The sequence below is a fragment of the Nitrospirota bacterium genome, from assembly GCA_030684575.1.
Lineage (GTDB): Bacteria > Nitrospirota > Nitrospiria > Nitrospirales > Nitrospiraceae > Palsa-1315.
This window is the reverse complement of record JAUXVD010000001.1, coordinates 1-57,671: the sequence shown is the minus strand read 5'-3', so window position 1 is coordinate 57,671 and position 57,671 is coordinate 1. Positions and strand designations below refer to the sequence as shown.

Here is a 57,671-nt window from a genome sequence, read left to right as displayed (position 1 = left end):
ACGACGGGTCTCTATGCACAAGACGCGGGGGCGCCGCCTCCCACGGCTCCGGTTGTCGCAGCTCCGGAAGCGGCGGCCGTGCCAGCCGCGCCGAAGATCGATACCGGAGACACCACCTGGGTCTTGGTCTCCACGGCGCTGGTGCTCGCGATGACGGCGCCGGGCCTCGCGCTGTTTTATGGAGGCATGGTGCGTTCGAAAAATGCACTGGGAACGATCATGCAGAGTTTTGTGATCCTCTGTCTGATCAGCATCCAGTGGGTCTTGTGGGGCTACAGTTTGGCCTTCGGGCCGGATAAAGGGCACCTGATCGGTGGGCTCGAATGGGTTGGGCTCAACGGAGTTGGGCTGGAGCCCAACTCCGATTATGCGGCGACGATCCCGCATCAAGCCTTCATGATTTTTCAGATGATGTTTGCGGTCATCACGCCCGCGCTTATCACGGGGGCGGTGGCCGAACGGATGAAGTTCAGCGCCTTTCTGGTGTTTGTCCTGCTGTGGGCCACCTTCATCTACGATCCCTTGGCCCATTGGGTGTGGGCGGTCGGGGGCTGGGTCCGAAACCTTGGAGCCTTGGACTTCGCCGGTGGAACAGTTGTCCACATCAGTTCCGGAGCTGCAGCCTTGGCCTGTGCCCTCGTGCTGAAGAAGCGGTTGGGTTACGGCAGGGAGCATATGGTCCCGCATAATTTGCCGATGACGGTCTTGGGGGCTTCCTTGCTCTGGTTCGGGTGGTTCGGGTTTAACGCGGGCAGCGCCGTGGCCTCCGGAGCGTTAGCGGTCAGTGCCTTTGTCGTCACCAATACGGCGGCTGCCGCTGCGGCCTTGGCCTGGATGGTCGTTGAGTGGATGTATCGAGGCAAACCGACGGTGCTGGGTGCCGCGAGCGGCGCGGTCGCAGGATTAGTCGCGATCACGCCGGCCTCCGGATTCGTCGGTCCGGTAGCGTCGATCGTGATCGGGCTCGTGGCGGGAGTCCTCTGTTACTTAGCGGTGTTGTGGAAGACCAAGTTGGGCTATGATGACGCCCTCGATGTGGTCGGCATTCATGGAGTCGGAGGTGTTTGGGGTGCGCTGGCAACCGGCCTCTTCGCGTCGAAGGCGGTCAATGCCGCAGGCGCAGACGGTCTGTTTTATGGCAATCCGGCACAGTTGGGTATCCAAGCGATGGCCGTATTGATCTCGATCCTGTTTGCATTTGTCGGAACCTTCGTGATTCTGAAGTTGGTCGATGGAATGATCGGGTTGCGTGTAAGTGAAGAAGATGAGCGAAAGGGCCTCGATCTCAGTCAACATGATGAACGGGCCTATTCGTAAGGCAACGGGTGACCGAAGACAAGGAGGACGATGGTGATTGACCCTGCACGAATCGACATTCGCAAGCATGGGCGCCAAGGGGCGCTCAGTGTCATAGGTCTGACCATCGCGGTCGTGATACTGGGAACCTTGGCGGGCTTCACAGGGTCTGTCGCGGCGCAGGATACAGCGGCCGCATCGGCGCAAGCTGTCGCTGCAACTCCTGTGCTGAAGATCGATACGGGGGACACGGCCTGGGTCCTCACCTCCACGGCGCTGGTGCTGGCGATGACGATGCCGGGATTGGCGCTGTTCTATGGAGGACTTGTTCGGAGCAAAAACGTCCTGGGAACGATCATGCAGAGTATCGTCATTCTCTGTCTGGTCAGCCTCCTCTGGATTCTTGTTGGCTATAGCCTGGCGTTCGGCCCCGACAAGGGCGGACTCATCGGGGGCCTTGAATGGGTAGGGTTGAGCGGGGTGGGAAGCGAGCCCCATCCCGTATATGGCCCTACGATTCCTCACCAAGTGTTCATGTTGTTCCAGCTCATGTTTGCCGCCATTACGCCGGCCTTGATTACGGGGGCGGTGGCTGAGCGGATGAAGTTTTCCGCGCTGCTGCTGTTTGCGGCCTTGTGGTCCCTGGTGATTTACACGCCGGTGGCCCATTGGATCTGGGGCGGCGGATGGTTGGGGAAAATGGGTGCGTTAGATTTCGCCGGAGGCGCAGTGGTGCATATCAGCTCCGGGGTAAGTGCGTTGGTCTGTGCCATCGTGTTGGGTAAACGGAAAGGGCATGGAGCCGATTATATGGCTCCACATAACCTTCCCTTCACGTTGCTGGGGACCGGTCTTCTCTGGTTCGGCTGGTTCGGATTCAACGCAGGCAGTGCGTTGGGTGCGAATGGGCTGGCCGGGAGTACCTTCCTGGCGACCCATGCGGCGGCGGCGGCGGGGGCGTTGGTCTGGATGGGGGTGGAGTGGGCGCATCGTGGAAGACCGACCGTCCTGGGTCTGGCCAGTGGCGCGGTAGCCGGTCTGGCCACCGTGACTCCGGCCTCCGGGTATATCGGACCGTTCTCCGCGATCATAATTGGTGTTTTTGCTGGGATTCTGTGCTATTTCGCCGTTGTGTGGAAGGGGAGGATGGGCTATGATGACTCGCTCGATGTCGTGGGAATTCACGGCGTGGGCGGTGTCTTCGGCATCCTCGCGACGGGTGTCTTCGCCTCCAAGGCCATCAATGCCGCCGGGGCAGATGGGCTCTTGTTCGGGAATGCCGGGCAACTCTGGATTCAGGCGATCATGGTCGCAGCGGTGGCGCTGTTTTCCGTGATCGGGACCTGGTTGATCTTGAAAGTCGTTGATGCAGCGGTTGGGCTGCGGGTCGCTCCGGAAGACGAATCGACGGGATTGGACCTCAGTCAGCACAACGAGCGGGCCTATTCATAAACAGACCATGACAGTATTGACCATGCAATCATGCCGGCGATCCTCGTGACGATGAATGATCAGCGTCCTCGGGTCAGCCAGGTAAGGAGGCAGCGACATGAAAATGATTGAAGCCATCGTCAAGCCGTTCAAGTTGGATGAAGTGAAGGATGCCTTGCTCGAAATGGGTGTGCAGGGCATGACGGTCTCGGAAGTCAAAGGATTCGGCCGCCAGAAGGGGCACAAGGAAACCTACCGTGGTCAGGAATATACGATCGAGTTCGTGCCGAAGGTGAAAATCGAGGTGGCCGTTACAGACGCACAGATGCCGCGTGTGATCGAGACGATAACCCGGGCGGCCAAGACCGGCAGCATCGGAGACGGCAAGATTTTCGTGCGCGACTTGGTGGCCGCGGTGCGTATCAGGACGGGTGAAACCGGAGAGACGGCTCTGTGACGATGGGTGCCAAACAAGACGTGGGCGACCTGATGGTGCAGGATGGCGATGCGGCGCAGCTTGGCCTCTTTCTGGCCGAGCAGCGCCGTATCATCGGTGAGCGCGTCATGGGCGGTGCCTCGGGCGCGGAGACTCTCGCCGCCATGACCGAGCTCGTCGATGGATTGATCCTCGGGCGGTATCGCGAGGCGGTTCGGCATGGCGGTGACGTGCTGGCGAACGCGGGTCTTCGCCAATGTTGCGTCATCGCCTTGGGCGGATACGGCCGCCGTGAGCTGGCGCCCCATTCGGATGTCGATCTCATGTTTTTGTTCCTCCCCGAGGCGAAGGCACAGGTCGAGACACTGGTGCGTGCCGTCTTGCATCCCTTGTGGGATTCTGGATTTCAGGTTGGGCATAGCGTGCGGACGATTGCCGACTGTATCGAGCTGGCTGAGGCCGATGCGACCGTGAAGACCTCGATGATGGAGTCCCGGTTTCTTGCGGGAAGCCCAGAGTTATTTGAGCAGTTTCACAGCCGGTTTATGCGGAAAGTCGTGGCCAAGAATCCGGATACCTACTTGGATCAGAAACTGGAAGAGCGCCGGCGGGAGTATCAGAAGTTCGGCGAGACCGTGTATTTGCTGGAGCCGAATGTCAAGAAAAGCACCGGCGGTCTTCGCGATTTACATCTGTTGCAGTGGGCCGGCATGGCGCGCTATCAGGCGCCGACGATCCGTGAATTGTCCGATCGCGGCATTCTTTCCAGGACCGATTTCATCGCCCTCACAGAGGCACGGGATTTCTTGTGGCGGGTCCGGGCCCTCCTCCATGTCCATGCCGGCACGGCTCAGGAGATTTTGTCGTTCGATGAGCAGATCTGGCTGGCTCAACATTTCGGGTTCAAGGACCAGCCGCATTTGTTGGCCGTCGAACAGTTCATGCAGCAATATTACCGGCTTACGACGGGCTTGCACGAACGCTGTATGCGGTTTGTCGAGCGCTGTCGGAGCGTGCCGTTTTGGCGTCGAATCGCGCGGTTCTTGCCGGCGCCCCGCGTCGATGAATACTTCGTGGTCCGGGGCGGGGTGTTGACGGTTGCGGATGAATCTCGCGCCAAGGTATTGGAAAGCCCGGCGTTGCTCCTCCGCCTGTTCAATGTCGCGCGATCGCAACGTCTGACCATCGTGCCGCCATTACTCGAAGACATCCACCGCCATGTCGATTCGGTTTCGGCGGAGGCCTATCGGACGCCGGAGGTGAATCGTACCTTTCTCGCGATTCTTTCGGGGCCTGGCACCGCCAAGACGCTGGAGGCCATGCATCGCGCCTCTGTGCTGGAAAAGTTGGTTCCCGCGATGAAACGAGTGCGTGGCCTCATGCAGTTCAATCAGTATCACAAGTACACGGTCGACGAACACAGCCTGCTTGCCGTGACGCGGGCGGAAGACCTTGCGCAGGATCAGGGGGTGATGGGGGATGTCTATCGCAGTATTAAGCGAAAAGATCTGCTCCACCTCGCGGTGTTGTTCCATGATCTTGGCAAAGGTCAGGAAGAAGATCACAGTGAAGCGGGGAAGCGATTAGTTGAAGAGGCGGCCGTTCGGCTCGGATTCGACGAACAGGACAAGCGCACCCTTGGATTCCTCGTACAGAAACATTTACTCATGGCTCACACGGCGTTTCGGCGAGATCCGAACGACGTGAAGGTGGTGCTGCCGTTTGCCCGTGACGTCGGGACGCCCGAAGTCCTGAAGAAGCTCTTGGTACTCACGGCAGCGGATATCGCCGCCGTCGGTCCCGGGGTCTTGACCAAGTGGAAAGAATCGCTCCTGATCGAGCTCTATCAGCGCACGATGTCCGAGGTCTCCGGAGAACGGAACGGCGTCGTGGCGCCAGAACGGGTCCGCCAGATTGCGGAGGAGATAAGCCGACACCCCTTGATGGCAGGGCAGGCCGATGGGACCTTGGCCTGGGTCGAACAGCAACTGCGTCAATTCCCCGAGCGGTATATCTACGGCACGACGACGGCCCGTATCGCGGCGCATTTGGCGGCCGTGCGGCGGCTACATGTCGGTGACGTGCTGGTGGAGACGGAGTTCAACGGGGAGCTGGGGATTTGCGAATATACGGTTGTGGCCCATAACGATGTGACGCCCGGGATCTTTTCGAAGATTGCCGGAGTGATGGCAGGCAGCGGGGTGCAGATTCTCGATGCGCAGATTCTCACCAGAGCCGACGGGATTGTCGTTGATACGTTTCAGGTGATGGACCCCGACTATCAGGGCGCACCTCCGGTCGAGCGGCTCAGGACGGTGGGCGATCGGGTCGCGTCGGTCCTCAAGGGGTGGGAGCATGTCGATGATGTGCTGCGACGGGGCGCGCGTTTGAAGCTGACGAGATCGCTGCCGAAAGCTCCTGACGCGACGGAGGTGCGGGTCGACAATGAAACGTCGGACGCCTATACGATCATCGATGTATTTGCCGATGACCGCCAGGGTCTGTTGTATGTGATCACGAACACCATTTTTCAGCTTGGGTTATCCATCCATGCCGCGCGCATTTCGACGCGCCTGGATCAGGTGGCCGACGTGTTCTACGTCGCCGATCAGCAGGGGAAGAAGCTGGAGGACCAGGGGCAATTAGAGCGGTTACGAACGGGAGTCGAAACGGCCATCGAGAATTTTCTCGAGGCGAAAGCGGCCTAGCAAAGGCGGCGCAGTCTCATTCAGGGTCATTTGAAAGGAGAAGGGGATGAACGTACGGGAAGTGTTGGAGTATGTGAAGAAACATAAAGTCCAGATCGTCGACTTGAAGTTCGTCGATCTTATCGGGACCTGGCAGCATTTCAGTATTCCGACGAATGAATTGACGGAAGACCTCTTCAAGGACGGGTCCGGACTGGACGGCTCCTCCATTCGCGGCTGGAAGGCCATCAATAACAGCGACATGTTGGTCGTGCCGGATCCGTCGACGGCCTGTCTCGATCCGTTCTGTGCAGTCCCGACGCTGAGCCTCATCGGCAACGTGGTCGATCCGATCACGCGCGAGACCTACGATCGCGATCCGCGTTATGTCGCCCAGAAGGCGGAGAAATACCTCCAGAGCACGAAGATCGGCGATACCTCCTATTGGGGGCCCGAAGCCGAGTTCTTCATTTTCGATCAAGCCCGGTACGATCAGAATGGCCACAGCGGCTACTACTTCATCGATTCCGAAGAAGGCGTCTGGAACATGGGACAGGAAGGCCATAACCTGGGCGGCAAGATCCGCCAGAAGGAAGGCTATTTCCCCGTTGCCCCGACCGATACGCAACAGGATATCCGCAGCGAGATGATTCTGGAGATGGAGAAAGCCGGCATCCAGATCGAGAAGCATCACCACGAAGTCGCCACGGCCGGTCAGGCGGAAATCGATATCCGCTTCGATTCGCTGGTCAAAACGGCAGACAAGATGATGATGTACAAGTACATCGTGAAGAACGTGGCTCGCCGACATGGCAAGACCGCGACCTTCATGCCGAAGCCGATCTTCGGCGATAACGGATCGGGCATGCATAGCCACCAGAGCATCTGGAAGGACGGCAAGCCCCTGTTCGCAGGAAAGGAATATGCGGGCGTGTCGCAGATGTGCCTGCACTACATCGGCGGGATTCTAAAACATGCGCCGGCGCTGGCCGCCTTTACCAATCCGACGACGAACTCCTACAAGCGCTTGACGCCAGGGTTCGAAGCTCCGGTGTTGTTGGCCTATTCCAGCCGGAACCGGTCGGCCGGCATCCGCATTCCCATGTACTCCCCGAGCCCCAAGGCAAAGCGGATCGAGGTGCGGTTCCCAGACCCGGCCGCGAATCCCTATCTCGCCTTCTCTGCCATGCTCATGGCCGGGTTGGACGGCATCCAGAATAAGATCAACCCTGGTGAACCGGCAGAGCAGGATCTCTACGATCTCGAGGCGAAGGCCGCGGCGAAGATTCGCACCATGCCGGGCAGCCTCGACGAAGCGTTGAACAACCTTGAGAAGGACCACGAGTTCCTGCTCAAAGGCGGGGTCTTCAGCAAGGACCTGATCGAAGCCTGGATCGGGTACAAGCGGACCAAGGAAGTCGATACCATGCGGTTGCGTCCGCATCCGTATGAGTTCTACCTCTATTACGACGTCTAGAGTACAGGGCCCATCTTAGGTATGGGTTGACCTGGTCGGGGAGGCATGATACATATCTCCCTTATGAGCGGATTCGAGGCAATGGCGCCTCGGTAAGGCTCTCGATATACGGCACACGGACAACGGCGTCCGTCATTCTGGAAAGAGTGGCGGACGCCGTTTTGTTTTCGGCACAGATCAATCGGAGATCGGTGCCACCGTACACAGTGGATAGGCCTGTGCAGACCTATCAATGCGGACAATGGCGTCCGTCTCTCACGACTGGGAGGCGGGCGTTTTTTATTTTAGGCATGTTCAGGGATCGGATCTTGGGGCTCGGTAAACAGACAGTTGCCGAAACACACAGAAGGAGGCGGTCATGAGCGAAGGAGATGGGGCCAGTAAGCGGACGATGACAGCGAATCCCGCAGTGGCTGTCGTGAAGGGCGAATCCTCCGACGAGTATTTTGAGCGCAACGTCGAGCAAGCTGTAGCATCGGCGGTCATCCACGCCGCCGTTCCATCACGACGGAGGTTTCTCGCATCCATGGGAAGCGCAGCGCTCATGGCGCTTGTCGCTGAATTGCTCCCGTTGAAAGAGTTCGTCGCATTCGCGGCCGATCCGGTCGGGAAACCTGAAAAGACGGATCTCAACATCGCCTTTATTCCCATCACCTGTGCCACGCCGATTATCATGGCGGAGCCGCTGGGGTTCTATAGCAAGCATGGCCTGAATGCCAAGGTCAAACGTGCAGCCGGCTGGGCCATGGTGCGGGATTGGGCCATTAATAAAGATGTCGATGCGGCGCATATGCTGTCGCCCATGCCATTAGCCATCACGCTCGGCGTGGGATCGGTTCCGGTGCCGTTTTACATGCCGGCGATTGAAAATATTAATGGGCAAGCTATCACGCTCCATAACAAACACAAGGGCGTGAAAACTGCCGCCGACATGAAGGGATTTCGCTTTTGTGTGCCGTTCGATTACTCGATGCATAACTATCTTCTGCGCTATTACTTGGCAGAGGGCGGCGTGCATCCTGACAGAGATGTGCAAATCCGTGTCGTGCCGCCACCGGAGATGGTGGCCAATCTGAAGGCTGGTAATGTCGATGGATATCTGGCCCCCGATCCGTTCAACCAACGGGCCGTCTACGAAAACGCAGGGTTCATCTTCAAGCTTTCCAAGGAAATCTGGGATAAGCATCCCTGTTGCGGGTTCGCGATTTCTAAGGATTTCGCCACGCAGTATCCGAATACGTTCCTGGCCCTCTTCCGGTCCATCGTGGATGCCACCCACTACGCGTCGAACCCGGCTCATCGGAAGGAGATTGCCGCGGCGATTGCACCGACGAATTATTTGAATCAGCCGGTGACGGTTTTGGAACAGGTACTGACGGGAACCTACGCGGACGGATTGGGCGCAATTAAGAAGGATCCGAGCCGTATCGATTTCGATCCCTTTCCCTGGCACTCGATGGCGATTTGGATCATGACCCAAATGAAACGGTGGGGTCATTTAAAGGGCGAGGTCAATTACAAGTCCGTGGCCGAGCAGGTCTATCTGGCGGCCGACTGCGACCGGATCGCGAAAGAGTTGGGCTATCAAACGCATCAAGGGACGATGGCCAAACATACGATCATGGGCCGGGAGTTCGATGCGAGCCAACCGGATGCCTATGTTCGTAGTTTCAAAATCCACAGTATGGCGTAATAGTCGAAAAGGCCTGGAACTATGAAAACAAATGGAAATGGCAGCCCGTGGATGATTTCGGTGTTTATCCTCGTGGTTTTTCTCGGCGGGTGGCATTTGCTGACGCTGCGGTCGTCTTTTGACGCGAAGGGCAAGACGGACGAACAACTACAGATGATGGAGTTCAACGGAGACATCGTTCGAGCCGGATCGGGAGGCTACGTCTGGAACCCTGAGAAGATGAAGGGTGTGCCAGGTCCCCTTGGAGTGGTGGAGAAGGCGAGGACTGAATTGGCCGAGGCGTTCGTCATCAAGGGAACCAACGATTACGGAATCGCCTATCTGGTTCTGTATACCGTTTCGAGATTTGCGGCAGGATTCCTCGCCGCTTCGGTCGTGGCGATCCTGTTGGGCATCTTCTTGGGGTTGAATCGAGTCCTGTTCCGAGCCGTCAACCCGTTCATCCAAATCCTGAAGCCGATTTCGCCGTTGGCCTGGATGCCGTTGCTGCTATACACGGTCAAGGATCCCAAAGCGACCGCCGTGCTGGTCGTGTTCATGGCAGCCGTCTGGCCGACTCTGGCGACGACGGCGTTCGGAGTCAGTTCACTCAAGAAAGAATACCTGCACGTTGCGGCCATTCTGCAGCTCTCCTGGTTCAAGCGGCTCTACCGGGTGATTTTGCCCGGGGCAGCCCCGACTATCGTGAACGGCTTGAGAATTTCGTTCGGGAGCGCATTGGTGGCCGTGGTGCCGGCAGAGATGCTGCTGGGTGAGTTGGGCGTCGGGTATCTGAGTTGGATCGAGTGGAACAATCTCGACATCGCGGGAGTCATCTTCGCCATCTTAGTTATCGGAGTTGTCGGCATGATTTTAGACTCAGGATTCAACAAACTCGCCGGTCTCGTAACCTATCAGGAGTAACCCATGTCATTTCTTGTCGTCGATCATGTGAGCAAGTTTTTCCCCGGCCATGCCGGAGGCGGAGACGTGTGTATCTTCAAAGACGTGACCTTGAAAGTCGACAAGGGCGAGTTCGTCACGGTGATCGGCCATTCGGGATGTGGCAAGAGCACCCTGCTCAATATCATCGCCGGGTTGGAAACCCTGTCGGAAGGCGGAGTGATCTTGAATGGACGCGAGGTGTCCGGTCCCGGATTGGATCGGATGGTCGTCTTCCAGAATTTCGCCCTCATGCCCTGGATGACCGTGTTCGAGAACATCGCCCTCGCGGTGCGATCGGCCTATCCGGATTGGAGCCATGATCAGGTGGTCGCGCATGTGCATAAGTACATTGCGTTGGTCGGCCTGACGGGAGCAGAGAATAAGCGGCCGATCGCCCTATCGGGAGGCATGAAACAGCGAGTCGGTCTTGCCAGGGCCTTTTCAATTGAGCCCAAGGTTCTGTTGCTCGATGAGCCCTTCGCGCAGATCGATGCGCTGACCAGGGGCGTCATTCAGGAGGAATTGGTCCAGATGTGGAACGCCACGCGCAACACGGTCTTCATGGTCACGCACGACGTGGACGAGGCGATTCTCTTGTCCGACCGCATCATGCTCATGACGAACGGGCCCTCGTCGCGCGTGGCGGAGATTGTAGATGTCACGATCCCTCGCCCCAGGACGAGAGATTCGGTCATCGAGCATCCGCACTATTACAAGATCAGGAACCATGTCATTCATTTTCTGGTCCGCCACGCCTCGCACGGCGCGGCAGCCGTGGGTGGCGCAGCGGAAGAGACTGCGGGGGTCGCGCCGCTCGTTGTGAGGTTCTGATGCGGGAGCGGCGGATCTGTGTTGAGGCGTGCAATAACCAAGGAGGAACATGCGATGGAAGCGAAGAAGGCGAAAGACGCGATTAAAGCCAAGCGGATGGAGAAGAAGGTGACGATCGCTGAGGTGGCCAAAGCGGTCGGAAGAAATCCCACCTTCGTCGCAGCGGTCTTGCAGGGGACCCACAAGTTGCCGGCTGATGACGCGAAGAAAGTCGGCGATCTCCTGGGCCTGGATGCGGAGCTGACCGCATCCTTGAGCAAGTTCCCGGTGCGAGGCGATTTTCCGAATACGACGGATCCGTTCAAGTATCGTTTGCTGGAGATCATCGGGGTCTACGGGGACTCGATGCGTGAGCAGGCGAACGAGATGTTCGGCGACGGCATCATGAGCGCGATCGACTTCACGCTCGACATGGAAAAGGTGACAGGTAGCCAGGGCGAAGCCCGGTGCAAGATTACGCTGAACGGGAAGTGGCTCGAATATAAGACTTTCTAGGTTTGGCTGAAGAACGGATGATCGGATGCGGGAACAAAGGCGTTCCTGCCTTGTAACGACAGAGAGCGATGCGAAGCGGACAACGGCGTCCGTCTCCTTTACGGGAAGACGGACGCCGTTGTGCTTTTTGAACGTAAGGACAAAGGAGACCTCGATGTATACGACGGATCACGAGAGGATTGCATCGTTGGCGGCGAAGAAACATCGATTCCTGGAGGTCTCGCTGCCACGGTATCTCATATTGTCGGCCCTGGCAGGTGTCTACGTGGGATTCGGCATCGCATTGATATTCAGCCTCGGCGGGCCGCTAGCCGCGGTCGGATCGCCGATGGTCAAGCTGGTGATGGGTGTGTCCTTCGGGGTTGCTCTGACATTGGTGATCTTTGCCGGATCGGAATTGTTCACCGGGAATAACATGACCGGAGTGATTGGCGGGCTGTCGCGTAGTCTTACCTGGACCCAAGTGGCGAAGCTCAACGTATGGTCCTGGGTCGGTAATCTCATCGGCTCGCTGGTGCTGGCCTGGCTGGTCGTCCAATCGGGTGTCCTGTCCAAGGGACCGCAGGCCGACCTGATCGGAAACGTGGCGGCCATGAAGATGTCGCTGCCGGCGTGGGAGCTGTTCTTTCGGGGTCTTTTGTGTAACTGGCTCGTCTGCCTGGCGGTCTGGACCTCCGGGCGAACGACGAATGATGCGGCCAAGATCATGCTGATCTTCTGGTGCCTGTTCGCGTTTATCGGGACCGGATTCGAGCATAGCGTTGCCAATCAATCGTTTCTCGGCATGGCGTTGTTTCTCCCCCATGGGGACGCCGTCAGTTGGACAGGCTATTGGTACAACCAGTTCTACGTCGTATTGGGAAACATCGTCGGCGGCGGGCTGTTCGTCGGTGGTCTGTATTGGCTCGCGAGTCCCTATACCGTCGCCTGTCTTGAGCCCAGGGAATTGCCGCGGGTCGTTCCGGCGAGGGAGGCCTGCTGAAACCAGGATTCAATAAGAGAGGAGGGAGCCATGGCGACGTCACATGATCGTGCCGTCATGTCGAATGAGGATTGTGTGGTACAACGGCTGCGTGAATGCGGCGCGAGTTCGTTCGAAGACTTGGCCCGGCTGCCCGGGCTGGACTGGGTCACGGTGTTCTCAGTTGTCGATCGACTCAATCGTGCAGGCCTCGTGGTGCTCAAACGAACCGGGGCTGATTACCGTGTGTCATTGGAGAAGGGAACATGAACAAAATCGAGGCCATCAAGACGGAGCGCGACGGGTTGGCTGTGCGGGACATGATCGCCCAATATGCCAAGAGTGGCTGGGAATCCATCCCCGAGGCTGATGTTCAGCGCCTCAAATGGTATGGCCTCTTTCTGCGGAATCCTACGCCGGGGTTTTTCATGATCCGGGTGCGGATACCGGGCGGCAAGACCGGCTCCTATCAACTGCGGGCTCTGGCCGAGATTGCCGGGACCTACGGCAACGGGGTGTTGGACCTGACGACACGGCAACAAATACAGCTCCGGCACATCCGGATTGAAGACGTGCCGGCGGTCTTTGCCAAGATGGAGGAAGTGGGGCTGACCTCCCTCCAAACCGGCATGGACAACGTGCGGGGCGTGATGACTTGCCCGGTGGCCGGGTTGAGTCCGGAGGAACTGTCGGATGCGACGCCCATCGTGCGCGCCATCAACGAAGAGATTCTTGGCAATCCGGCCTATTCGAACCTGCCACGGAAGTTCAACGTCGCGGTGACAGGCTGCCCGGACAACTGTGTGCACATGGAAACACAAGACCTGGCCCTCGTGCCGGCCTATCACGATGGCACCAACGGTAAGAGCCTCGGGTACAACCTCTTGGCTGGCGGTAAACTTGGCTCGGGCGGGTACCGGATCGCGACGCCGCTCGACATCTTTGTGACCGAGGGCGAAGCCTTGGCCCTGTGCCGCGCGATCATAGAGATCTTTCGGGACCATGGATCGCGGGAGAATCGTACGCAGGTCCGATTGGCCTTCCTGTTGGAGGAATGGGGTGAAGACCGGTTCCGAAAGGAAGTCGAAACGCGAGTGGGCAAGAAACTATCGCCGGCGGGCATCGATGCGCGAAAAGCCGTCGAGAAGAGCCATGTCGGCATCTATCGGCAAAGACAACCGGGTATGAACTATGTGGGGCTCAAAGTCCTGGTGGGCCGTATTACGCATGACGACTTAGCCAAGATCGCAGCCTTGGCAGAGAAGTATGGAACGGGGGAGGTCAGGATTTCCCCGGCGCAAGCCTTGATCATACCGAACGTCTCCGATCGCAAGATCGGCGACCTCGACCAGGAGCCGCTGGTGAAGCAATTCGCCTATAACCCCTCACCGGTCTACAAGGGGCTGGTGAGCTGTGTGGGGAGCGACTACTGTAATCTGGCGGTCATCGAAACGAAGAGCCGGGCAGTCGAAACGGCGAAGGCGCTGGAGGCCCGCCTGGGGAGCGCGCTCAAACCGATCACCATGCATTGGTCCGGCTGTCCCGCTGCCTGCGGGAATCATCTCGTGGCGGATATCGGGTTCTTGGGAAAGAAGGCCAAGGTCGAGGGGAAGGTGGTCGATGCGGTCGATATCTACGTGGGAGGCCGCTCAGGGCCAGACTCGAAGCTGGCGGTCAAGATCATGGAAGATGTGCCCTGCGACAGGCTGCCGATGGTGTTGGAAGGATTGGTGCCCTACCATTCGCGGGAGAAGATGCATCGGGTGCGGGGTGGAGGAGCCAAGAAACCTGCACCAGCCAAAGAGACGCCGACCACAATGGCAGTGTGAGGAGCGGGAAACAGAGGCGACCGAGTGTCTTGAGCTCTCATCGCTGGATGGGAGGAGTTGAGCCAACCTCATTGCGAGGCTGAGGGGTCGGTGAGTGCCATTCCAGCGGAAGCGTGAGGATGATATGGTTCAGGATCGCGTGACGTTCATAGCTCAAGAGATAGAGGTGGAGCAGCGAGGGGTCGGCCACATCCCGATGCAGCAGTGGGCCATCCACGCCGATGGCATGATGATCGAGCCAGCGGTTCTGCGCATCGAGATGAAACCCATAAAACGTCCGTTGCATCGGCGGATTGGCCGCGAGCGCGTCATAGGATTCGACGAAACTCGGGTTCCCGATGCCCATTGGCACCCTCCAGCCTTGATCGTACTGCTGCGGCGACAACGCCGGGAGCGCTGAGATTTGCAGCCCTCCGAGTATCAACTTGGTCGACTCACCGGTCTGGTTGCTCCGGAACCCAAGCTCAACCTCCAACAATCCATGGGGCCCTCCTGCCATCGCGATTTGCCGGACCGTCGCGCCGGTCACATCTGCGAGGTAGTGTAACTGGGTGTCCCGTGGGTCTGCGCGTGAATATATTCCCGGCGGGATAAAGCTGGCAAACTGAACCGGCTGGCGGTACCAGTCGCGATAGGTGGCGGCGGCCGGCGTCAGAATATTTCTCCGCTTCAGGACCTGCTCCCCCATGACAGCCACCGGTTCATCCCATCGCACATCGGCGGACATGGCTTGTTCCCGCTCGACGGTTCGAAGCAGGTCCAGACGGATCGGCGTCCCGGCCGGATCGACCCAATGTTCCAGCGACCACCAGTAGGTCCAGTACGATAGACCGTTCACCTCTTCGAAGAGGTCTTTGTAGAGGCCGAGCGGGAAGGTAAACCACAGATGGGCGTAGAGCCGCTCCTCGCCGTCTTCGATGGTGAACAGCAATAGCTCCCAGAGGCCTGCGTTCAAACAGTTCCTGGCGAGATCTATACGGCTCAACGAGCGCTGTTCAAACCCGTCGCCTCCCTCGTGCACCAGCACGTGGGGGGCGTCGCGACGAAACCGGACCTGTTGCCGATTCCATTCGCGATCGATCAATCCCACTGTTGTCAGTCCGGGATCTGAGAGGATTCGGCGGGGGACCGCTGCCACCATGAGCGACAGGTCCACGTCTCGCAACTCGATCTGCGTCGCCCGATCAGATCCTGCCGTCAGTACAAAACGAACGTGTGTGCGATCGAGCCGTTCAATATGCAGGTCACGATGCGGATAGGTGCCATAGCTGCGGCTCCGCCGCTCAGGGTTATCGGGGTACTCCTGGTCCGAGAAGGAGCGGAGCGGCACCACCTGTTTCGGCGAAGTATCGTACCGATGAAGGAACCAGGCCAGACCGCCGGCCAGGAGGAGTAGGCCTGTGATCAGGATGGTAGTGACGCGTACCCTGCGCGAGAATCGGAGTCGTACCAGGGAGCCTCCAGTATCCATAGGGGCAGCAGCCCCGAGACCGGTGGAATGAGTTCAGCCGGAATCGGGACGAATGGGTCGACGCTACAGGCCGAAGTGGGTCCTGTCAATAAGAGCGCATGAGCGGCTGTTGGAGAGGAGGGACGGAGTACTCAGGTATGTGACTTGTCCATGGCCTAGGTGCATAAGGCGGGCTGTGAGTTTATAATGCAAGGAGTCGTGGACCAGGTCGTAAGGTAGCCAACAGGAAGTCATTGATCTATTACAACGGAGGACCGAACATGCCTAATACCAACGCGTCGTTCGCGCCGATCGGTCGGACCAACCGGCTCGAACAGCAAATGAAAAAATTGGATCTGTTGATGCATGAAGAAGCAGGGAGCAAAGCACTACGCACGTTCGATGACGAAACCGAGCAACTGCTCCTCAATCTCAACTGTCAGGACGGCAAGTGGCTGGAAACCTATAAGTATGCGACCATCGGAGAAGCGGAAGCGATGGTGAACATGCCGGAGTCGGCGCAGCAGGCGACGGTGCGAGACCGTCAGATGAAGTCGATTCAGCAACGGCGGCAAGTCCTCATGGCTTGCATAGGCTACCTCGTCGAAGTGGACGCTCTGGAGGCGAAGGTGCTCCGAGGGGAAGATCACGAAGATCCGCCGAAGTAGCCCCCGGTAGGGACGAGACAATAGGTCCGTCAGCCGGCAAAGGCCTGATTCCACGTGGTATCTCCCTTGCGCCATGCGCTCGGCAGTCGTCGCGCAGGTGTTCCGCTCACAAATAAGTCAATACTCAGGCCTGACTACATTTCTTCTGCCAAGTAGCGGTATGTTTCAGCAGCGGCAGCTTTCCGAAATTCCCTCGCGGGCTCTGTCAGTGTCCGCTGTCCATCTCAGCGGACATTCGACGGAGCCCCACATCTCCGGCGACGTCAGACCTGAGCCCACGAAACCCCTTGATGTTGGATTGCAAGATCTGACTCTCAATCTTCGTTCGGGATTGCATCACGCCGGGCAATCAGAAAAGACTCCCGATCCCTTCGTTTGTCTCCCAAACTCTCCGATGGTATTGCCAAATGCGACACAACGCACTTTCTCACTTCTTCCATTGCAATATATGTAACCATGCAAAATACAAAATACTCACCGCTAGCATGCCGAGCATCAAGCAATCGATGAGCGGCGAAGGGCTTACGTCTTTTGGGCTATGAATCCACCAAATGATCCGGAACATGACCGTGACTCCGGTTAGCATCAAAAGGCCATCCACCACATACAGCCTTTTGAGATCTTCTTCGAGGTCAGTTGCGGGCAGCGACAACTTCTTCCTTTGCGTTGCAGTTTCTCGAAGTTTTTGCTCTACACTGCTGGTATAGGCGCCAAGAGCTACCACGAGTGCCAACAAAGGAAATTGTTGATCTTTCACAAACGCTTGAAGGTTTGCATAATCAGAGAAGGCCCATATCCAAAAAACCAGAAACACCGCTATTGAAATCATGACTGCAGCCAATATCGACTGGGTCAATGCGTCTAACTTTTTCATGTGATCCTCCGTGACGTACACATCAACTGGAATTCCTAGTAACCCAATGCTGAGGAGTAGAAAGAAGTATTCTGGTTCCATGTAAAGACTAGGACCTGAGAGGTTTAGGCCAAACAATACTGCGGATGAGAATTGGGGGAGGTTCTAGCGCGGCGTCCCCTTCGCTGCCAGCTGCCACTAATAATACGACCCAGCCGATCTTGTTACGTTATTCAATGATCGCGCGAATGGCGACTCCTCAGTATTTCGCCGAGCCAACAGCCAGTTCTTCTTTTAACTGCTTGCAAATGTTGTCCGGACGCTGAGAATGCAGACAGGCTACTTTTCTGGAATAAAAGTGTCAACGGGCTGAAATTGAAAATGCGTGTATTGCGCGAGAGGTGGGACGACGCGCGTCGCGAAATGTGGACGGTCGAGGTTGCAGGACGTCGGGCACTCGGGAAGGATCGCCGTTTCTCTTGGACCGCTTTTTAGTTTCGACTCATCTACGTGGGGCTGAGGCTCACCGGCTCCCGCGTCTCTAGGAAGGACATGTTTGACTCTGCGGCAGCTTTCGGAAATTCACTCGAAGGCTCAGTCAGTGTCCGCTGTCCATCTCAGCGGACACTCGACTGGGCCTCACTCCTCCGGCGATGTCAGACCTGAGCCGCAGTCTTTCGTCGAGGTGCAAGGTCAAGCAACGACCCTCATCCCATTTTCCTATTGGCCCGTCGTAATGGGGATTCAGCTTGCGGCCAGGGCGGGATAGTCGCTGTAGCCGTCTGGTCCACCACCATAGAGCCGATCATAGTTGACCTCGTTGAGCCGGGCCTGTTTCGCGAAGCGTTCGACCAGGTCCGGGTTGGCGATGTACGGACGCCCGTACACGATTGCATCGGCCGCTCCGCATGCCACCATCGATTCGCCGCTCTCACGTGTGTAGCTCCCGTTGCTCATCAAGACCCCCTGGAAATGTCGGCGGGCGATCGTCAGGATGGCTTGCTCCTCAGGCAAGGCATGGTCCTCGTGCCGTATTTCGAGGAACGCGATCGTTCGTCGGCTCAATTCCTGCGCCACATAGGTCACCAGCATTTCGGGTTGGCTGTCGACCATGTCGTTGAACGGGACCAGGGGCGAGATCCGGACCGCGACGCGCCCGGCACCCCAGACGCCGATAACGGCATCCATCACCTCGAGCAGAAAACGGGCTCGGTTGGGCACAGAGCCCCCATAGGCATCCGTGCGTACGTTGACGCCGTCACGGAGAAAGGTGTCGACCAAATAACCGTGCGCACCATGGATTTGCACCCCGTCGAAGCCTGCCCGCTGGGCGTTCTGCGCGGCGAGCCGAAACATCTCCACATACCGCGGCATTTCCTCGGTGCGGATCGCGCGGGGGACTTCGTAGGGCGTGGCGCCCTCCGGGGTCTTGGTCCCACCATTGCGAATTGCTGTGGCGCTGCTGGAGACCGGTTGCTCGCCCCCGTTCAACAACGAGTGCGCGGCACGACCGGGATGCCAGATCTGCATGAAGATGCGGCCACCCCTGTCATGCACGGCATCTGTCACTCGTGACCAGCCGTCCACGTGCGCGGGGCTGTATATGCCGCCTTCACCGATGAAGGCGCAGGCATGGGCATCGACCATGGTGCATTCCGTCATGATGAGCCCGCTCGAAGCCCGTTGGGAGTAGTAGTCCACCATCATGTCGTTGGGAATGTGTGTGGGGCCGGCTCTCGCCCTGGTGAGTGGCGACATGACGATGCGGTTGGGTATGTGGATGTCCCCGGCCTGCAGCGGGGTGAACAACGTGGTCATTGGGCGTTCCTTTGCATAGCAGATGAATCGTAGGTGAGAGAACGTATAGGCGGGATGGTGAGGGAGTCAAGGCAACAGATTGAGATGCATGGGGAGACGCCAGGTGGAGGTATTGTTCAACTGCGTCCGTCCCGGCGTACAGCGGCAGCCTTTGGACATTCCCTCGCAGACTCGGTCGGTTTCCGCTTTCTTTTTCAGCCGAGCCTCGACCGGGACCCCGCTCCTCCGGCGATGTCCGCTCTGAGCCCCAGCCACAGCCCCGCGCCGCCTCTTGATGTTTGATTACAAGGCCTGCCCTCGTTTCCTATAGGTCACCACTCAGCCTACCCCCAATTATTCCCTGCTACCCTGTATTTCAATGACGGCCCGTTCGGCTGCTGCAATGGCTCCGGCCAAGTAGCCAGGCGCCGTGGTACTTGTTTCGCTGCCAGCAAGAAACAGACGGTCTTTCCAGACACCATTCACCCAGGACGTTCGTGTAGGTTCGGGATGCCCGCTTGGTGAACGGTCTGCTGCTGTCGCAGTGAGAGGATCTGCGGCCCAGTCCTTGAGGAGCGTGGCGTAAGGTCGTCCGGCTTCCGGTCCAAACAGTCGAGTGAGTTGTTCAAGGCAGGCATGCGTGAGCGCACCTTCTCCTAGGACTGCTCGCTGGTCCGCGCCTATGCCAAGAAATCCAAAGAGGGCCGGCATGCCCGAGGCCGTGGTGGCATCATGTATTTCGGCAAGAGGGCCCACCAGGCTTTGAGCCGTTCCAGACAACCCGGCTTCGCGCCAAAAGGGCTGCCGGTAGAGCGCGAAAAACTTCGCGTGGGGCGCCATCCATGTCGCCGTGTCGCGCCAGCGACGTGCTGTGGCCGGTTCGATGTCAGGGGTAAAGGACACCGATGAGGCGAGCAGGCGTGGTGGAAGCGCGAAGATCACCTGCTCCGCCGCGACTTCATGCTCAGTCCCGTTGGGGGCTACGATTGTTAACAGGATATCAGAGCTGGTGAGCGTCGCATGGCGCACATGCATGCCGAGCCGCAATGCTTCTGGGGGGAGCGTATCGGAAAGGGCCTGAATTAATGCCCCGGTTCCACCAGCAAAACGCATTGATGGAGGCTCTTGTGGCATTCCCTGATAACGTCTCGGCTCTTCACGCGACATCTGTTCAACGACCACATCTCCATCGCGATGTTGGGGAAAGGTCGCAAGACCCAACTCTTTAACGAGAGCCGCCATACTTCGATGCATCTCCGGCCAGAACCATGAAGGGCCAAGGTCAAAGCCATCGTTCGAAGATTGACCCATGTCGTTGGCGGAGAGAATGCGACCGCCAAGCCGATCACGGGCCTCGAACAGTTGGAAGCCGATGCCAAGCGCCTGAAGCCGCCGCGCAGCATATAAGCCCGCAAGTCCGCCTCCGACAATGGCAACCGACATTCGCTTTTCGTGCTTCATCTTCTTGTGTTCCTTCCCGAAGCCACCAGCCAGGGATGTATGCAGCTAGCCGAACCCACCGGTAGCATGAGGCCACTCGGCAGAATCGAACAATAGGAGTGGCACTCAATAGCGTGTCTTCAATAAGGAGGGGGGCGAAATGGGCACAGGCTACTTTTCTAGGCTGTGACTGTCAATGTCGAAGGTTACGGCATGCGTGCGTAACGAGATGGTGGGGGCAATGGGCGGAGTGGAGAGTGACCGTGCAGGCCTATTATTCTACCTCGGGATAAAAAGTAATAGAATTAGGGACAACTTGAGATTGCCGTGTCAGAGAATCCAAAGTTTTGAACTGTTCCTTGCTCATCGTAGCAAATCCAAAAGTCTTTCGTTGTAGTCCCAGCGAATGCAGCAGATTCGGCATAGAAGTACTGGGCAATTGTCCGCTTACCTTTCGTCGGAACAACTCTCATGGTCCCGCGAGTGACCTTCTTGCCATTCTCAACTGTTTCTTCAGTGGTCGTTTCGTATTCCGTGGAAAACATTGTGGAGGCTGATGGAATTTCGGGGAAATTAGGGCTGCCGAGCCGTCTTATTACCTCATCTCTCGTTGTTACTCCTTTCTGAATCCATGTGACCTGCTCGCTAGTTACGAGCTTCCCGTGTGAGGCGCATCCCGCGACAACCAGTAGAGCGACCAAACAGACTATAAGTTTCATCCACTTCACCATTAGACTATCGTTCAGATAAGGAAATTCTTACTTTTACCGAATCTAGTATTGCCAAGAAACTGGGCAGTTCATCCCGACCACTTTGGTTCGTTCTTTAGTTCTTCCCCTCCGCTTATCTATTCCATGAAATAATTTCGCGCAGTCTGTCGATTTTTACATTTAGCATGGCAAGCGTATGATCTGCGTTAGGGTGGCGAGTCATAACGATCGGAGGGATGAAGCCCAGGCGGTCGAAGTGCAAAAAGTCAGAGTGCGTAAAATAGGATTTATTTGAAAGGATTTGATTAACTCCTATACACCAGTTGTCGTATTGCTCTTTCAACTCCGTAGCGAACACTTCCATTTCTGATTGGGGTGGCCGTGGCTTGTTGATCAAATCACGAATAGCCGTTGATATAAACTCTGATAGCTGATCTATCGACTTTAGCTTCTTGCGGCCACGCCGCCAGCCGTTCACCAACAGGCCTAATCCAAGAACTACAATGGTGAGTCCTATCCCGAGAAGCGTGAATTTTACTTCGTATCCAATCCGATCCTGTGGAATGATCCACGCAAACAGGGTAACGGCAAGACCCAGCAAGCTTATAATAGATTCAACGGTTCGCATCTCTTCGGACCTTAGAAGCGAGGGGAGGCGTCCAGGTTTCAAGAACGAAGTTTACTAGAGTATGCGCGGCATGGATAGCAAGACGAGCGTGCCGTGGTTCAACGGTAAATTCTCCTGTCTCTCTTCCATGTGCGTTCCCAGCATGTGTCCGTAAATCACCGACTCCATTTAAGACTGTTGCTAACCCGCCGAGAATCTGCCGCATATCATCGGAAACGGCCGATTTAGGCCCGAGGCCTAAGTGTTCTTGAACTGTTTTCCAAAGAGGGCGGATGGATTAGTCTGAAGGTAAGGTGAGACCATTTTCGTTAATGTAGACCTTGCAGAGCGATTCAACGATAGCGCAAGCCGACGTTATTGCGGTGGGTGGATCACGTTCCACTGTATCAATTGCTCGGTCAAATTCAGCCCGAACCGCGGGAAGGTCTCTGGTTTGAATGATGGCATCAAGGGTTCTGCTTGGAGCGCCAGTAGCTCCTCCAATAATCCGTCCCCCGCGCTCATAGGCCAACCCGTATTTCGAAAGGGCATTCGCAATCTTTTCCTTTCCTTTGAGCCAGTCAGGGCTTTGGGTATCTAACTCCATAAAGCTCTCGAGAACGCATCCAAGGAGTGAGAAAGGCCTCTCCGATTCCTTAAGCCATGCTGTAATTCTGTTAATAAGATTCCCACCTGTAGACAATTCAGGGGCGCTACACCCGAGGAACAGTGTGCTGATTTTGGTGTGGCTCTGGTGATGAGTGGAAAGAACGTCAGCAACGATATGAATAAGCGGGGCTGGGATACGTTCTGGATCCATTATTACCTGTCTTGGTGCTTGGTTGCCGTTCTTTTTATCGTTTAACCTAAGGGCACAAAATGCGTTATCTGTTAGTTCGAGAAATCGAGTCGCCCCATTGATGTTCCAAACCTCTCCTTGGGAGAAAATAATGGGGTCATTCTACGTCTTCAAGCTTGGCCGGTCTATCCCTGGGTGCGCTCGTCCAGCAAAGGGTGTTCTTTCTCAACCTCTCTTTGGGGGGGGAGTGGCCAAGGTTGCCTTCGACTGCGCGCGTCGAACGAGCACATTCTGATCGTGCGCGTTCCGCGAGCAAGGAAGGCACCTGGTCGATCCCCCGTCATTCCTATCGCTTAATAGGCCTTCTGAAAGTCTGGCTTGCTCAGGACTCGCACGATGTCGATGCGAGTGCCGGATCGTTTGAACACCACTCGGTAGTCGCCCGCCCTCAAGCGATACAACGTTTCTTTGAATCCGTGCAGCTTCTTGATCCGTTTTCCGTCTGGAATGGCATTGTCGGCGAGGCGGGCGCAGTCGGCGAGAATTTGATTGGCGATCTTATCGGAGAAGGTGTCGAGGTCACGTTGCGCTTTCTCGGAGAGAAAGATTTGGCAGGTCACGCAGTGCGCGCCTTCTTTTTCTTTGCGCGCGTGGCTTTGTAGTCAGCCAGCAGCATGGTTCGGCTCTCGCGGATGTCCTTGAGGCCCGCTTCAATTTTCTTTCGAAGGGTCGGGCTATAGGCCAGCAAGGCGTCCTCGATATCGTCTTCTGTCACCGGCACCAGCATCGCCGTCGGGCGTCCATGGGTGGTCACCAGCACGGTGTTCCCTTGTTCGACCGTTCTGAGCATTTCAGATGTTTTGGCTTTGAGTTCGCGAACGTTGGTAAATCTCATGGGTTCCCTTTATGTAGATTCAAATGGGACTACATCATAATTTTCATAAGAGATGAAGTCAAGAAGGGGGGAGGCCTCCCCCTCGTCTCTGGATTTGCGCTTCAATGCCATGCTGAGCCGATTAAGGGAGCGAATCGGCTCATGAAAGGCTTGAAAATTGAGCCGAATATGCAGAGGGTTCAGTTCAGCCACCAGGTACGCACTGGAAATGGGTTTACGTAGCGCGGTACACCCGCTCGAAAATGTCGACACTGACTATTGTCGGAGGGGGTGAGTTATAGACGGTCTTCCTATAACTCATGGCCGGCGGGATTCTTCATGGGACTATAGACGCCCGAATGTCCGTTCGTAGAATTCTTTTGTCAGCTTCATGTGCTCCTCGATATCCGTCTGCAGATGCTTCGCTCCTGCCTGCCAATCATCTGTCGCGTAGCCGACACGGCGGGCGAGAAAGATAAACTCCTCTGAGTCAGGCGGAGGGAGGACGAGATCCTTGGCATTGCCTCGCACCATGCGCAATCCATCGATCAAGGTTCTCGTGAAGACATAGGCTTTCCGGAGGCTCTCCCCATCGGCGCGCGAAACCAATCCTGCCTCGACCAGTGCGGCGAGTGCCTGCAGGGTATTCGGGGTGCGCAGGCTCGGGCGTTTGTGCCCATGCATCACTTGGAGATACTGCACGGCATATTCGATATCGATGACCCCGCCCTGGCTATACTTCACGTTGACCTGTCCCGGCTTGACCAGTTGTTGGAGTTGTTGCTTCCGGAGGTCCAGTGCCGTGGGGATGTCCCAGGGGGCGCCGCCATAGACGAACGAATCCCGGTAGGCCTCCAGTCGATGGCCCAATGCAGCGTCGCCGGCGATATGCCGCAGCTTGATGAGGGCTTGCCGTTCGTAGGGTGCGGCGAGTCCGGTCGGACTGTAGTAGCGGCAGACTTCCTCGAAGGCATTGGCCAGGAAGCCCTTGCCTCCATGCGGGCGCAATCGCACGTCGAGATGAAAGATGCCTTCCTGCTTGGCCTCGATCCAGCCTAGGAGTTCCTGCGTCAGCCGTTCGAAGAATTCGCTGTTCCCAATGCTCTTCTTCCCGCTGGTCTTGCCCGATCCCTCATAGATGAACAGCACCTCGATATCCGAGGCATAGCCGAGCTCACGCCCTCCTAATTTCCCCAGGCCGAGGACGGCATAGGGGCAGGCGGTTTTGTCGTCAAGCTTCGGCTTTCCATAGGTCTTCTCCAGCTTGGCGCGGCAATCGGCGAGGCTCCGTTCCATGATGACCTCGGCCAGTTCCGTGAGCGCGAGCGAAAAATCAGGCAGAGGACTCGACGGCTCTACGATATGTTTCATGTCGATCCGGAAGAGTTCGCGATCCTTAAACTGGTTCAGAGCTTCCTTGCGCGTCTCGTCTGTTTTGGCGCGGGCTACCAGCCGGTCGAGCTCTTTCCGGAGGGTGGCCCGTGGCTTGATGAGGGGCGCATCCCGATATTCCGCGAGCATCGAGAGCAGGTTGTTATGCTGGCGGCGCAGAAAGTCTTCCCACAGGAAGTCGCTCGCGCCCAGCAGGCGGGCCAAGACGGGAAAGCTTCTCTTGTCGCTCAGGAAATCGAGCGCCTGGCTCTTGGCCTTCTTCCCAGTATCCTGGACGATCAGGTCCAGGAACTGGTCGAACGATTCGAGCGCCTTGCCAGGGTCGGGAGCCCAGGTCAGGGCATGGGTGAATTGTTTGATGAGCACGGCGGTCAGGCGCAGCTGTTGTTGATCGTCCGGATCGAGGAGCTTTTTCCCATAACGATTTCTGACGTGGAAACGGTCATGGAGCTTGGTCCCGTCGTTTTCAAACTGGGCCTTGGTGATGTAGATGTTGCGCATGGCCAGGGCATTGGCGAAGGCATAGAGGAAGGCCGGGGTGTCATCCGACCGGATGTCCATGATCGTGTCCGCCTGGGACTGACTGTTATCGAAGGTGATCTGGACGGTATGGAGGAGCCCGGTGAAGGCGCTCCGTTGTTTCCCCAACCGTTCGACCAGCCTGCGGTTCACTTGTTGGCGGACCTCTTCGAATTGTCCGTTGTCGAGTAGCTGGATCATGTGGGTGAGCGCCTCTGCGAGAGCGGTCCGTTCCGGCGTAGAGAAGCGCTCGCCATTCACCGGATGTACGAGAAAGACATCGACGATCTTCTTGCGGCTCAGGCCGGGGCGGCCTTTGGGCCGTTTCGATGGCCCGGCTGAGGCTGGCCGAGCCGGCTGGGCTGCCACATCGGCAAAGGTGTAGATGCGTCCTTCTTCGATATTCAGGCCGAAGGCGGAGAGCAGGCCGCAGATCGTGGCAAATTCTGAGAAGTAGTCGTAGGCGACGAGGCTGATTTCCGATTGCCCTGCTTGCCGGTCGAGCACCGAGAGTTCGCAGGGGTGCTCCGGGGTGAGTTTGTCGGCAAGCTTGATATGCTGCGCGATGGCATTCGGTTGAAACCGCTCGAAATACTCGGCATCCATCCGTGACACGAAGTCCCGCAGCACCTCATCCTCGACATCAGGACAGAGGGGGGCCAAGGTCTTGAGCAGGGATTCGCGGGTTCCCGGTTCATCCGTCATGGCCAGGAGTATAGCCGAAGATGGCTTCGTTGTGTGACTGTGAGATGGCCGGTATAATGCCCGCCCATGACTGAACGTCGCAAGAAGCCGGTGAAGCCTGCTGTTCCATCTTTGCCAACAACCGAATCGGTTGCCAGGCTGGATCCCACGCCCATCATCTTAGCGTCCGGGCTGGAGCCGGGTCAGGTCGATGCGATCCTTCGATCGTACGGACTCAGCCGCATTCAGGACGCCGATGCGAATCTGCAACTGATGGCGGGCGATCCGCACCAGCGGCGACTGTTGGCAGACATCCTGCCCTTGCTGCTTGAGGCGATCGGCCGGACCGCCGATCCGGATCAGGCCTTGAACCATTGGGAGCGGTGGCTCGACAGCGGAGTCAGCCGGTCGGCCATTCTGGAATATCTGCGCAGCTCTCCCCGCATGTTGGACCTTGTCTGTTCGATCTTCGGGAATAGCGACTCACTGGCCTTTACTCTCGTGTGCGATCCTCTGCTGATCTATTGGCTGGCCGAACAACATGTCTTATCCAACGCGCCGACGAGGGTTGGAATGGCAGGGACGATCCGGCAGCAGGTCGGACACGTGATGGCGCCGGAGCTCAAGCTGGATGCGATCAGGCGCTTCCGCCGCCGCGAGATGTTGCGTATCGGCGTGCGCGACCTGCTTCGTCTGGCGGATGTGGTGGAAACGACGGCGTCCCTGTCAGATCTGGCGTCGATCCTGATCGACGAGGCCTATCGTATTGTGGATGCCGATCTACGGGGCCGGTATGGCGTGCCCATGCATAAGAATCGGCAGGGGCGGTGGGTGGAGACCGGCTTTACCGTCATCGGGATGGGGAAGCTGGGCGGACATGAGCTGAACTACAGTTCCGATGTGGACGTGCTCTATGTCTGCGAATCCCATGAGGGGGAAACCAGGCCGGTTGTATCGGGCCGCACGAAATCGAAAATCCCCGCGCAGGGCGGGATTTCCAACGAGGAATATTTTGAGCGTCTGGCGCGCGATCTGACGAAAGTGCTGACCGAACAGACCCATGAAGGGTATGTGTATCGGGTGGACCTCCGCTTGCGTGGGGAAGGTTCGGTGGGGCAGCTCACTCGCTCGCTGGAGGACTATGCCAAATACTATCGGACGAGAGGCCAGGTCTGGGAGCGGCTGTCCCTGCTGAAGGCCTGGCCGGTGGCCGGGTCCATGACAGTCGGGAAGGCCTTCATCAAGATGGTGCGGCCCTTTGTGCTGGCCCCTTCGGCGAAACGGCTGGAGGTCGAGCAGGGGCTCGCCGTGGTGAATGAGGTGCGATCGGTCAAGGAGAAGATCGATGCGAAGATGGCGGAACGCGGGCATGAGCAGCGCAATGTGAAGCTGGGTGTCGGAGGCATTCGCGAGATTGAGTTTTTCGTGCAAACGATTCAGGTGCTGGCGGGGAGTCGAGTGCCGGCTCTCCTCGACCGCAGCACACTCGAAGCGCTCAAGCGATTTGTCCGCCTCAAGCTTATTTCCAAAAAGGAGCGGGATGCGCTGACAGCTGCCTACGTCTTTCTTCGCGACGTGGAGCACAAACTACAGATGGTGCACGATCTGCAGACACATTCGCTCCCGGATCAAGAAGACGAACTCGAGCGCTGTGCAATCCGCATGGGCTATGACGGGACCGATCGGCCGACCGCCCTCGCGCAGTTTCAATCCGACCATGCCGCCCATCGCACCCTCGTGCATGAGATCTTTCGCTCGTTTTTCGAGAGCCCGAAGACCTCGCCGCACTTCAAGGCGACGTTGCAGGCTGTGTCTACAGCGCGTCAGCGAGTCGCAGGCGGCTCCTCGGCATAGCGCAGGTCGCGCTCGCTGGAGAGCGACAGGTAGGCTTCTCCCCATTGCTGCGGACTGTCGAGGCCCCAGGTTTCATCGGTCGAGATGGGCTTGAATCGCAGGCCATGAATTCCTCCATAGACCACGTGCGTCAGTCCCGCTCCCGAGTCTTCGACTAACTGCGCATAGGCCTGGCACGCAGGCGACGTGGCATCGTCGCGCCAGCCAATGACCCAATACCATTCCCCTGCGGAGTTCCGGTCGTAGAGCTTGACTTGTACGACCGGGCGAGCCGGGCGGATTTCCTTGAACCGGCCAAAGAAGCTGGCCTCGCAATTCTCGTTTGATTCGACTTCGATAAACACAGGACATATCTCCAGGCTCGTTGTCGCCGAGGCTCATTCTAACGCGATACGAGTCCTGAAACACGAAGGCCCCAGCGGGATCACCGCTGGGGCCTTCGTCAAGAACTCCGAGCGATCAGCTATAGGCTAATCGCTCTTTGTCTGTTCTTAGTACATGCCTTCCATGCCGTGGTTGTGACCACCCGCACCGCCGGCTGCTTCCTTCTTCTCTTCCGGCAACTCGGTGATCATGACTTCGGTCGTGAGCATCAAGCCCGCGACGCTCGCGGCGTTCTGCAACGCACAACGAGACACCTTGGTCGGATCGATGATGCCGGCCTTGATCATGTCCACATATTCCTCGGTCGCGGCGTTGTAGCCGACGCTGAGGTTCTTGTCGTTCCGGACCTTCTCAACGATGACGGAGCCTTCCATGCCAGCGTTGAACGCAATCTGGCGGATCGGCTCTTCGAGCGCACGGCGGATGATGCTGACACCCACTTGCTGCTCGGAGTTCAGCTTGAGGGAATCTAAGGACGTGATGCAACGGAGATAGGCCGTTCCGCCGCCCGGGACGATGCCTTCTTCCACGGCTGCCTTGGTGGCGTGCAATGCGTCTTCGACGCGCGCCTTCTTTTCCTTCATTTCGGTCTCGGTCGCGGCGCCGACGTTGATGACGGCCACACCGCCTACGAGCTTCGCGAGGCGCTCCTGGAGCTTCTCACGATCGTAATCCGAGGTCGTCTCATCGATCTGCGCTTTGATCTGCTTCACGCGGCCTTCGATCTTCTTCGGATCGCCAAAGCCTTCCACGATCGTGGTGTTGTCCTTGTCGACCGTGACGCGCTTGGCGCGGCCGAGGTCGGTCAACTTCACGTTCTCCAGCTTGATGCCGATGTCTTCCGAGATCACCTGGCCGCCGGTGAGGATTGCGATGTCTTCCAGCATGGCCTTGCGGCGATCGCCGAAGCCAGGGGCTTTGATGGCGGTCACGTTGAGCGTGCCACGGAGCTTGTTCACCACGAGGGTGGCCAAGGCTTCACCTTCCACGTCTTCCGCGAGGATGACGAGGGGCTTGCCCATCTTGGCAACCTGCTCGAGAACCGGGAGCAAGTCCTTCATGCTGCTGATCTTCTTTTCAGAGATGAGGATGAGGGGATCTTCCATGACCGCTTCCATCCGCTCGGCGTTGGTCACGAAGTACGGGGAGATGTAGCCACGATCGAACTGCATGCCTTCGACCACGTCCAACGAGGTGGTCATGGACTTGGCTTCTTCGACGGTGATGACGCCATCCTTGCCGACCTTCTCCATCGCTTCCGCAATGAGGTCGCCGATGGTCTTGTCGTTGTTGGCTGAGATCGTGCCAACCTGGGAGATCTCGGTCTTGTTCTGGCAGGGCTTGCTGAGCTTCTTCAGCTCGTTGATGACCACTTCGACGGCCTTGTTGATCCCGCGTTGGATTTCCATCGGGTTCGCGCCGGCGGTGATGTTCTTCACGCCTTCACGATAGATCGCCTGGGCCAACACGGTTGCGGTCGTGGTGCCGTCGCCGGCGGTGTCGCTGGTCTTGCTGGCCACTTCGCGCACGAGCTGGGCGCCCATGTTTTCGTAGGGGTTCTTGAGTTCGACTTCCTTCGCGACGGTTACGCCGTCCTTGGTGATCGTGGGGGCGCCGAACTTCTTGTCGAGAATCGCGTTACGGCCCTTGGGTCCGAGTGTTGCCTTGACGGCGTCGGCGAGCTGGTTCACCCCTCTGAGGATGGACGCGCGCGCAGCGTCACCGTACATAAGTTGCTTTGCCATGGTGGTATGCCTCCCTTAAAAAGTATCGTCGTAATGTGTAGTGGTGATTAGCTGTTGAAGACGCCGAGGATGTCTTCTTCCTTCAGGATGAGACATTCTTCGTCTTCGATGCGGAGCTTGCTGCCTGAGTATTTGTCGAAGAGGACCTGGTCGCCGACTTTGACGCTCTCCACCTTCTTGCCGATGCCCTGGATGATGCCCCGTTGTGGCTTCTCTTTCGCGCTGTCTGGGACGTAGATGCCGCCCGCGGTGCGGTCCAATTCCTCGGTGTAGGTGACGAATACCCGGTCACCCAAAGGCTGGAACCCCTTGGTCAGGTCTTTCTTCTCGGTCTTTTCCTTGGCTGCAGTGCTCATAACGATACCCTCCTCCTAAAGTTAACCCAGTGAAAATAAACGATGTAGAACAGGTGCGAACTCGATGGCGTAATCGTGGTACTCCCGAACGAGCAGAAGCCCTGGTCTGCCGAACACGGGAGTAGAGATAGCATCGGGTTCGTCCAAGTCAAGGGGGAGAAATGGGGAAATTCTTCCATGCCCTCAGAACAGGGACGGGGGCATCATAACCTATTGATAACGGGGTATTCTAGACATTCTTTCGGTGGGGGTCCCCTGCGGTCAGATCCGCAAGCGGTCGAAATCTTTGATGTCTTTCTTAATGTAGTCACGCAGCCGTTTAATAATGCGGGCCTCCAGTTGTCTCGTTCGTTCTTTGGTGATGGAGTACTTGCCGCCGAGGTCTTCGAGGGTGAGCGGGGCTTCGGAGAGAATCCGGTTTCTCAAGATGTCTTCGTCCCGTTCGTCGAGTGTCTTCGTGAATTCGGCGAGCTTGGTGCGAAAGAGTGTCTGTAACTGGGTCTGTGCCAGTTGCTCATCGGCTGGTACCTGTTGCGACGGCAGCACATCCAGCAGGCTGCCTTCCTGGTTTTCGCCCAGCGGTTGGTCCAACGACAGTTCCCAGTTGCCCAGCCGTTGACCCATTTCGATGACGTCTCGCTCCCGTACATTCAATCGGTCGGCGAGGAGTTTCGTGTCCGGGGCGAAGCCTTCGCGCTCAAGCTTCGCCTTCTCCTTTTTGAGATTATAAAACAGCTTGCGTTGATCTTGGGTCGTCCCGATCTTGACCAGCCGGTAGGTATTCAGCAAATACCGAAGGATGTAGGCGCGAGACCACCAGGCGGCATAGGCGTAAAAGCGCACGTTTTTCGACGGATCGAACTTCTTGATGGCATGCATGAGCCCGACGTTGCCCTCTTGAATGAGGTCCATATGGTCGGCGCCGGTGTGGAGATACTCAGCGGCAATCGAGAGAGAAACCCGTAAGTTAGCCATGATGAGCTTCACGGCGGCCTCGCGGTCCCCGTTGTTCCGGTATTCATGGAACAGGAGCAGTTCTTCTTCTTTGGTGAGGTAGGGATAGCGCCGGACTTCGGCCAGGTAATGCTGGAGCGCCGTAACCGGCACGACAGCCGTGATATCGGCGGCCTGCCCGTCGATCGGGGTTGCAGCGTGAGAGGCTTCGGGAGGCGGGCTGATCTCGGAGATCTCCTCCTCGGACGGCTCCAGGACCTCTGGTTCGAGCGGTTCTTCGTCGAGATCTTTGTCGCGCGGACTCATAAGGGGCGAGATTATCATAAAGAAGCGTCAGCGGAGCGCTGAAAATCCGCGGGTCTCCTTCATCTTGCGCGAATGAAAGGCGGTCCCATATAGTGGGCGGCTCTGTAGATTGGGAGAACGTCGATTGTGATGACGGACATGTTTCTCGCCCTTACGCGTGGCCATTGGCCCACATTGATTGGATCGTGGCTGCATCTCGCGGTCAGTTTTATGGTCTGGCTACTGTTGGGCGCCCTGAGCGTTGTACTCGCGGACAGTCTGCAACTGACCGGTACGCAGACGGCAGTGGTCGTCGCGCTCCCGATGTTGGGCGGTGCGCTGCTCCGGGTGTTGGCCGGTTGGAGCAGCGATTGGTACGGGGCGAAGCCGACGGGAATACTCATTCTGCTGGGCGAGTTGGCGGTCGTCCTCTGGGGGTGGTTGGGCGTTCATAGTTATGTCGAGCTGCTCGCGGTCGCGTTTTTGCTCGGCATCGCGGGGGCGAGCTTTGCGGTGAGCTTGCCGTTGGCGGGCCGGACCTATCCGCCTGCCCATCAAGGGTTGGTATTGGGCATTGTGGCGTCGGGGAATGTCGGCACCGTGTTGATTCTCTTTTGCGCGCCGCGCATTGCGGCCACGAGCGGATGGCATGCCGTATTCGGATGGATGGTGCTCCCGATTCTTCTCATCCTGGCCGTATTCGTGTTGTTCGTGCGTGACGATCGACAGAGCCGGCGGTCCGAGCGCGATACCCATTGGTGGCACAATGTGGCTCTGATGGTCCGGCACCCGAAAGCCTATTGGCTCTGCGGGCTGTATGCCGTCACGTTCGGCGGGTTTGTCGGGTTCTGCAGCATGCTGCCGCTCTTCTTTCACGAGCAGTACCACGTGGATGGCATTGCCGCCGGCTCGATTGCTGCCTTGTGTGGATTGGTGGGCAGTCTCATCCGTCCGCTTGGCGGTCATGCCGCTGACCGGATCGGGGGGTTGCGAACACTCGTATTGTCTTTGCCCTTCGTTGCAGGCTTGGTCGCGGGGCTGGGTCACGTGACGGATGTCACGGTTGCCGTCGGGCTGATCGTCGCAGCCGTGGGCGCCATGGGGGTCGGCAATGGAGTGATTCTCCAGTTGGCCTCGGAATGGTTTCCCAAACAGATCGGTCTTGCCTCTGGGATCGTAGGAGCGGCGGGCGGGATTGGAGGGTTTCTCTTGCCTCTCTGGCTGGGGACGCTGAAGGAAGTTACTGGCTCCTATCGTGCAGGCTTGTGGCTCTTTGCCGCCGCCGCGACTTGCGCCTGGGGCACCGTTCTGCTGGCGGAACGACGGGCACAGCGACTGACCCAGCCGATGGATGCACCGGGCCGTTTTTCCCGTTGACCCTGAGGGGCAAAAAAACCATGTCAAATGTGCAATGTGAAATGATAAATTGATCCTCCCGTACAACGTGCCCCCATTGAATAGCGACCAGCAACATTATGTCCACTCCATTTCATAGTATCGAAGACGCGATTAAAGACATTAAGCGGGGCAAGTTCATCATCCTCGTCGATGACGAAGATCGAGAGAACGAAGGCGATCTCGTGATTGCCGCTGAGCATGTCACGCCCCAGGCCGTCAATTTCATGGCCAAACATGCCCGTGGGTTGATCTGCCTCGCGCTGACTCCCCAGCGAGTCGAAGAACTGCAGTTGCCGCAGCAGGCGGCTGAGAACACTGCCACGTTCGGGACGGCGTTTACCGTGTCCATCGATGCGCGAAAAGATATTACGACGGGGATTTCTGCGGCAGATCGGGCGACGACGATTCATGTTGCCATCGATCCGAAGGCGAAGCCGAGCGATCTGGCGAGGCCCGGTCATATTTTCCCGTTGAAGGCGCAGCAAGGCGGTGTGCTACGGCGCGCGGGGCAGACCGAAGGCTCCGTCGATTTGGCGCGGTTGGCCGGGCTGAGTCCTGCCGGTGTGATCTGCGAAATCATGAACGAGGACGGCACCATGGCGCGGGTGCCGGAGCTGACGAAGTTTGCCAAGGCGCACAAGCTGAAGATGGTCACGATCAAGGCGCTCATCGAATACCGTATGCAGCGCGAGACCTTTGTGCGGCGCATGGCCAGTGCGCGGATGCCGACGACGTTCGGCGATTTCGAGGCGGTGGCCTTCGAAAACGAAGTGGACGGCATCACGCATATTGCCCTGGTGAAAGGGCGCGTCGATAGCGGGGAGCCGACATTGGTCCGGGTGCATTCCGGTTGTTTAACGGCCGATGCGTTGGGTTCCATTCGATGCGACTGTCGAGACCAGCTCCACAAGGCGATGGACGTGATCCAAAAGGAAGGGCGCGGGGTCCTGCTCTATCTCAATCAAGAGGGTCGCGGTATCGGCCTGCTCAATAAGATCAGAGCCTACGGGTTGCAAGATCAGGGGTGCGATACGGTTGAGGCGAATCTTCAGTTGGGGTTTAAGGCTGACCTGCGCGATTACGGTGTGGGGGCACAGATCCTCGTCAACCTCGGGCTGCATCAGATCCGGCTCATCACGAACAATCCTCGCAAGATCGTGGGTATCGAAGGGTATGGATTGAAAGTGGTTGAGCGGGTGTCGATCGAAATCCAACCGGGTGCGCAGAATGTGAAGTATCTGCGGACAAAGAAAAATAAGATGGGGCACATTCTCAAAAAGGTGTGACGGGGGACGGCCAGCCCGCCCTTCTTTGCTCGCGGAGCCCCCACGATAAAACGGTGGTCGCTCGACGCGCGCAGTTGAAGGGCAAGCTGGCCGTCCCCTAATTTGTGACGAATGTGCTGAAGGAGAAGAAACGAAGAGATGAAGCTGCGTAAAGGTTCACAGGATGCGACGGGGTTGCGATTCGGAATTGTCGTCGCGAAGTTCAATAAGTTCGTCACGAGTAAGTTGCTGAGCTCCTGCGTGGAGGGGCTGACCTCGCATGGGGTGAAGGCCGACGACATCGAGGTGGTGCGGGTGCCGGGGGCCTTCGAGATTCCCTTGGTGGCGAGGGCCATGGCGCGGACGAAGCAGTTCAATGCGGTGATTTGTCTCGGGGCGGTCATTCGCGGCGACACGCCGCATTTCGACTACATCAGTGCGGAGGTGAGCCGCGGGATCGGGCAGGCGGCGCTGGATGCTGACGTGCCGATGATCTTCGGCGTCCTGACGACGCACACGATCGCGCAGGCGATTGAGCGGGCTGAGCCGGCGAAGTTTAACCGTGGGGGCGAAGCGGCCAAGTCTGCGATAGAGATGGCGACGGTGATGCGTCTGTTACGGGTGGACGAGGAGGCTCCGGTGAGCGCGAAGCGTACAACGTCAGCCAAAAAGCGAGCACCGCGGAAGCCCAAGGCCTAGCCATGGGAACACGCCATCAAGCGAGGGAGCGCGCGCTCCAGATTTTGTTTCAATACGATATTCATGGCAAGTCCGGTTTGTGGCTGGATGTGTTTTGGAAAGAGAACGAGGCTTCGGGTGAGGCGAGGGCCTTTGCGGAACGGCTCGTGGCCGGGGTCTTGGCGCAGAAGCCTGAGCTGGACGCCCTCATCACGAAATACGCGACCAATTGGAAGATCAGTCGCATGCCGATCGTGGACCGCAATATCCTGCGTGCCGGCGTCTATGAACTCATGTGGATGGATGATGTGCCGGCCAGGGTGACGATGAATGAAGCCGTCGAGTTGGCGAAAAGCTTCGGCGATGACGAAGCGTCGAAATTCGTGAACGGCGTGCTCGACCAGGTCTTGAACAAAGAATTGACGTTGGCCACCAAGCGAGCCGAAGCGGCCGGCGAGAGGCCTGGGGCAAGAGGCTAGAGGGAGTAATTCATGTATTCTTTTCCGTTCGATCCGTCATCGCCTCTTGCCGATAGCCCCTTGCCGCGAGCCTGCACCGTGAGGTGGAGATGATCGAGCGATATACCCGTCCCAAGATGAAGGCCATCTGGGAGTTGAAGCGGAAGTACGAGATTTGGCTCGAGGTCGAGCTGGCGGCCTGTGCGGCGTTCGAACGGGCCGGACAGGTTCCGCGTGGCACGTCGGCGCGGATTGCGAAGAAAGCCACGATCGATGTGAAACGGATCGAACGAATCGAGAAGGTGACGAAACACGATGTGATCGCCTTCCTCGAATCGCTTGTGGATTCGGTCGGTCCCGAGCATCGGTTCCTCCATATGGGGCTGACCTCCTCGGATATCGTGGACACCTCTTTGGCCGTACAGATGACCGAGGCGCTCGATCTCATCCTTGAGGACCTCGACGAGTTGATCTCCGTGCTGAAGAAGCAGGCGCTGAAGTACAAGAACACCGTGATGGTCGGTCGTTCGCATGGCATCCATGGGGAACCGATCTCGTTCGGCTTCAAGCTGGCCATTTGGTACGAAGAAGCCCGCCGGCATCGGGAGCGGTTGATACACGTGAGGCAGGACATCGCCGTGGGGAAGCTTTCCGGTGCAATGGGCACCTTCGCGCATCAAGGGCCTGACGTGGAAGAGTATGTCTGCGCCAAGCTGGGGCTCACGCCGGACCCTGTCTCCAATCAAGTCGTGCAGCGCGATCGCCATGCGGCCTATGCCTCGGCCCTGGCCCTGTTGGCGGCCAGCATCGAAAAGTTTGCGACGGAGATTCGTCATCTGCAACGGACCGAGGTGCTCGAGGCGGAAGAGTATTTTTCGGCAGGGCAGAAGGGGTCCTCGGCGATGCCGCATAAGCGGAACCCGATCGCGTCGGAGAATCTCTGTGGCTTGGCGCGCGTCGTGCGGGGCAATAGTCTCGCGGCAATGGAGAACGTCGCCCTCTGGCATGAGCGCGATATCAGCCATTCGTCCGTCGAGCGGGTGATTATGCCGGACAGCACGATTCTGATCGATTACATGTTGGCGCGGATGACCGATGTGATCAAGAACCTGGTGGTCTACCCCGAGAACATGCAGCGCAACCTCGATCTCACCGGGGGGCTGGTCTACTCGCAACGATTGCTGTTGTTGCTCATCGACAAGGGCGCGCAGCGGAAGGAATCGTATGAAGCGGTCCAGCGCAATGCCATGGCTTCCTGGAAAGGGGCTGGGGGATTACAGGGGTTAGTCGGCAAGGACCCTTTCGTGTCGACACATCTCACGGCAAAAGAGATTCAGTCCTGTTTTGATCCGAAGTACTATCTGCGCCATCTCGACCAGATTTTCCGGCGCGTATTCGGCCCGGTCACGCGTAAACGAACGAAGAGGGGGAAGCGATGAAGCCTTCTAGGATCGTGCGGTTTGCTTTGCTGGCATTAGTCGGGCTCATGACGGTATCGACCTCCCAGGCCGCCGATCGTGACAAACTTCTGAGCGAGCCTGGTGTCTACGGTACCATTGCCGCATTCACGCTGGATGAGGACTGGGCTAAAGAAGACCAAGCGACGCGTATCGCGCATCTGACCGTCTTGCGGGGTGTGGTCGAACAGCATCGCGAGAAGATTGCGATCGATCTCTATCTGACGCGCGGCCTGTCGGATCATGCCGACATCATGTTCCGCATACATGCCGTTGAGCTGCGAGAGACGCAAAAGTTTCTGCTCGATCTTCAGAGCAGCCTCTTCGGTAAGCATCTGAAGACGGCCGGCATCATGCATGGCTTGACCAAGAAAGCGAATTATGTGCCGGGGTTTCCGGACCAGTTGAAGGCCGACCTCAAGGCCGCCAGCGAGGCAGGCCCCAAGCCCTATGCGATCGTCATCCCGATCAGGAAGAGCGCCGACTGGTGGGCCCTCGATCAGGACAAGCGGATGGCGATGATGAAGGAACATACGGAAGCCACGCTGCCCTACCTCAAGACCGTCAAGCGGAAGCTCTATCACTCCAGCGGACTCGATGATTTGGACTTCATTACGTATTTTGAAACCTCCAACCTGGAGGATTTTCACAGTCTGATTCTTGCGTTGGAGAAGGTGAAAGAGTTTCAGTACACCAGACGGTTCGGGCATCCGACGTTGATCGGGACGGCGATGTCTTTGCCGGAAATCATGGAAGCATTAGCACAATAGTCTGCGTGACCGCGGGGATGAAGGGCAGATCATGACCATAGGCAGCATGCTCTACGAAGGCAAGGCGAAGAAGGTGTTCGCCACGGACAAACCGGATCAGGTCGTTCAGTATTTCAAGGACGATGCGACCGCGTTCAATGCGCAGAAGCGCGGGACCATCGTCGAAAAAGGCGTCGTCAACAATAAGATATCCGAGCGGCTCTTCCGTCTGCTGGAGCAGGCCGGCGTGCCAACGCATTTTATCGAGCGGTTGAGCGATCGGGAACTGCTGACGAAGAAGGTGACGATCGTGCCGGTCGAAGTGGTGGTCCGCAACGTCGTGGCCGGCAGTTTGGCAAAGCGGCTGGGATTGAAAGAGGGTGATCCGATCGAGCCGGCCATCGTGGAGTGGTATTACAAGAACGATGCGCTGGGTGATCCGCTCATTGCCGATGAACACATTCGATTGATGAAGCTGGCGACACCGGAGCAGATGGCGGAGATCAAGCGGCTCGCATTAAAAGTAAACAGTGTGTTGCAGCCGTTCTTCCGCGAGCGCCAGATGATCCTCGTCGATTTCAAATTAGAGTTCGGGTTGCACAACGGCCAGCTGATCCTGGCCGATGAGATTTCTCCGGACACCTGCAGATTTTGGGATCAGACGACGAAGGAGTCGATGGACAAGGATCGGTTCCGGAAGGATTTGGGGAAGATTGAAGAGGCGTATCAAGAAGTGTTGAAGCGAGTCTGTGGGTGAGGGGATCACGGGGACGGTGAGGCCGTCCTCTTTGCTCGCGCAACGCGCGGCCTCAGAAGGCCCTCGTTGGACGCGCGCAGTCGAGGACAACCTCACCATCCCCTCTAGAGTTGCCACATCCTTCCTTTAGAGGAGGGAAGGAAGAAGTGAAGAGGGGAGCGCTGTGAAGGGTTTTCTGCGGTTGTTCATGAATTACGGGTTGGTGGCCTCCATCGTGGTGTGGGCGGCGGTGGTGGGCATGATGGCCTATCGCTTGAACGAGTCACCCTGGCGCTGGGCGTTTGTGGCGCTTGTGTTTGGTGGGTTCGGGACGATCGCAGGGATTTTCTGGATCAGGAGATATGTGGACAGGCAAACGAGAGTGTCCGAGCAGGGGAGCAAAGAGTGAAAGCTAAAATTCACATCACGCTGAAGCAGGGAATCTTGGATCCGCAGGGGAAGGCGATCGAGCATGCGCTTGGTACGCTGGGGTTCAAGAATGCGGGCAATGTGCGAGTCGGGAAATACATGGAAGTGGATGTGAATGAAACGGATAAGGCGAAGGCCGATGCCGCGGTGAAAGCCATGTGCGAAAAATTACTGGCGAATACGATTGTTGAAGAATACAGATACGAACTGCAGTGAAGAGTGATCTGTGATGGGTGAGGAGTTTATGAAACGAGCGTCGGAGCGGAATGGGCCTGGTGTTCCTTGTCGACGCTTACCCATCACGCATCACCCATCACGCATCACGAGGGTGTTGTCATGAAAATTGGTGTGGTGGTGTTCCCTGGCAGTAATTGCGATCACGACTGCGAGCATATCTTTAAGGATGTGCTGGGCCAGGCGGTGGAGATGATCTGGCACAAGGAGACTTCGCTGGCGGGGTTGGATGCGATTGTCCTGCCGGGCGGGTTTTCCTATGGCGACTATTTGCGGACCGGCGCCATTGCCCGGTTTTCGCCGGTGATGGGGCTGGTGAAGGATTTTGCGAAGGGCGGCGGGATGGTGCTCGGTATCTGCAACGGGTTCCAGATTCTGCTCGAAGCCGGGTTGCTGCCTGGGGCGATGCTCCGCAATAAGTCGCTGCATTTCATCTGCAAGGATGTGTCTGTGAAGGTTGAGAATGCGGCCACGGCATTCACCGGCGCCTGCCAGCCAGGCCAAGTGCTCAAGATTCCGATCGCCCATGCAGACGGAAACTATTACACCGATCCGGTCACGCTCGCAGCGATGCAGGCAAATGCGCAGATCGTGCTTCGGTATTGCACTCCGGAGGGCAAGTCGACGCCGGACGCGAATCCGAACGGGTCGCTGGATAATATTGCCGGGATCATCAATGCCGCGGGGAATGTGTTGGGCATGATGCCGCATCCGGAACGTTGCGCGGAATCGATATTGGGCAATGACGACGGGAAACTGATATTCCTCTCGATGCTGGAGTCGCTGAAGAAAGACAAGAAGCCATTGAAGATGGTGGCTGGCTAGGCTCTGTCTATTCTATATAGACGAGTAGATTCTGACGGTGAATCAGTAACCTGAGAGTATGAAGCCAAATTATGGGACCTGTGAGCCAGCCAATGACCAAAGACCTCATCGCGCAACATAACCTGACGGACGACGAGTATCAGAAGATCGTCGGGATTTTGGGGCGGGAGCCGAACATTACCGAGCTTGGCATGTTCTCGGTGATGTGGTCGGAGCATTGTTCCTATAAGAGTTCGCGCGTGCATTTGCGGAAGCTGCCGACGACAGGACCGCGTGTGGTCCAGGGGCCCGGTGAAAATGCGGGCGCCGTGGATATCGGCGACGGGCTCTGCGCCGTGTTCAAGATGGAGTCGCACAACCATCCTTCGTTCATCGAGCCCTATCAGGGTGCGGCGACGGGGGTGGGGGGAATTCTGCGCGATATTTTCACGATGGGCGCGCGACCGATTGCCTTGCTCGATGCCCTGCGGTTCGGGGGGTTGGACAACGCGAAGAACCGGCATCTGGTCAAGGGAGTCGTGGCCGGCATTGCCGGTTATGGCAACTGTATGGGCGTACCGACGGTCGGAGGCGAAATCGTCTTCAACGATATCTACTCGCAGAATCCGCTCGTGAACGTGTTTTGTCTCGGCATCGCACACAAGGACAAGATCTTCCTGGGAACAGCGGCAGGCATTGGTAATCCGGTGATCTATTTCGGCTCGAAGACGGGCCGCGACGGGATTCACGGGGCGACGATGGCGTCCGATTCCTTCGACGATCAATCAGAGAAAAAACGGCCGACGGTGCAGGTGGGCGATCCCTTTACCGAGAAGCTGTTGCTGGAGGCCTGTCTCGAATTGATGGCGGGGGATCTGTTGGTGGGGATTCAGGACATGGGAGCAGCCGGATTGACCAGTTCATCCTGCGAAATGGCCTCCCGTGCCGGCAATGGAATGGATCTGGACCTGACCGATGTGCCGCGGCGTGAGCCGGGCATGACGCCCTATGAATTGATGTTGTCGGAATCCCAAGAGCGCATGCTCATGGTAGCGCAAGCGGGCAAAGAAGACGAATGTATCAGGATCTGCAAGAAGTGGGATTTGGATGTGGCGGTGGTGGGGCGGGTCACGGGTGATGGCATCCTCCGCGTAAGGGATCAGGGCAAGGTCGTGGCGGAGATTCCTGCGAAGTCGTTGGCCGATGACGGGCCGCGTTACGAGCGCCCCTATTCGCCGCCGGCCTATCAGGACATGCTGACGAACCTGAACTACGATGCGCTGCCTGATGTGAAGGATGCAAATGAAGCGCTGTTGTCGTTGCTGGAGTCGCCGACGATTGCGAGCAAACGCTGGGTCTATGAACAGTACGACCACATGGTGCAGACGAACACGATGATTCGTCCTGGCTCAGACGCTGCGGTGGTCAGGATCAAGGGGACGAATAAAGCGCTTGCCATGACGGTGGACTGCAATAGCCGGTATTGCCTGTTGCATCCGTACGAAGGCGCTCGCCTTGCGGTGGCCGAGGCGGCGAGAAACCTGGTCTGTTCCGGCGCGGAGCCGATCGGGCTGACGGACTGTTTGAATTTCGGGAACCCGGAACGGCCGGACATCATGTGGCAGTTTGTGTTGGCCATCGAGGGGCTGAAGGATGCCTGCGAACATTTCAACGTACCCATCGTCAGCGGCAATGTGAGTTTCTACAATGAGACGAACGGTCTCTCGATCTATCCCACGCCGATGTTGGGAATGGTGGGTCTGATCGAGTCGGTCGAGCAGACGATGACCCAGTGGTTCAAGCAGGATGGGGATGCGATTATTCTCCTCGGTAAGACGAAGGAGGACCTGGGCGGCAGTGAGTATCTGAAAGTCCTCCATCATCGGGAGCAGGGGTCGCCGCCGTTCCTCAGCCTGGAGACGGAACAGTCGCTTCATGACTTCCTGTTGAAGGTGATCCGTGAAGGAATCGTGCAATCTGCGCATGATTGCTCGGATGGCGGGCTGTCGGTCGCATTGGCTGAATGTTGTATCTCGGCTCCGGGCGCCAGGCGAGGGGCTGTGGTAAGATTGACCCTTGATGCCTTGCGGCTAGATGCGTTGCTGTTCGGTGAGAGCCAATCACGAGTGGTGCTTTCCGTGAAGCCGGAGTTGGCCGATCAGGTTCTGAAGCTCGCAGGGGATGCGGCGGTTCCGGCAATGAAGATCGGAACGGTGGGTGGCGATCATTTCGTCGTCGAGGTCGAGAAGGGCCAGTGGAGCGAAGGATGCCGGATCGATCTCCCCGTCGATCAGCTGTACGAGCGCTGGGCCTTTTCAATTGAACGTACGCTGAACCAGGCGTGAAATCTAGAAACATGAATATGCCGCACAGTAAGAAAGAGCTTCCTGTCCTGTCACCAGCCATGTCTGGTGATGCACATTTGAATGTGATTTCTCCCGATAAGTTCCACGATGAATGTGCCGTCTTCGGCATCTATGGCCACAAGGAAGCGGCGAACCTCACCTATCTTGGGTTGTATGCGCTGCAGCATCGCGGGCAGGAAGCCTCGGGCATCGTTTCGGGCGACGGTGAGCAGTTCCATGTGCATAAGGGCAAGGGACTCGTCGCGGATATCTATAATCCGAAGGCGTTGGATCAATTAACCGGATCGCGGGCGATCGGTCATAATCGCTATTCGACCGCCGGCGGAAACGATCTCAAAAACGTGCAGCCGCTCTCGGTGAATTTTGCGCTCGGGAATCTCGCGCTCGCCCATAACGGGAACCTCATCAATGCGCAGGTGTTGCGGCACGAGCTCGAAGCCTACGGGGCCATTTTCCAATCCACCTCGGACAGCGAAGTCATCATCCACCTGGTTGCCCATTCGCGGGCCGATACCTTGCTGGCCCGTATCATCGATGCCTTGAGCCAGGTGCGCGGAGCCTTCTCGGTTGTCCTGCAGACGGACGACGCGGTGATTGCGGTGCGCGACCCCCATGGGTTCCGTCCACTCTGTCTCGGTCGGCTGGGTGATACCTATCTCGTGGCATCGGAGACCTGTGCGTTCGATCTGCTCGGCGCTGAACTCGTCCGTGAGATCGAGCCAGGAGAACTCGTCGTATTGGACGACAAGGGTGTCACCAGTTATCAGCCCTTTCCGCCGGTCAATCCCGCCATGTGTGTCTTCGAATATGTGTACTTTGCCAGGCCGGACAGTAAGATTTTCGGCGCCAATGCAGTCTATGCGACACGCAAGGCCTTGGGCAGACAGCTGGCGAAGGAATCGGCAGTCCCGGCGGATATCGTCGTGCCCGTGCCGGACTCCGGGGTGCCTGCCGCGCTGGGGTATGCCGAGGGAGCGGGGATTCAGTTTGAGCTCGGACTGATCCGGAACCACTATGTCGGGCGTACGTTCATTGAGCCGGAACAATCGATCCGCCACTTCGGCGTGAAGGTGAAGCTGAACGCCGTGCCGGAGGTCTTAGAGGGGAAACGGGTTGTCGTGGTCGATGATTCGCTCGTGCGGGGCACGACGAGCCGTAAGATCGTGAAGATGCTGCGCAATGCCGGGGCCAAAGAAGTGCACATGCGCATCAGTTCGCCGCCGATCGTCTCCCCCTGTTTCTATGGCATCGATACACCTACCAGGAAGGAATTGATCGCCTCCAGCCATTCCACTGAAGAGATTCGCAAATACATCACGGCCGACAGTCTCGCTTATTTGAGTCTCGACGGGATGCTGAACGCCGCCCCCGGTACACCGGGGCAATATTGCAATGCCTGCTTTACCGAGCGGTACCCCATTCCTCTGACCCGCGCTGAGGAATGGCAGTTGGGCCTCTTCGACCCTTCCCTCTCGCAGGATACGTAAACCGTCCTGCTCAAAAGCCATCCGCTCGTTCGCCGAATCATTTTATGTTGGCGGTTCATACTGCGCGAATTGCTGGACGGCCTTGTTGAGGCTGCTGCCAGACCTCTGATTATCGAAATCAACGAGCTCCAGATCCTGCTTCACGATCCTGACAGGCACGCCGTACCGGCGTAGTGCCCATAGTCCTCACGCCCTCTCCTCTTACATTCACCGTTCTTTCTTGTGCAGGTCTTCATCTCTCTCGCTACCAAAGTAGGGTCCGTTCCCAACTTTTAGGGATCTAGGAAGCGAGAGGGGATTGCATTACCGTGAGTGACTGTCCGCTCAGGCTCCTGCGAGCCAAGGGGGCCATGGTTATGGAGTGACAGCGGTATGGATGTCACCCAGGGCGATGAGGCAGTACGAGCGCGGGTATTCGCCAGAGACGATAAGGAAGGCGCCACGATGATCATGACGTCGACGCTGCAGGAATTGCTGTTCTCGTTCCATGGAGTCGCGGTTCGGTATCTGGCCTCTTCCCCGACATTGATCAGCCCTGTTGTCCTCTTCCGTCAGCACTATCGATGTGAGGACGTTGCGCACGACCCGCTCACGATTCAGTTCGAAGAGGTGGGACGTCGTGGAGATGCGCCGATCCAGCTCTCGCCCTTGGCACGACAACTGTTCACAGGGACCAAGCCCGCGCTCGGTGACGCATTGCGAGCGCTCTGGCACTGCACGATCACACAAGACGGCGGGCGCCTCGTGGTTGATCTTCATGAACAGGGCGCGCTGGTGATCGATGGCGACCGGGGGACGGCACGGGGATATTTCGTTCATCCGGAGGCGATGCATGCCGACCTATGCGCGAGCTTTTTTCATTATGCCTTGGCGGAGCTGTTGAAGCGACGGCGCGCACAGATGTTGTATGCCTCGGCGTTGGAGTATCAGGGCCGTGGGGTCCTCATTGCCGGCCATCGGGGGTGCGGTCGAACGACCGCGATGCTTGCACTGCTTCGCGCCGGCTACCGCTATCTGTCTGATGATCATCCGTTGCTGCGGGATGATGGCGCGAACGTAGAACTGCTGTCCTTTCCGATGACGATCGAGGTGACGGACCGCACGATCGGGTTCTTCCCTGAACTCCAACAGGTCGAGCCGGGCTTGGTGCGCCAGGGTGCTTATAAGAAGCGCTTTGAGGCCGTGGATTTGTATCCGGCATCGGTCGGTACGTCCGGCGCACCGGCCATGCTGCTGTTCCCTCAGGTGGCGGATATGCCCTACAGTTGTCTTGAACCGCTGTCCAAGGGCCAGGCACTCGACGCCATTCTGCAGCAAGCTGCATTCCTGTCCGATCGTGACATTGCGCGACAGGATTCCCACCCCTTGTCGAAATTAGTGCAGCAGGCCGATTGTTATCGTCTACACTTTGGGCAGGACGTGCTCGATCTGCCTCGACTGATTACTCCTTTGATCGGACGGACCTGATCTGTCCGTTCCGCATCCTTCCCCAGGAGCCTTTGTTTCGATCCGCCACGTCGACGCTGCCCGGCCTCCATTGCCCCTGAAAAATTCTGCATGGTAGGATACGCATAGAAAGTGCTGGGTCCTGAGTCCTGAGCGAGCAAACCATTCAGTCTCAGCACTCACAGTTCAGCACTCAGCACTTCTCAAGAAATGGAGGTTTCCATGACACGAACATTGTGGGTATTGGGCGCGCTGTTGTCCCCGATCCTTGCGGCTCATCTGGTCCTTGCTGCGGGATCGTTTAAACTCGGCGAGAAGGCGCCGTCGTTTACGTTGACCGCCATTACGGGCGAGACCGTGGGACTGGATAGCTATAAGGGAAAGGTTGTGGTCCTCGGGCTATTTCATATCTGTGACCCCTGCATGATGCAGGGCACGACGCTGCAGAAAGTGTCCGAGCTCATGAAGGGCAAAGAGGTTGCGGTGCTGGGAGTCAATTCGTCCGGCGACTCCAAGAAGAGTGTCGGTGAGTTTCTGTCCGCCTTCCCCGTGAAAGTCACCTATCCCTATCTGCTCGATCCGAGCAAGGTGACGGATAAATTGTACGGCGGTGGGAAGTTTATTCCCAACGTCTACGTGATCGATCAACAGGGCGTCATCCGGTGGCAGCGTGTCGGCAATATGGATCTGGCCGGAGATGCGGTGATTGCGGCGGAAGTCGAAAAGTTGTTGGCCGACGGAAACAATAAGATGTAAGACGCATTGCGGCTGAGGAATCCCGCTGCTCGCGGAGCGCGCACGACAAAACGGTGCTCGTCCGACGCACGCAGACGATGATTTCCCAACCCCAATGCGAGTCAATGCCGACTTCCGTGAGGGAGAGGAAGAGGGAAAAGACGATGGATGAGATGGAAGTGGGCAAACAGAAGTTTTTGGAGCTGGTGAAGGGGGCCGATGCCGCCGTGCAGGTTGTGATTCCTGTGACGCCTTCAAACAGTATGTTTCTGATCTCCCTCACGAAGGGGCCGAATCGGAAATTTATTACGATTTCTGAAGACGACATTATCGATCTACCGAACGAAGCCAGCATCCTGACGAAAGTCACGAAAGTCGTGAACGATGCCGTCGCCGCATTGTAAGTTTGTCCGTGCCATTAACGATCAGTCATCGATTGTCATCCTATTATGAAAAACATTCTTCCCGGTATCTGGCAATGGTCCTGGTTCTCTGAAGAGAAGCAGATCGATTTCAACGGGCTCTTCTTGACCGTCGGGGAACATAAGATTCTCGTCGACCCTCCTCCAATGACGGGGGATGCGAGTGCGGTTATCCTGCGTAACGGTCCCGTCGATTACATCATCGTCACCAATCGCGATCACGTGCGCGAAGCGGTGAAGTATCAGGATGAGTTTCGCTGTCAGCTGCACGTGCCGGAGGTGGATGCGCCGCTGATGGATCTCAAGCCGTCGAAGACGTTCAAAGATGGGGAATTGCTCATCGGGGGGATCTGGGTGATCCAGCTCAAAGACCAAAAGTCTCCCGGTGAGTCGGCCCTGTTTATTCAACAGCGGAAAGGTGTGCTCATTGTCGGCGATGCCCTGATCGGAAAACCGGCCGGCTCTGTCAGTATGCTCCCAGCTGAAAAGTACGCCGACATGACGAAGGCTCAAGAGGGACTCCGTCGCCTTCTCAAGTACAACTTCGATAGTCTGCTCGTCGGCGACGGGACGTCGATTCTTACCGACGCCAAGCCGGCGGTCGAACGGTTGCTCCAGCCCGTATCATGATGCTACGGAACGGACTTTCCGAAGAACTCAATCGCCAGGGCAACGAGCATTTCTCGCGCGGTCTCTATACCGATGCCTATACCTGTTATGCCAAGGCCTTAGAATGCGACCGGCTGACCGGCGACCAGCGGGCGTTAGCCTCCACGTTGGGAAATCTCGGGAATATTTGTGCGGTCAGCGGGCGTCGTGAGTCGGCGCAGACCTACTACCAAGAGGTGCTGGAGCTGCAGAAGATTCTGGGGGATGAGAAGGGGATCGGGACGACGCTGGGCAACTTGGGAAATCTGAGGGCCGATGCGGGCGAATGGGATCGTGCCAAGGCCTATTACCTCGAAGCGTTGGATCTCATGAGTAAGGTCCACGATGAGGCGGGCAAAGCGGTGTTATTTTCGGATCTTGGCTTGGTCGCCCGCGAGACCAAAGAGTTCGACCAGGCAATCGGATACTACGAGCAGTCGCTGGTCATGATGCGGCGGTTAGCGAATCAGGGTGGCGTGGCCGATGCCTGGCGCATGATCGGGCGAACATTTTTGATGCAGCAACGGTACGACGATGCCATTGCCTGCTGCCAGACCAGCCAGTCCATTGCCGAGCGTTCGCGCGATGAGTTGCGGACCGGCGGGGCCCGGTATCTGTTGGCACAATGTTACGAAGAAACCGGCAAGTTGCGAGAGGCGGCAGATCTTCTTGAACTGGTGGTGCGGATGGATCGCAAGTACCAGCTGCCGAAACTCGAAGAGAATATTCAACGGTTGGCGGCCCTGCGTGCCAGCCTTGCCGGGCAGGACGGTTCATCACCCCATCGAAAGGCGCGCGCATGAGTACTGGAGCCCCTACAGCCTGGGAGACATTTAAGGCCTCGCTGGCCCCTGTATTTCCGCGGTTAATTGAGTTGGAACCGGGCGGTCCGATGGCGATGGAACTGGGTCACGATGGATGGCTGCTGGAGCTGACGCCGGACGGAAAGCTGCTCTGCCAGTATGGGATGGCGTTGGACGATGTGATGACACTTCTTTCCGATGGGACGCCGGAGGATCTCGGTACCGACGAGATCGCCAAGCAGGCGAAGTACTACATCCAGCCGGCGGTCGCAAAGTACCGTGCGATTCTGTTGCAATCGGGGTTCTCCGAACGGACGGAGATGAACGACAACTACGTGGCGGCCTGCTTTGAACGAAATGTGGACATGGCCAATCCTCTGGCCGCGCAGGACTTGATGCGTTGGTGTGTGAAGACGATCGGCGTGGAGCGGTGAGTCGGCAGATCGCGACATTCGATGACTTGCGCGATGCCATTACAGCGTACCGGTTGCCGCGAGTCCTGATCGCCGCCCTTGAGCTGAATCTCTGTACGGCTGTCGGGACCAAGACCTGGACGATTCCTACCCTGGCTTACGAGATGAAGGTCAGTGAGCGGGGGTTGGCGATCCTCTGCCGGAATCTCGCGATGGCCGGTCTGTTGAAGAAGAAAGGCGAAACCTACCGGAACAGCCGATTAGGTGCCACGGCGTTGAACGCAGCGCATCCCGCCTATCGAGGAGACTATCTCCGGCTCATGACGAGCCATTGGGCCGATTGGGGCCGTCTGTTGGAATCGGTACAGAGTGGACTGCCGCTCGATCACGATGAGCCGGATGAGCCGGACTTTCGTCGCCGGTTCACGTGGGCCATGCATCACCGGACCTTGGAGACGGCTCCACAGATTGCCGCTCAACTCAACCTGCGTGGGGCGCAGACGCTGCTCGATCTTGGCGGCGGTCCCGGCACCTATGCCATGGCCTTCCTTGCAAAGAACCCGCAACTTCGTGCGACGGTCTGCGACCGTCCCGCAGCCCTCGACGTGGCGAAGGAGATTGCCGCGACTCACAAGGCCGGCGCCAGACTTTCCTACCTCCCCTTGGACCTGCTGACGGACCGCATCCCCGGCACCTACGATGTCATCTGGTATTCGAACGTCCTCCACATCTATTCACCGCAAGACAACCAGGCCGTATTTCAGCGGGCGTTGGCCACCTTAAACCCTGGAGGCCGCTTGCTGATTCAGGATGCCTTTCTCCACGATCGGGAAGGTCTGCATCCCGAGGAGGCGAGTCTCTTCGCGGTCTCGATGTTGCTGTTTACCGAGCGAGGGAACACCTATACGGCAGCCGAGACGAAGGCCTGGTTGATGGATGCGGGATTTACGCGGATCAAGACTGTGCGGATGAAGAAGGGGACGGAGGACTGGGAGGATGGGATCCTGGAAGCTCGGTCTCCTGGAATGCCTGTAAAAAGGCGCGTCCGCCGAACACAATCAGCGACAAGTTTGCGCCGCCGCTCATCACGCTGAAGAACAGCAGGGTGCCAATTTCGGCCTGTCCTCCCAGGATGCTCGTGACTGTCGCAAGATCCAAGGCCAATCCCACCGTTCCATAGATGACGCAGGCCATGGCGGTCCAGGTCCATCCAATCCAGACGAGTCCCGCGAGGGTGAGAGGACAGACGACCAGGTAGAGCATCCATGCGATTCGGCCAGCCGGAGTCGCAGCGGGTGTGAGCTGGGTGGTCTGGGCTCCAATGAGGCAGAGCACCGCGAGTAGACCGATGATCGTCCAGGTATGGCGCATAAAGAGATGATACCTGTGGTCTACTCCGTACAGCAACAGGACTCCGTCATTCTGGCGAGAGGTAAGGGGCCAGAGGCTAGGGGCGAAGCCGTTACGTCGAAAGCATGACGCCTCCGGCTCGCCACTAGCCTCGCGCCACTTGCTGGGGCGATTGGCATGATTTCACGCTGAACCGCTGATGAGCGACCGTGGGGATAGACGATGGCAGATCCATCTGATAACGCGCCGCAAGTCTGTCTGCTGATCTACGACGGCGAATGCCGCCTCTGTGTCACTGCCAAGAAGGGGCTCGAACGGCTGGAGACGCAGGTGGATGCTACTCCGATCAGGATGGTTCCGTATCAGAGCGAAGAGGCTAAGCAGGCATTGGGTGTCGGCTATCGGCCTGGGCGCCCAGACGTCGCTTTTCTGATTCGTTCTGATGGGGAGATTGCCAGTGGGCTCGATGCCTTTCTGGCCCTCCTGTCGGGCCTCAAGGGAGGCCGCCTATTGTCAGGTCTCTTCAGTATTCCGTTGGTCAAGCCCATCGGCTATCTGTTGTATTGGTGTGTGGCCCGATGCCGGTACGCGGTCTTTGGTAAGGTACCTCTGGCCAAGGGCACAGGTAAACCTCGTTAATCGGCTAAAGAACCCCCGTATCACCGGCATATTCCTCCTCGCATGTTCCCCCTATCCAACGCGGTGAGCCTGTCCGTCTCCCCCCTTTCGGAGGGGGTTCCTCCCACAGTGGGGAATTTACCCCGAAGGCCGTCAATGCGAGACTCCAGCACAAGCAAGGGGGACCAGCACATGACGATGATGCAGTGGCTATCTCAGACGATACAGGAAATGAGCGAATGGTTCAGGCCGATCCGGCGTGAGTTAGCCCCGGTCTATCAGGAGCGGCAGACCGGTGGGCGGAGGAGGAAGGCCTTGTACGTCGCATTGGTCGTCGGGGCCAGTTTCAGTTCCGGCGTTCCACTCACTTCCTGGTCCGCAGAGCTGCCGTCTCTCGTTCCTGCGAAAGTGAGAAAAATCGTGGCGGCTGGGGTTGGCTATGAGAATGCCGAGGCCTCCTCGATTACCGTCAAAACGTACGATGCTGAGACTGGTACGGTATTGACCGAGGACACGTACGAACTGAACGTGCGAGAGGATGCCACGTCAGCGGCCGGTCAACCGCGTGAGCGGATTTTTGCGGGAGGAGTCGGCCCGGGTGTAGACGGTCTATCAACCTTCTCGCTTCGTGTCTATGACGCGGCCACGGGGAAGTTTCTCTGGGAAGGTCTCCTCAATCTCAACGTCAGCAATCACGAGTCGGATTTCACGCACCGGGTCGTGGCCCATCTTGCGCCGCAGGCGCTGGTGACTCAGATCCGAAGCCGTGGCGCGATCGATGGGCAACCCCAGTTTTTCCTTCGTGCGGTCGATTCAGCAAGCGGACAATTGGTATGGACCGATCATTTTTCAGCGGGTTCGGGAGCGCTCGCTCGCGCAGAACGTATCGGCAGGGCGGTCGTCGGTCAGACAGAAGGGTTCTCGGTTCCTGCTCAACAGATCGAGTTTCGCATCAGGATGTTCGATGATGGAAGCCGGAAGCTGTTGTGGGAAGATACGATCGAGCCGGGCGAGGAGGAGACTGAAGTCGCAGTGAGGCAGGATGATGCTGCCGAGACTCTGCCTGCCTGGCATAGTGCAGTGCCCAAGGACGTGATCGAGGAAGCGATTTAGAGAGGAAGGAGAGGGTGTAACCTACCGGGAGCCACATTCTGAAGCGACAATAATTTTTTCTTCATCGCGCATCGCGCACCGTACAGCGTTTTTCTGCTAGCTCTTTTTCACCTGCACCTGTAACTGATCAAGCCACCGAGACTGGAATTGCTCATACGACAGCGATAACTGCGATTGCATCGCGGCAGAGAGCGCCTGCCCGGCTTTGAGATGTGAGAGCAGGCCATGTACTTGGTGCATGCCGAAGCGATCGATGAGATAACGGACGGCCGAGTTGGCTTCCAGGTACGCGAGGGCGACGGTTTCAGCGGGTAATGCTCCCCATGCCCCTTCTAGGGAAGGCAGAGGAAGCAACTCATGGTCCTGCTTCATCATCCGGTCGAGATCCGACCAGCGATCCTCGGACAAATCCATCGCTAACCCCTCATTGAGCCAGGTCGGGAAGGCGCTGCTGGCTGGGCCTTGTTGGTCGTGCAGCAGCGCATGGACGAACTCGTGCCGCAGCACCCGCTTGAGCCAGGCACGGTCTACCAAGGCGTTCTGCGTAGGAATTTGGATGCGCCCGAGCACAGGGTCGAAGAGTCCATCGGCCCAGGCCGGACTGCCGGTTTCCGATTGGAATGTGCCGTGAGCATGCAGGACGACGACGATGGGCTTTGACGGGAAATGTCCGAATCGTTGTCCGATCTCTCGATAGGCCTCTTCCAGGATTTCCAGCACGGCGACCCAGGTTGCCTGATCGGCTTCCCCGTCGAATTTGACGGTAAAGTGGGTGCTGTCCCGGCTGGTGAGCCGCGCATCGCTCTTTTCGGTTCGGCGGACTTTGGCCGTGACGGTTTTCAGATAGGATTGGACGGCGGGATCTTTGCCTGCGCGGGCGGTAGCCTGGTCGAGGTGGCGGGCGGCCTCACCGAGTCGGTCCCGTTCCTGAAAGAGTTCGGCTAAGGCCAGATGAGGGAAGGCCTCGTTCGGAGCCAGGGCCACCAGCTTTTCCAGAAAGCTCTGCGTCATGGCCGGATCGCGCAGCTCCCAGAAGGCATGGGCGAGGTTGAGATGCACGGTCGGGTTTTTATCGTCCAACGTCGAGGCCCTTCTGAATGCATAGACCGAGGCGGAGGTCCCGCCGGCCTTTTCAAGTTGAATGCCGAGATTGTTCCAGAGCACGGCCACGTAGGGGCGGGTCTTCTCTCCTGATAAGACAGCCGGAGGCAGCTCGGCGAGTTTGGTTTCCGCAGACTTGATGTTTCCTCTTTCGATTTCGTCGCGAATCGTTTCTAAGAGTTCATGATGTGTCGTGTCCGGGACCACCGAGGGATCGATCAGACGGGTCTGTTTTTGTTCCGGTTCGGCGGGACCTGTGTAGTGCGGTTCTGGCGGCGCCTCCGTGGTCCGTTCCACGACAGTCTCAGGCTGGCTGGGTGGCGGCGTCATGAGGTAGGTCGGTTTGAACCAGGCTTGATAGACGATGAACAGTCCCAGAAGGCAGGCGATGGGATACAAAATGTGACCGATATTACGACGGTACATGAAGACCTCTGTGGATGACCTCCAATGTAGCACCCTAGTGAAGGGAGGCAAAGAAATGTCGCCAAATTGCGCGGGAGACAGGGGGCAGGCTGAACGACCTGTGGGTTGTTCTGCTCGTTGAGGCGGGGATGAGGCTGTGTTACGATCCGCCATTGTGATACGGCGCTCTTCCGAGCCCACAACCCCTGAACAGTTTCAGCAATGGCTGGACCGAGTCGCGCGTCCGATCGAGTTCGCGTCTCGCGATGCCTTTGCACATCTCCCCACCGTCAAGAACCTGAATCATTTTGTCTCTTCACAGGTCATGCAGGCCCTCTCCGATCACGTCTATCCTCGTGCGACGGAAGCCTCGTTGCTTCAGCTCCGGGGGTTGTTTCAAGATGACCAGGAGCGGTTCCCGGCGGAGGAGCAGCAGCGCCGGTTGCAGGAAGCCATGGTCCTCCTCGGGACGTTGCGCAAGGCAGCCTGCGATCCAACCAGAGCATGGGGCGAACCGGATCCCATTGCGATGCGTGAGCCTGCGATGAATGACATTCCCTCCCGACCATGGTGGGAACAGCCTATCCGTTTTGTGAAGGGCGTCGGCCCGAAGCGCACCGCATTGCTGCAACGATTCAGGATCGACACGATTGAGGATGCCTTCTGGACATTACCGTGGCGGTATGAAGATCGCTCGGTCATGACCCCGATCGGACAACTGGTGCCAGGGGCGGAGGCCTCGATCTGCGGCACGATCATCCGAAGCGAGGCGAAGAAGGCCCGCAGTCGCCGCCTCTCCATCCTCGATATTGTGGTGGAGGATGCCACCGGGCGTCTCCAGGCGGTGTTCTTCAATCAGCCGTTTCTCGAACCGGTCTTTACCGTTGGGACGAGTATCATGCTGACTGGGCGGGTGATAGCCGGGGCGCAGGGGTTTGTGGCGATGAAAATGGAGGTCGCGCAATACGAAGTGGTGGGCGCGGAATCCGAAGCGCCGCTGCATATGGGGCGAATCGTTCCCGTCTACCACGAAACCAAGGGCTGGACCTCCCGGCAGATGCGGGTCCTCATGAAAAGTCTGTTGGATGCCCATATCGCCGAGGCGCAAGAGGTGCTGCCGATCTCGCTGCGTGCCCGCTACCGATTGCCGCCCATTCAGCAAGCCATCCAGGATGTGCATTTCCCTCAGCCAGGGACAGATGGGGGACAGCTCGATCGAGGTCTCACGCCGGCGCATCGACGTCTCGCGTTTGAAGAACTGTTTGTGCTCCAACTCGCCTTGGCCTCGCGGAAACAAGTTATGAAGGAAGAGGTCAAGCAGGTTTCATTCAATTCGAAAACTCCGCTCCTCGGGAAGCTGGATCGGGCGCTGCCCTTTCAGTTGACTGCGGCGCAAGAGCGGGTGAATCGCGAGATCCTGTCTGACATGACGTCGAGCAAACCGATGAACCGCCTGGTGCAGGGGGATGTCGGGTCCGGCAAAACCATCGTGGCGGTGCAGGCGATGGTGCTGGCTTGCGGGTCTGGCTATCAGGCGGCCTTGATGGCCCCGACGGAAATTCTCGCCGAACAACATTATCGAACGATGAAGGGATTCCTGGAACCCCTCGGACTCTCTGTGGTGCTCGTAAGCGGGGGTGGCCGTGCGGCGGCGCGTAAAGTCGTGCGTGAACAGGTGGCCTCCGGAACCGCGCAGGTCGTGATCGGGACCCATGCGGTCATTCAGCAAGGCGTCACGTTCGCGAAGCTGGGATTGGTCGTCGTGGATGAACAACATCGATTCGGTGTGCTCCAACGGAAGACGCTCATGGAAAAGGGCTATAAGCCCGATGTGCTGGTGCTGACCGCGACGCCGATACCACGTACGCTGGCCATGACGGTCTATGGAGACCTCGATGTCTCGGTGATCGACCAGATGCCGCCAGGGCGAAAGCCGGTGCGGACGTTCCTGTTGAGCGACAGCCAACGAGGAAGGGCCTATCAGATTCTGCGCGACGAATTACGAAGCGGCCGTCAGGCCTATGTCGTGTATCCGCTCGTCGAAGAATCGGAAAAGACCGACCTGCAGGCGGCCATGCAAGGGGCTGCGCAGTTACAAGCGAATGAGTTCGCCGGGTTTCGCGTCGGGTTGTTGCATGGTCGAATGAAGTCGGACGAGAAGGAACGGGTCATGGCCTCGTATAAGAAGGGGGAGATCCAGGTCCTGGTCGCGACGACGGTGGTGGAGGTCGGAGTCGATGTGCCCAATGCCACGGTGATGATGATCGAACATGCCGAGCGGTTCGGGCTGGCACAGTTGCACCAATTGCGCGGACGAGTCGGACGAAGCGCACATCAATCTTATTGTCTGTTGATGGCTTCGGGCGGGGTGCTCTTTCGATCCAAGAAGCCCAAGGAAGCAGGCGAACCGCCGTCAGTGGCCAAGGAGCGGTTGGACGCGCTCGTGCGATCGACCGATGGATTTGTGATCGCCGAAGAAGATCTCCGTATTCGTGGGCCAGGTGAGTTCTTTGGACTTAGGCAATGGGGCATGCCGGAGTTTCGCGCCGCGAACCTGGTGCGGGATGTCGAGCTGCTCCAGCAGGCGCGGCAGGAAGCGTTTGCCCTGTTAAAGCAGGACCCACAGCTTAAGGCTGTGACGCATCGTGCCTTGCGAGAGACCATGCTGCGGCGATGGGAAGCGAAGTTGGATTTGGGATCGGTGAGTTAACCTTTAAGGCGAGAGGCGCGGGGCTAGTGGCGAGGGGGATAGAAGCGATTCCCCTCCAGCCTATTGCCCTTTGCCCCTCGCCCCTAGCCTGGAGTTGTTATGGGCTTACTGCAGCGATTGAAGCATGATTTGAAGGCGGGGGTCGCGACGTTGCGTCTGGGCACGGCGCAGGTGGCGAACCGCGCGTTGGAAGAAACGGAGTTACTGCGTATCCGGCTCGAAATACGCAAGCTCGATCAGAAATTAGCAGAACTCCATCGGGATGTCGGTGAGCGAGCGGTGAATCTGCGCGAAGGAGGCGAACCGGTTGAACGGGTCCTGTACGACGCGGAAATCGGCCGGCTCGTCAAAGAGATTCAAGAGCTGAAAGAGGAGCGGGCGAAACTCGAATCGGAGATGACAGAGGTTCGGATCGACCTATGACGGATTCGCCACACACGATGCGTCTTGCCGGTGTGGACATCGGCACACTTACTTGTCGTCTGCTGATTGCAGATCTCCCTCCAGGCGGGCGTCTGCTAGAAGTCCGATCGGAGCGACGAATTCTGCGGCTGGGCGAGGGCGTCGATCAGACCAAACGACTGAGCCTGTCAGCGATGGATCGGGTAGTCCAGTGCTTGAGGGAATGGCGGGAGCTGATCGACGCAGCTCATGTCGATGCCACAGCGGTCGTGGCGACGAGCGCCGTCCGTGATGCAGCTAATCGTGACGAGTTTCTTGATAGGGTAAAGCGCGAGACAGGCTTTGAGGTCGAGCTGATTTCAGGTGACGAGGAAGCCAGACGGACGCTGCTGGGTATCAGCTCAGGCTTGCCCCCTGGTGTGACCGATGTGCTGGCCCTCGACATCGGCGGCGGTAGCACCGAGTTTATCCTGGATCGGCCAGGCCAGAATCCGGTCGTGCGTTCGATCGATATCGGCGTCGTCCGTCTCTGTGAGAGGCTCTTACGTCATGATCCGCCGACCGAGGAGGAGCTGCGCCAGGCGCGCGAGTGGGTCGCAAGCGAAACGAAAGCAGCAGTCATCGGCATGGATGGCTATCGAACGGCCACCTTCGTCGGCACGGCTGGAACGATCACCAGCTTAGCCGCCATGGCTCAGAAACTTCCCACCTACGAACCAGCCAGAATCCATAACTACAGACTGCAGCTCGACACCATTCAAGAACTCGAACAGACGCTCTTGAGCCGCAAGAAATCAGACCGTATCGGTCTACCAGGCCTAGAAAAAGGCCGAGAAGAAGTCATCGCCGCTGGAGCCATCATCATCCGAACGATCATGGAGACGCTAGGGATGTCGGAGGTGCTCGTTAGTGATCTAGGGTTGCGAGAAGGAATGCTGATCGATCTGGCGAAGCGAATCACAGAGCTGTGAAGTCCCGGCTTGGGCTCAGGCAATGTGTGAGCCGAAAATTGGCCCTCAGTCGTGGCTGCTCAGTGGAGTTGGCGATTTATGTTAGGGTGCATGGGATGACGGCTAACACGCTGGCTGGCGCTCCTGGTAATCCCGCCGAAAGCAATGTTGATTAGCATCTCGCACAATCGTCTGTCCTCCCCATGGCCTGGGATTAGCGGGTAGTTTCTGCTGGTTTTGCCGAAATGATTCGGACGTCGAATTATAGCGAAGTGCTCAATTAGGAGCGATGGTTATGGATTTTAATGGCGAGCCAAAGAATAGGAAGGTTTCGATTCATAATAAGTACAAGAGGCGGCTGAGAAATCTGTCGCATGCAATAGATCAATATCTTCAGATGGCAGAGATCAAGTTAGATAAATCGCAGTCTGGGAGTATACACAATCGTGCGGAGATCGAGAAAATAGTAGACAAGACAAAGGAGTTGGCTGCAATGCTCCCAAGTAAGAGTGAACTTATTAGCTGTCCCCCGGTTCGAGATGATTTCTTTGAAGTCCTAGAACGGACCGCTGGAGACACAGAGAAGATTATTGCCGAAGCAAATGAATTCTTTAAGGGACTTACGGAAGAAGATTGGGCAGAAATGAGAAACTCATTCAAGGAGCGCACCTAACAACGGGTTCCATGCGACGTCGGCGCTAACGCGCCGCTGCGCCTGAACCGGGCCGTTAGAGCTTTGGGTGGTGTATGTTAGGAAAAATTAAATCGGCGGTTGCGAAATGGTGGGAGGGGGATGTGACAGTTTATGCCTCGCCAATTATTGGCATTCACACCGAGAGGCATTGGACAGCTCAAACCGTTTCCTGGTGTATCAACTTTCTCAAGAAAGAATGGAAATGGGTTTTGGGTTTCTTGATTGCTCTGGGTTCTACCCCATTTCCACGGACGGTTGAGTTAAGAGTTGCTCCCCCTGTTGCTGTTGATCGAGTCTCCGCCGCTGCCGGGGATTGTGCCAGCGCTCGATGTAATCAAAGATATCCGCTCTCGCCTCGGCTCTCGTTTG

General features: G+C 57.7%; 55 protein-coding genes (1 of these 55 running past the window's edge). 39 read left to right on the top strand and 16 right to left on the bottom strand.

All coding sequences use genetic code 11. The features are described from left to right. From Q8N00_00275 to Q8N00_00220, 12 genes are all read left to right on the top strand, one after another. Window positions 1-1,317: the 3' portion of an ammonium transporter gene (locus tag Q8N00_00275; protein ID MDP2381217.1), read on the top strand. 66 nt of this gene lie to the left of the window's left edge; 1,317 of the gene's 1,383 nt are visible here — the last part of the coding sequence; its start codon lies off the left edge, out of view; its stop codon occupies window positions 1,315-1,317. Window positions 1,318-1,347: 30 nt separating this feature from the next. Next, window positions 1,348-2,748: an ammonium transporter gene (locus Q8N00_00270; protein MDP2381216.1), complete on the top strand. Its 1,401-nt coding sequence runs from the start codon at window positions 1,348-1,350 to the stop codon at window positions 2,746-2,748. 97 nt (window positions 2,749-2,845) lie between these two features. Then, window positions 2,846-3,184 carry a P-II family nitrogen regulator gene (locus tag Q8N00_00265; GenBank protein ID MDP2381215.1) on the top strand — a complete coding sequence of 113 codons (339 nt, stop codon included), beginning with the start codon at window positions 2,846-2,848 and terminating at the stop codon, window positions 3,182-3,184. Between the two features lie 2 nt (window positions 3,185-3,186). After that, entirely contained in the window at window positions 3,187-5,871 is a 2,685-nt protein-coding gene (glnD, locus tag Q8N00_00260; protein ID MDP2381214.1) for a [protein-PII] uridylyltransferase, read from the top strand. A 46-nt stretch (window positions 5,872-5,917) separates the two neighbouring features. Continuing rightward, entirely contained in the window at window positions 5,918-7,327 is a 1,410-nt protein-coding gene (gene glnA, locus Q8N00_00255) for a type I glutamate--ammonia ligase (GenBank protein ID MDP2381213.1), read from the top strand. Window positions 7,328-7,718: 391 nt separating this feature from the next. Further along, a complete protein-coding gene (locus Q8N00_00250) occupies window positions 7,719-9,020 on the top strand; it encodes a CmpA/NrtA family ABC transporter substrate-binding protein (protein MDP2381212.1) in 1,302 nt (433 codons plus the stop codon). A gap of 21 nt (window positions 9,021-9,041) precedes the next feature. Then, window positions 9,042-9,923, top strand: coding sequence for an ABC transporter permease subunit (locus tag Q8N00_00245; GenBank protein ID MDP2381211.1), 882 nt, complete (start codon window positions 9,042-9,044; stop codon window positions 9,921-9,923). A 3-nt stretch (window positions 9,924-9,926) separates the two neighbouring features. Continuing rightward, window positions 9,927-10,775 (top strand): nitrate ABC transporter ATP-binding protein, encoded by an 849-nt coding sequence (locus Q8N00_00240; GenBank protein ID MDP2381210.1) that lies wholly within the window; start codon window positions 9,927-9,929, stop codon window positions 10,773-10,775. Window positions 10,776-10,829: 54 nt separating this feature from the next. Then, the gene (gene cynS / locus Q8N00_00235; GenBank protein ID MDP2381209.1) at window positions 10,830-11,270 is read left to right on the top strand and encodes a cyanase; all 441 of its coding nucleotides are present in this window, start codon (window positions 10,830-10,832) and stop codon (window positions 11,268-11,270) included. 154 nt (window positions 11,271-11,424) lie between these two features. Continuing rightward, complete coding sequence (locus Q8N00_00230) at window positions 11,425-12,252, top strand: formate/nitrite transporter family protein (GenBank protein MDP2381208.1); 828 nt, start codon at window positions 11,425-11,427, stop codon at window positions 12,250-12,252. 30 nt (window positions 12,253-12,282) lie between these two features. Further along, window positions 12,283-12,501: a hypothetical protein gene (locus tag Q8N00_00225; GenBank protein MDP2381207.1), complete on the top strand. Its 219-nt coding sequence runs from the start codon at window positions 12,283-12,285 to the stop codon at window positions 12,499-12,501. Further along, window positions 12,498-14,060, top strand: coding sequence for a ferredoxin--nitrite reductase (locus tag Q8N00_00220; GenBank protein ID MDP2381206.1), 1,563 nt, complete (start codon window positions 12,498-12,500; stop codon window positions 14,058-14,060). The genes Q8N00_00225 and Q8N00_00220 overlap by 4 nt, the downstream gene beginning before the upstream one ends. 37 nt (window positions 14,061-14,097) lie before the next feature. Here Q8N00_00220 and Q8N00_00215 read toward each other — a convergent pair whose 3' ends face one another. Continuing rightward, entirely contained in the window at window positions 14,098-15,531 is a 1,434-nt protein-coding gene (locus Q8N00_00215; protein ID MDP2381205.1) for a hypothetical protein, read from the bottom strand. 260 nt (window positions 15,532-15,791) lie between these two features. Here Q8N00_00215 and Q8N00_00210 point away from each other — a divergent pair, with 260 nt between their 5' ends. Next, window positions 15,792-16,178 (top strand): hypothetical protein, encoded by a 387-nt coding sequence (locus tag Q8N00_00210; protein MDP2381204.1) that lies wholly within the window; start codon window positions 15,792-15,794, stop codon window positions 16,176-16,178. A gap of 427 nt (window positions 16,179-16,605) precedes the next feature. Here the strand turns inward: Q8N00_00210 and Q8N00_00205 are convergent, their stop codons facing one another. From Q8N00_00205 to Q8N00_00165, 9 genes are all read right to left on the bottom strand, one after another. Then, entirely contained in the window at window positions 16,606-17,052 is a 447-nt protein-coding gene (locus Q8N00_00205; protein MDP2381203.1) for a hypothetical protein, read from the bottom strand. Window positions 17,053-17,775: 723 nt separating this feature from the next. Further along, entirely contained in the window at window positions 17,776-18,849 is a 1,074-nt protein-coding gene (locus Q8N00_00200; GenBank protein ID MDP2381202.1) for an alkene reductase, read from the bottom strand. 333 nt (window positions 18,850-19,182) lie between these two features. Further along, a complete protein-coding gene (locus Q8N00_00195) occupies window positions 19,183-20,289 on the bottom strand; it encodes an FAD-dependent oxidoreductase (protein ID MDP2381201.1) in 1,107 nt (368 codons plus the stop codon). Between the two features lie 284 nt (window positions 20,290-20,573). Next, complete coding sequence (locus tag Q8N00_00190) at window positions 20,574-20,999, bottom strand: hypothetical protein (protein ID MDP2381200.1); 426 nt, start codon at window positions 20,997-20,999, stop codon at window positions 20,574-20,576. A gap of 112 nt (window positions 21,000-21,111) precedes the next feature. Continuing rightward, a complete protein-coding gene (locus tag Q8N00_00185) occupies window positions 21,112-21,606 on the bottom strand; it encodes a hypothetical protein (GenBank protein MDP2381199.1) in 495 nt (164 codons plus the stop codon). 277 nt (window positions 21,607-21,883) lie between these two features. Then, complete coding sequence (locus Q8N00_00180; GenBank protein ID MDP2381198.1) at window positions 21,884-22,405, bottom strand: hypothetical protein; 522 nt, start codon at window positions 22,403-22,405, stop codon at window positions 21,884-21,886. 332 nt (window positions 22,406-22,737) lie between these two features. Beyond that, window positions 22,738-23,004, bottom strand: a complete 267-nt coding sequence (locus tag Q8N00_00175) for a type II toxin-antitoxin system RelE/ParE family toxin (protein MDP2381197.1) — start codon at window positions 23,002-23,004, stop codon at window positions 22,738-22,740. Further along, window positions 23,001-23,279, bottom strand: a complete 279-nt coding sequence (locus Q8N00_00170; protein ID MDP2381196.1) for a type II toxin-antitoxin system prevent-host-death family antitoxin — start codon at window positions 23,277-23,279, stop codon at window positions 23,001-23,003. Before Q8N00_00170 ends, Q8N00_00175 begins: the two co-directional genes overlap by 4 nt. Window positions 23,280-23,603: 324 nt before the next feature. Beyond that, window positions 23,604-25,874: a hypothetical protein gene (locus Q8N00_00165; protein MDP2381195.1), complete on the bottom strand. Its 2,271-nt coding sequence runs from the start codon at window positions 25,872-25,874 to the stop codon at window positions 23,604-23,606. Between the two features lie 66 nt (window positions 25,875-25,940). Between Q8N00_00165 and Q8N00_00160 the strand changes: the two genes are divergently transcribed. Further along, window positions 25,941-27,707, top strand: coding sequence for a hypothetical protein (locus tag Q8N00_00160; GenBank protein ID MDP2381194.1), 1,767 nt, complete (start codon window positions 25,941-25,943; stop codon window positions 27,705-27,707). On the opposite strand, the gene Q8N00_00155 is transcribed toward Q8N00_00160, so the two are convergent. The 4 genes from Q8N00_00155 to Q8N00_00140 form a co-directional block, all read right to left on the bottom strand. Beyond that, window positions 27,677-28,051 carry a hypothetical protein gene (locus Q8N00_00155; protein MDP2381193.1) on the bottom strand — a complete coding sequence of 125 codons (375 nt, stop codon included), beginning with the start codon at window positions 28,049-28,051 and terminating at the stop codon, window positions 27,677-27,679. The two genes, Q8N00_00160 and Q8N00_00155, sit on opposite strands and share 31 nt — an antisense overlap. A gap of 147 nt (window positions 28,052-28,198) precedes the next feature. Continuing rightward, entirely contained in the window at window positions 28,199-29,836 is a 1,638-nt protein-coding gene (groL, locus tag Q8N00_00150) for a chaperonin GroEL (GenBank protein ID MDP2381192.1), read from the bottom strand. A gap of 47 nt (window positions 29,837-29,883) precedes the next feature. Then, entirely contained in the window at window positions 29,884-30,192 is a 309-nt protein-coding gene (locus Q8N00_00145) for a co-chaperone GroES (protein ID MDP2381191.1), read from the bottom strand. 261 nt (window positions 30,193-30,453) lie between these two features. Then, window positions 30,454-31,452, bottom strand: a complete 999-nt coding sequence (locus Q8N00_00140; GenBank protein MDP2381190.1) for an RNA polymerase factor sigma-32 — start codon at window positions 31,450-31,452, stop codon at window positions 30,454-30,456. A 129-nt stretch (window positions 31,453-31,581) separates the two neighbouring features. Here Q8N00_00140 and Q8N00_00135 point away from each other — a divergent pair, with 129 nt between their 5' ends. The 21 genes from Q8N00_00135 (at window position 31,582) to Q8N00_00035 (ending at window position 51,040) form a co-directional block, all read left to right on the top strand. Continuing rightward, window positions 31,582-32,808 (top strand): MFS transporter, encoded by a 1,227-nt coding sequence (locus Q8N00_00135; GenBank protein ID MDP2381189.1) that lies wholly within the window; start codon window positions 31,582-31,584, stop codon window positions 32,806-32,808. A 98-nt stretch (window positions 32,809-32,906) separates the two neighbouring features. Beyond that, entirely contained in the window at window positions 32,907-34,115 is a 1,209-nt protein-coding gene (locus Q8N00_00130) for a bifunctional 3,4-dihydroxy-2-butanone-4-phosphate synthase/GTP cyclohydrolase II (protein MDP2381188.1), read from the top strand. Window positions 34,116-34,253: 138 nt separating this feature from the next. Beyond that, the gene (gene ribH / locus Q8N00_00125) at window positions 34,254-34,793 is read left to right on the top strand and encodes a 6,7-dimethyl-8-ribityllumazine synthase (GenBank protein MDP2381187.1); all 540 of its coding nucleotides are present in this window, start codon (window positions 34,254-34,256) and stop codon (window positions 34,791-34,793) included. A gap of 2 nt (window positions 34,794-34,795) precedes the next feature. After that, window positions 34,796-35,251: a transcription antitermination factor NusB gene (nusB, locus tag Q8N00_00120; protein MDP2381186.1), complete on the top strand. Its 456-nt coding sequence runs from the start codon at window positions 34,796-34,798 to the stop codon at window positions 35,249-35,251. A gap of 89 nt (window positions 35,252-35,340) precedes the next feature. After that, the gene (purB, locus tag Q8N00_00115) at window positions 35,341-36,669 is read left to right on the top strand and encodes an adenylosuccinate lyase (protein ID MDP2381185.1); all 1,329 of its coding nucleotides are present in this window, start codon (window positions 35,341-35,343) and stop codon (window positions 36,667-36,669) included. Then, window positions 36,666-37,457 carry a chlorite dismutase family protein gene (locus Q8N00_00110; GenBank protein MDP2381184.1) on the top strand — a complete coding sequence of 264 codons (792 nt, stop codon included), beginning with the start codon at window positions 36,666-36,668 and terminating at the stop codon, window positions 37,455-37,457. Before purB ends, Q8N00_00110 begins: the two co-directional genes overlap by 4 nt. A 31-nt stretch (window positions 37,458-37,488) precedes the next feature. After that, on the top strand, window positions 37,489-38,193 hold the full coding sequence (locus Q8N00_00105) for a phosphoribosylaminoimidazolesuccinocarboxamide synthase (GenBank protein MDP2381183.1): 705 nt from the start codon (window positions 37,489-37,491) through the stop codon (window positions 38,191-38,193). A gap of 163 nt (window positions 38,194-38,356) precedes the next feature. Next, on the top strand, window positions 38,357-38,581 hold the full coding sequence (locus Q8N00_00100) for a hypothetical protein (protein MDP2381182.1): 225 nt from the start codon (window positions 38,357-38,359) through the stop codon (window positions 38,579-38,581). Beyond that, window positions 38,578-38,817, top strand: coding sequence for a phosphoribosylformylglycinamidine synthase subunit PurS (gene purS / locus Q8N00_00095; GenBank protein ID MDP2381181.1), 240 nt, complete (start codon window positions 38,578-38,580; stop codon window positions 38,815-38,817). Before Q8N00_00100 ends, purS begins: the two co-directional genes overlap by 4 nt. A 120-nt stretch (window positions 38,818-38,937) precedes the next feature. After that, complete coding sequence (gene purQ, locus Q8N00_00090) at window positions 38,938-39,660, top strand: phosphoribosylformylglycinamidine synthase subunit PurQ (GenBank protein ID MDP2381180.1); 723 nt, start codon at window positions 38,938-38,940, stop codon at window positions 39,658-39,660. Window positions 39,661-39,752: 92 nt separating this feature from the next. Further along, window positions 39,753-41,984 carry a phosphoribosylformylglycinamidine synthase subunit PurL gene (purL, locus tag Q8N00_00085; protein ID MDP2381179.1) on the top strand — a complete coding sequence of 744 codons (2,232 nt, stop codon included), beginning with the start codon at window positions 39,753-39,755 and terminating at the stop codon, window positions 41,982-41,984. 59 nt (window positions 41,985-42,043) lie between these two features. Continuing rightward, the gene (purF, locus tag Q8N00_00080; GenBank protein MDP2381178.1) at window positions 42,044-43,492 is read left to right on the top strand and encodes an amidophosphoribosyltransferase; all 1,449 of its coding nucleotides are present in this window, start codon (window positions 42,044-42,046) and stop codon (window positions 43,490-43,492) included. 372 nt (window positions 43,493-43,864) lie between these two features. After that, window positions 43,865-44,959: a hypothetical protein gene (locus tag Q8N00_00075; protein MDP2381177.1), complete on the top strand. Its 1,095-nt coding sequence runs from the start codon at window positions 43,865-43,867 to the stop codon at window positions 44,957-44,959. Between the two features lie 201 nt (window positions 44,960-45,160). Next, window positions 45,161-45,694, top strand: coding sequence for a TlpA disulfide reductase family protein (locus tag Q8N00_00070; GenBank protein ID MDP2381176.1), 534 nt, complete (start codon window positions 45,161-45,163; stop codon window positions 45,692-45,694). Window positions 45,695-45,837: 143 nt separating this feature from the next. Further along, complete coding sequence (locus Q8N00_00065; protein MDP2381175.1) at window positions 45,838-46,077, top strand: hypothetical protein; 240 nt, start codon at window positions 45,838-45,840, stop codon at window positions 46,075-46,077. Window positions 46,078-46,122: 45 nt separating this feature from the next. After that, a complete protein-coding gene (locus Q8N00_00060; GenBank protein MDP2381174.1) occupies window positions 46,123-46,725 on the top strand; it encodes a hypothetical protein in 603 nt (200 codons plus the stop codon). After that, window positions 46,722-47,546 (top strand): tetratricopeptide repeat protein, encoded by an 825-nt coding sequence (locus Q8N00_00055; GenBank protein ID MDP2381173.1) that lies wholly within the window; start codon window positions 46,722-46,724, stop codon window positions 47,544-47,546. The genes Q8N00_00060 and Q8N00_00055 overlap by 4 nt, the downstream gene beginning before the upstream one ends. After that, window positions 47,543-47,980: a hypothetical protein gene (locus Q8N00_00050; GenBank protein MDP2381172.1), complete on the top strand. Its 438-nt coding sequence runs from the start codon at window positions 47,543-47,545 to the stop codon at window positions 47,978-47,980. Before Q8N00_00055 ends, Q8N00_00050 begins: the two co-directional genes overlap by 4 nt. Further along, window positions 47,950-49,053, top strand: a complete 1,104-nt coding sequence (locus Q8N00_00045) for a class I SAM-dependent methyltransferase (GenBank protein MDP2381171.1) — start codon at window positions 47,950-47,952, stop codon at window positions 49,051-49,053. Before Q8N00_00050 ends, Q8N00_00045 begins: the two co-directional genes overlap by 31 nt. Before the next feature lie 478 nt (window positions 49,054-49,531). Further along, window positions 49,532-49,948: a DUF393 domain-containing protein gene (locus Q8N00_00040; protein MDP2381170.1), complete on the top strand. Its 417-nt coding sequence runs from the start codon at window positions 49,532-49,534 to the stop codon at window positions 49,946-49,948. 171 nt (window positions 49,949-50,119) lie between these two features. Then, on the top strand, window positions 50,120-51,040 hold the full coding sequence (locus Q8N00_00035) for a hypothetical protein (protein MDP2381169.1): 921 nt from the start codon (window positions 50,120-50,122) through the stop codon (window positions 51,038-51,040). A 96-nt stretch (window positions 51,041-51,136) separates the two neighbouring features. On the opposite strand, the gene Q8N00_00030 is transcribed toward Q8N00_00035, so the two are convergent. Beyond that, window positions 51,137-52,567 carry a peptidase MA family metallohydrolase gene (locus Q8N00_00030; GenBank protein ID MDP2381168.1) on the bottom strand — a complete coding sequence of 477 codons (1,431 nt, stop codon included), beginning with the start codon at window positions 52,565-52,567 and terminating at the stop codon, window positions 51,137-51,139. Between the two features lie 136 nt (window positions 52,568-52,703). On the opposite strand from Q8N00_00030, the gene recG reads away from it, so the two are divergent. The 4 genes from recG to Q8N00_00010 all read left to right on the top strand — a co-directional run bounded on the left by recG (window position 52,704) and on the right by Q8N00_00010 (window position 57,281). Next, on the top strand, window positions 52,704-55,256 hold the full coding sequence (gene recG / locus Q8N00_00025) for an ATP-dependent DNA helicase RecG (GenBank protein MDP2381167.1): 2,553 nt from the start codon (window positions 52,704-52,706) through the stop codon (window positions 55,254-55,256). Window positions 55,257-55,355: 99 nt separating this feature from the next. Then, the gene (locus tag Q8N00_00020; GenBank protein MDP2381166.1) at window positions 55,356-55,679 is read left to right on the top strand and encodes a hypothetical protein; all 324 of its coding nucleotides are present in this window, start codon (window positions 55,356-55,358) and stop codon (window positions 55,677-55,679) included. Beyond that, window positions 55,676-56,629: a Ppx/GppA phosphatase family protein gene (locus tag Q8N00_00015; protein MDP2381165.1), complete on the top strand. Its 954-nt coding sequence runs from the start codon at window positions 55,676-55,678 to the stop codon at window positions 56,627-56,629. The genes Q8N00_00020 and Q8N00_00015 overlap by 4 nt, the downstream gene beginning before the upstream one ends. A gap of 274 nt (window positions 56,630-56,903) precedes the next feature. Then, window positions 56,904-57,281, top strand: coding sequence for a hypothetical protein (locus Q8N00_00010; protein MDP2381164.1), 378 nt, complete (start codon window positions 56,904-56,906; stop codon window positions 57,279-57,281). Between the two features lie 255 nt (window positions 57,282-57,536). Here the strand turns inward: Q8N00_00010 and Q8N00_00005 are convergent. Further along, the coding region (locus Q8N00_00005) for an IS3 family transposase (GenBank protein ID MDP2381163.1) at window positions 57,537-57,671 on the bottom strand (135 nt) is incomplete at its 5' end.

Coding starts and splice junctions, on each gene's coding strand:
- Q8N00_00270 (MDP2381216.1), top strand. CDS start 1,348: ATGGTGATTGACCCTGCACGAATCGACATTCGCAAGCATGGGCGCCAA.
- Q8N00_00265 (MDP2381215.1), top strand. CDS start 2,846: ATGAAAATGATTGAAGCCATCGTCAAGCCGTTCAAGTTGGATGAAGTG.
- glnD (MDP2381214.1), top strand. CDS start 3,187: ATGGGTGCCAAACAAGACGTGGGCGACCTGATGGTGCAGGATGGCGAT.
- glnA (MDP2381213.1), top strand. CDS start 5,918: ATGAACGTACGGGAAGTGTTGGAGTATGTGAAGAAACATAAAGTCCAG.
- Q8N00_00250 (MDP2381212.1), top strand. CDS start 7,719: ATGACAGCGAATCCCGCAGTGGCTGTCGTGAAGGGCGAATCCTCCGAC.
- Q8N00_00245 (MDP2381211.1), top strand. CDS start 9,042: ATGAAAACAAATGGAAATGGCAGCCCGTGGATGATTTCGGTGTTTATC.
- Q8N00_00240 (MDP2381210.1), top strand. CDS start 9,927: ATGTCATTTCTTGTCGTCGATCATGTGAGCAAGTTTTTCCCCGGCCAT.
- cynS (MDP2381209.1), top strand. CDS start 10,830: ATGGAAGCGAAGAAGGCGAAAGACGCGATTAAAGCCAAGCGGATGGAG.
- Q8N00_00230 (MDP2381208.1), top strand. CDS start 11,425: ATGTATACGACGGATCACGAGAGGATTGCATCGTTGGCGGCGAAGAAA.
- Q8N00_00225 (MDP2381207.1), top strand. CDS start 12,283: ATGGCGACGTCACATGATCGTGCCGTCATGTCGAATGAGGATTGTGTG.
- Q8N00_00220 (MDP2381206.1), top strand. CDS start 12,498: ATGAACAAAATCGAGGCCATCAAGACGGAGCGCGACGGGTTGGCTGTG.
- Q8N00_00215 (MDP2381205.1), bottom strand. CDS start 15,531: ATGGATACTGGAGGCTCCCTGGTACGACTCCGATTCTCGCGCAGGGTA.
- Q8N00_00210 (MDP2381204.1), top strand. CDS start 15,792: ATGCCTAATACCAACGCGTCGTTCGCGCCGATCGGTCGGACCAACCGG.
- Q8N00_00205 (MDP2381203.1), bottom strand. CDS start 17,052: ATGAAAAAGTTAGACGCATTGACCCAGTCGATATTGGCTGCAGTCATG.
- Q8N00_00200 (MDP2381202.1), bottom strand. CDS start 18,849: ATGACCACGTTGTTCACCCCGCTGCAGGCCGGGGACATCCACATACCC.
- Q8N00_00195 (MDP2381201.1), bottom strand. CDS start 20,289: ATGAAGCACGAAAAGCGAATGTCGGTTGCCATTGTCGGAGGCGGACTT.
- Q8N00_00190 (MDP2381200.1), bottom strand. CDS start 20,999: ATGGTGAAGTGGATGAAACTTATAGTCTGTTTGGTCGCTCTACTGGTT.
- Q8N00_00185 (MDP2381199.1), bottom strand. CDS start 21,606: ATGCGAACCGTTGAATCTATTATAAGCTTGCTGGGTCTTGCCGTTACC.
- Q8N00_00180 (MDP2381198.1), bottom strand. CDS start 22,405: ATGGATCCAGAACGTATCCCAGCCCCGCTTATTCATATCGTTGCTGAC.
- Q8N00_00170 (MDP2381196.1), bottom strand. CDS start 23,279: ATGAGATTTACCAACGTTCGCGAACTCAAAGCCAAAACATCTGAAATG.
- Q8N00_00165 (MDP2381195.1), bottom strand. CDS start 25,874: ATGACGGATGAACCGGGAACCCGCGAATCCCTGCTCAAGACCTTGGCC.
- Q8N00_00160 (MDP2381194.1), top strand. CDS start 25,941: ATGACTGAACGTCGCAAGAAGCCGGTGAAGCCTGCTGTTCCATCTTTG.
- groL (MDP2381192.1), bottom strand. CDS start 29,836: ATGGCAAAGCAACTTATGTACGGTGACGCTGCGCGCGCGTCCATCCTC.
- Q8N00_00145 (MDP2381191.1), bottom strand. CDS start 30,192: ATGAGCACTGCAGCCAAGGAAAAGACCGAGAAGAAAGACCTGACCAAG.
- Q8N00_00140 (MDP2381190.1), bottom strand. CDS start 31,452: ATGAGTCCGCGCGACAAAGATCTCGACGAAGAACCGCTCGAACCAGAG.
- Q8N00_00135 (MDP2381189.1), top strand. CDS start 31,582: ATGACGGACATGTTTCTCGCCCTTACGCGTGGCCATTGGCCCACATTG.
- Q8N00_00130 (MDP2381188.1), top strand. CDS start 32,907: ATGTCCACTCCATTTCATAGTATCGAAGACGCGATTAAAGACATTAAG.
- ribH (MDP2381187.1), top strand. CDS start 34,254: ATGAAGCTGCGTAAAGGTTCACAGGATGCGACGGGGTTGCGATTCGGA.
- nusB (MDP2381186.1), top strand. CDS start 34,796: ATGGGAACACGCCATCAAGCGAGGGAGCGCGCGCTCCAGATTTTGTTT.
- purB (MDP2381185.1), top strand. CDS start 35,341: ATGATCGAGCGATATACCCGTCCCAAGATGAAGGCCATCTGGGAGTTG.
- Q8N00_00110 (MDP2381184.1), top strand. CDS start 36,666: ATGAAGCCTTCTAGGATCGTGCGGTTTGCTTTGCTGGCATTAGTCGGG.
- Q8N00_00105 (MDP2381183.1), top strand. CDS start 37,489: ATGACCATAGGCAGCATGCTCTACGAAGGCAAGGCGAAGAAGGTGTTC.
- purQ (MDP2381180.1), top strand. CDS start 38,938: ATGAAAATTGGTGTGGTGGTGTTCCCTGGCAGTAATTGCGATCACGAC.
- purL (MDP2381179.1), top strand. CDS start 39,753: ATGACCAAAGACCTCATCGCGCAACATAACCTGACGGACGACGAGTAT.
- purF (MDP2381178.1), top strand. CDS start 42,044: ATGTCTGGTGATGCACATTTGAATGTGATTTCTCCCGATAAGTTCCAC.
- Q8N00_00075 (MDP2381177.1), top strand. CDS start 43,865: ATGGATGTCACCCAGGGCGATGAGGCAGTACGAGCGCGGGTATTCGCC.
- Q8N00_00070 (MDP2381176.1), top strand. CDS start 45,161: ATGACACGAACATTGTGGGTATTGGGCGCGCTGTTGTCCCCGATCCTT.
- Q8N00_00065 (MDP2381175.1), top strand. CDS start 45,838: ATGGATGAGATGGAAGTGGGCAAACAGAAGTTTTTGGAGCTGGTGAAG.
- Q8N00_00060 (MDP2381174.1), top strand. CDS start 46,123: ATGAAAAACATTCTTCCCGGTATCTGGCAATGGTCCTGGTTCTCTGAA.
- Q8N00_00055 (MDP2381173.1), top strand. CDS start 46,722: ATGATGCTACGGAACGGACTTTCCGAAGAACTCAATCGCCAGGGCAAC.
- Q8N00_00050 (MDP2381172.1), top strand. CDS start 47,543: ATGAGTACTGGAGCCCCTACAGCCTGGGAGACATTTAAGGCCTCGCTG.
- Q8N00_00040 (MDP2381170.1), top strand. CDS start 49,532: ATGGCAGATCCATCTGATAACGCGCCGCAAGTCTGTCTGCTGATCTAC.
- Q8N00_00035 (MDP2381169.1), top strand. CDS start 50,120: ATGACGATGATGCAGTGGCTATCTCAGACGATACAGGAAATGAGCGAA.
- Q8N00_00030 (MDP2381168.1), bottom strand. CDS start 52,567: ATGTACCGTCGTAATATCGGTCACATTTTGTATCCCATCGCCTGCCTT.
- Q8N00_00020 (MDP2381166.1), top strand. CDS start 55,356: ATGGGCTTACTGCAGCGATTGAAGCATGATTTGAAGGCGGGGGTCGCG.
- Q8N00_00015 (MDP2381165.1), top strand. CDS start 55,676: ATGACGGATTCGCCACACACGATGCGTCTTGCCGGTGTGGACATCGGC.
- Q8N00_00010 (MDP2381164.1), top strand. CDS start 56,904: ATGGATTTTAATGGCGAGCCAAAGAATAGGAAGGTTTCGATTCATAAT.